The organism is Variovorax sp. OK605, from assembly GCF_900115445.1.
GTDB lineage: Bacteria > Pseudomonadota > Gammaproteobacteria > Burkholderiales > Burkholderiaceae_C > Variovorax.
This window is the reverse complement of record NZ_FOWL01000001.1, coordinates 890,201-932,001: the sequence shown is the minus strand read 5'-3', so window position 1 is coordinate 932,001 and position 41,801 is coordinate 890,201. Positions and strand designations below refer to the sequence as shown.

Genomic DNA, 41,801 nt, shown 5'->3' with positions numbered 1-41,801 from the left:
GATCGCGGCTCGCAATACGTCAGCATCCGGTACACGGAACGACTGGGCGAGGCTGGCATTGAGCCATCAGTGGGCAGCAAAGGCGATTCCTACGACAACGCCCTGGCCGAGACGATCAACGGCCTCTACAAGGCCGAGCTGATCCATCGCCGGGCACCGTGGAAGACCAAGGAGGCGGTGGAGTTCGCCACGCTCGAATGGGTGTCCTGGTTCAACCACCAACGCCTGCTCGAACCCATCGGCTACATCCCGCCTGCAGAAGCTGAGGCAAACTATTACCGGCAACTCGCCAGTCAGACCGCCACGATGGCGGCATGACTTAAACCAACCGGCCTCCATGAAAGCCGGGGCGATTCAGAACGAAGGCTCGCCAGCTACCCGGCCTCTGCTGGATGGGCGCTGAGCTACGAGCTGCTCAACGCGATGCATCGCTACGAGATTCACGCGACCTCTGACGGCGACTCCTTTCGCGTCACCGTTTCGGCGCTGACCTCGCAGAGCTTCGCGCCTGGCTCCTATGACTGGCGGGCGCGCGTCACGAATGCCGATTAGGTCTACACGGTCGCCAATGGGCGTATGACGGTGGCACCGTCCTTCGGTGCCGCCGGTGATGTTCGCTCGCATGCCCGCCGCACGCTCGACGCCATCGAGGCGGTGCTCGAAGGCCGGGCCACCAGCGCCACCGCCGAATACGAAATCAACGGTCGGCGCCTAAAGTACATCCCGCTCAACGAGCTGCATGCGATGCGCTCGAAGTACCAACGGGAGGTTGCGGCGGAAGAGGGCAAGAGCGGGCCGCGGGGCGTGTCCGGTCGCATCGCGGTGAGGTTCGGCGCATGAAGGCCCCGGCATTCCTCCGCCACCTGTTCCGCGGCAAGGTCGTTGGCAAGAAGCAGGTGCGCCGCTTTCAGGCCGCGCGCGTTGACCGCCTAACCGCGGACTGGATCGCCACCTATTCGAGCATCAACGAAGAGCTGCGCAGCGACCTCGACAGGCTTCGCGCACGAGCACGCGAGCTGCGCAACAACAACGGCTACGCGCGCAAGTTCTGCGGCATGGTCGAAACCAACATGGTCGGGCCGGCCGGCTTCGTGATGCAGGCGCGCGTCGAGAACGCGCCCAACAAGGCCGACAAGCTGGCGAACGATGCGATTGAAGCGGCATTCGTGCGCTGGCAGGCCGTGTGCGACGTGACGGGCCGGCAGTCCCTGCGCGATATGTGCGAGACGCTCGTCGGTGGTCTTCCGTGCGATGGCGAGTTTCTGGTGCGGCTCGTGCGCGGTGCCGATGCGCGCAACGATTTCAACTTCGCGCTGCAGCTCATCGACGTGGACCGCATCGACACGACATTCAACGGCGTTGAGCATTCGACGGGTAACACCGTCATCATGGGCATCGAGGTGGACGCCTACCGCCGCACCGTCGCGGTTCATATCTTCGAGGCCCATCCCAACGACGGCATGCGCACCTCTCGGCAGCGTGTGCGCCTGCCGGCCGAGGACATCATTCACGGGTTCAAGGTTGAGCGTGCCGAGCAGGTGCGCGGCATCCCGTGGATGGCCCCGGGCATGCTGAGCCTTCACCACCTGGGCGGGTTCATGCTGGGCGTGGATGGGCGCGCGCGAGGAGGCAGCTACCACGACGCTGCAGCGCGACGATGCGCGAGCCGTGGCCTCCGCCTGCAGCGATGCGACTGACGATCTTCGCGAGCTGGCGGATAGGCGCGCGGTCGAGGCGAAGAAGGCGCAGGCCATTGCGCGCGATGCCGCGAACGGCCGGCAGCAAACCGCGCACACGATCCTGAGCACGCCGGCAGCGGTGCCGGGTGACGCCTGCGCGAGCGCACAGGTGCGCGTCGATGCGTGGCTGTGGGGGAGGGTGCAGCCATGAGGCGTTTCGCGCTCCTAGCGGGCGTTTCGGCCTTCGGCGCGTTACTCAGTGCGTGCGGGGTGGCTCCGGCTCAAACCGTGAAGGTGCCGCTTCCTGTGGAATGTGGGGCGGAAATGCCTGCTCGGCCGGCCATGCCGACAGAAGCGCTTGCGCCCGGCGTGGACCTTGATAGCTTCAGCGCGTCGGCATTAGCCGAGATTGAGTTGCGAGAGGGTTATGAGGGTGAGCTGCGGGCGGCGCTCGCCGAGTGCATCAGCCCGCTTTACTTATGGACTCGCTCCAACGGATGATGCGAGCAGGCCGCGTGCGTAGAAAGCAGAAATGATCAAAGTTGTTTGGGCGCAGCTACCGAAGCCCACGCTCTAATTTTTCAACGAAGATGCTCCACTTGACAAAGCCGCATAGTGCAACTCTTTTGCTGCTGAAATCCCCTTGTTAAGTAGCACGTTTCTAATGCACTGCAGGAGTCAACTCTGTCAGAGCTTGGGCGGGCTAGAACGAGTTGCAGATCTTGCTGCTTTATTACCTTTTAGCCACGCCTCCATTCCGAATTGGGATTTAAGTGCTGCCCTAACTAAACCAACGTGACTATAAAAAACCCCGCGACTGATTCGCAGGCTTGCCTTTTCTTTGTTGCTGGTCATAGCTTTTGCTTCGATGTCATTTATTCCTTTTCTATTTTTTTCTACGAGTTCAACTAGCTCGCCCGTGGTATGAATATTGAATTGGCCTAGTTCTGCTAGTAGCTGAGCATAGTCTTCTGTGCCTGTCTTACTCTTCTTTTCGAAAAGGTCATCTAAGACACTTTCTAGCAAATCTACGTTTAACGGGGTTTTGTCAATAGGAGGGGTGGAAATTGCGTCGACGTATCGCTGCTTTTCCTCCAAGACGCGATCGAGCTCGAGATCGGCAGTTTCCAAAAGCGCAGAAATTCGATGTATTGTGCGTCTGAGGGGCGGAGGTACATTGTCTTCTTGCTTGTACTGCAGCTTATGAGATGCTGCAGCCCAAATGTGCTGCGCAACCGTTCTGACTTGAATCTCTGCTCGAAATTCGGAAAACTCATTGAGTGTAGGTAGCTTAAGCCATGCCTCAGGAAGCTTGAGCATTAAATGCTGCGACTGATACCCGAATTGAGAATCGGACAGCCGGGTGGCGGTGTCTTCGAAACTAATGATTGTAAAAGATTTTTTAAGCGCTTCGATTGTGGGTCCAAGCGAAGATCGGAACAATACGATAATTCTTATCCCTATCAAGTCGTCAATTTCCTGGGCCGCATGAATTTTCTTCGATTTGCGTTCCAGCTTTTCATTCAGTGATTCCCATGACTTAACCCTGCCTTCGATAGGAACCCCTAATACGACTTCCTCCTTTCGGAGAAGCTCGGAAATCTCGTTGGTCAGCGCTATTAGAAATCTCTGCGCGCGACCTTCTATGAGCTGATAGCTTTGGCGAATTGTCTCGATTTCAGGATCCATTGGAATAGTTTTTTTGAGAAATAAGCAGGCACTATACAAACATTCGTAACAATTACAACTGAATTTGATCGGGCGGGCTTGTGGGTGGAGGCCAAGCGAACTGGGCCAGCTGATGGTGCTTCATGGCATTTATCCTGGCATTTGTGTGATAAGTTGGTGATTGTTAACAACTTTTCGCTTCCACACTCTCCGCCGGCGGAGGCGGACTGACTTCTATGTGGATGAGGCGGTTGCGTCGGCTGCCGTTCGGCGAATGCCGAGGCGTTCGAGCCATGGCCAGTTGGCGTACTTGTCGCCCCTCTGGCGGATGTGCGTGTACCGGCGGAGTGACGCCCAACTGCGGTGGCCTGAGACGCCAGCAACATTCGGGATGTTCCAGCCCATCTCGAACAGGCGGCTGATGCCGTCGTGTCGCAGATCGTGAAAATGAAGGTCCTCGATGCCAAGCATGGTGCAGGCGTCCGTGAATAGCTTGCTGATGGTGCCGCTGTAATAGGAGAAGATGCGCCCGGTTTGCTCGGCTGACGTGCGCCGATTCACGATGACCGCAAGTGCCTCGGGCACGAGGTGACATCGAACGTCATTGCCCTCTTTCTCGCCGGGGTGCTTCATGTCTCGCACCCAAATCTCCGAGTGGCTTTCGTCTAAGTCCTCGAAGGTCTGCCGTGTGATTTCCTCTTGGCGCCGGGTGCTGAAAATCGCGTAGCAGATGATGAGTTGCATCGGGGTTGCATCCTTTCGCTTGACCCGACCGAAATACTCCATGAGCTTGTCCAGCTCTTGGAGGGTTGGGCGCCGGTCGCGCTGTCTCGACCTCGTTGTCAGCCCCAGTGACTTGCACACCTTGCGCGCGTCGTTAATCACCTGGGGATCTAGTTGGTAGCCCCAGGCCGGCCGGGCTAACTGGTACACCGCTGCAATGTGGGAAAGGTAGTTGGCTACTGTTTGAGGTTGAACGTCGAGGTCTTTGGCGAACTGCACCCAGTCGGCGCTCGTGATCGTGGAGCCGCGGCGTTTCGCCAGGCTGGTCTTTCCCACCGTCGTCAGCACTTGGGCCTTCGTCGTACCAATCGCCTTGCGAGACTCGTCCACGTATTTTTGAATCGCCTCGGCGAAGGTTGGGTCTGGTGCTTTGAGCTTTTCCAGTGCACCAGGCTTGGAGAGCTCGGCCTCGCGGTTCTTCATCCAGAGCTTCGCGGCCTGCTCGCGATCAAAGGTTTCCGTCTCCGCGTGGACGATGGCGCCGTCCTGCTGAATCCGGATTCGAACCAGGTGCGCTACGCTCCCGTCCGCGCGCTTGCGTTTAATGATGCTGCCCAAGGTGGCCCCTGAAGTTGGTACACGTCAAATTTGTGGCAGAAATGTACCAGCCGAGGACCAAAAATGGCACGAAACAACATCGAATGACACCGAAAGAGAACAGCGGAAACCCCTCGCCAGGCCTTGATTTCCCTCGGAACGACCGTGTTTCCGAAGCCATGCGAGTTTCTGTGGCGCCGATGATGGACTGGACCGACCGCCATTGCCGCTACCTCCACCGCCTGCTGTCCCGGCACGCATTGCTCTACACCGAGATGGTGACGACGGGCGCGCTGATCCATGGCGACGTGCCGCGGCACCTTCGCTTCAACGCCGAAGAGCACCCGCTGGCGCTGCAGCTCGGCGGCAGCGAGCCGGCCGACCTGGCGCATTGCGCGAAGCTGGGCGAGGAGTGGGGCTACGACGAGATCAACCTGAACTGCGGCTGCCCGAGCGAGCGGGTGCAGCGCGGCGCGTTCGGCGCCTGCCTGATGAACGAGCCGCAACTGGTGGCCGACTGCGTGAAGGCGATGGTCGACGTGGTCGGCATTCCGGTCACGGTGAAGCACCGCATCGGCATCGACAAGATCGAGAGCTACGAGTTCGTGCGCGACTTCGTCGGCAAGGTGAGCGAAGCGGGTTGCGAGACTTTCATCGTGCATGCGCGCAACGCCTGGCTGCAGGGCCTGAGCCCGAAGCAGAACCGCGAGATCCCGCCGCTGCGCTACGAGCTGGTGCACCGGCTGAAGCACGAGTTTCCGTCGCTGCGCTTTGCCATCAACGGCGGCATTTCGGTGAACGCACAGGTGCACGAGCACCTGCGCCTGCTCGACGGCGTGATGGTGGGCCGCGAGGCGTACCACAACCCCTGGTGGCTGGCCGAGTGGGACGCCGAGTTCTACGGCGCCGCGCCGCAGGCGCTGACGCGCGAAGAGGTCGAGTCGCTGATGTGCGACTACATGGCCCGCGAAGCCGCCGAGCACGGCACGAACTGGTGGTCGATCGCGCGCCACATGCTGGGCCTGCGCAACGGCCTGCCGGGCGCGCGCCGCTGGCGCCAGGTGTGGAGCGACCACAAGCTGAAGACGCGGCCGGCGCACGAGGTCATGGCCCTGGCGCACGAGCCGGTCGCGCAAGCCGCCTGACGGCCGGCGCAGCGCGCTCTCTTTTTCTTCTTTCGAGGTACACCGGCCGCCATGCGCGGCGCACGGTGTTTTCCTCTGCGCGCCTCTGCTTCCTTGAAATGAAACACTGTTTCGAAATCTCTACGGCGTGATATCTGGCGCGTCAACCGTTTTTTGCTGAAAAATGAGGAGCATCAGGGAAATAAAAAAGGTTTCGATACATGAATGACGCGATTGGCGGCAAGGAAGAAGTAAGCGCGCTCGGCCGGGGCCTGGCCCTTCTCAAGGTCATCGGCATGGCGGCGGCACCGATAGGCAATCGCGAACTGGCAGACACCACGGGCATCCCCAAGGCCACGGTGTCACGGCTCACCGCCACGCTGGTGAGCGCGGGGTACCTGCGGCAGTCGCAGGACAGCGAGCGCTTCAGCCTCGGCCCGGCGCTGCTCGACATGAGCGCCCGCTACCTGCGGCATTTCGACCTGCGCACGATGGCGCGGCCTTACCTGGCCGAACTCTCGGAATCGGCCGGCGTGAGCGTGCACCTGGTGGTGCGCGACGAACTCGACATGCTGGTCATCGACTCGCTGCGGCCCCGCTCGGTGGTGATCAGCTCGCGCATCGAGGTCGGCACGCGCATGACCATCGCCACTTCGGCCGCCGGCCGGGCCTACCTGGCTGCGCTGCCGGCGCCCGAGCAGGCGGTGCTGATGGAAGAGATCCGGCTCGAGAGCGGAGAGAACTGGGACGCCATCGAGCCGCGCCTCGCGGCCGGGCTCGACGAGTACGCGCGGCTGGGCTACTGCGGCTCGTTCGGTGAGTGGAACCCGCACATCCATGCGATCGGCTTCGCGCTGCAGGGGCCGCGCGGTGAACGGTATGCGGTGAGCTGCGGCGGGCCGGCCTACCTGCTGCCGAAGGACGCGATGGTCGCGCGCATCGGGCCGTTGCTGGTGGAGGCGGCGCAGCGCATTGCCGGGGAAGCCGGCACCCTGAACGTCGACTGACAGCGTCGACCGGCAACGCCGGCGGACAACGCCGACTGAGCCGGCGCGCGCCTAGTTCGCGGCTTCCAGCCCGTTCTGGAAATGCTCGCGCATGCGGCTCATGGCGGCCTCGGCGTCGCGCGCCTCGATGGCTGCCATCACCGCGCGGTGCTCCGCCAGCGACTCGCCGATGCGGCCCGCCTTCAGCAGCGAGTTGTGCCGGTTGAGCTTCATCACCTTGCGCAGGTCGGCCACCATCTGGTCGCGCCACTTGTTGTTGGCAATGGCCAGCAGCTGCATGTGGAAGCGCTCGTTCACCGCAAAGAAGTGCTCGCGGTCTTCGGGCGAGGCCGCGGCCTCCAGCTCGGCGTGCAACGCCTTGAGCTCGGCGCGCTGCGCGTCGGTGGCGCGCTCGGCCACCACGCCGGCGGCGTCGCTTTCCAGCAGGGAGAGCAGGTGGTACACGTCCGCCAGGTCCTGCTCGGACACCTCGGTCACGTAGGCGCCGCGGCGCACCTTCATCGTCACCAGGCCTTCGGCCGCCAGCACTTTCAGCGCCTCGCGCAGCGGCGTGCGGCTGATGCCGTATTCCTCGGCCAGCTTGAGTTCGTCGATCCAGCTGCCAGGCTCCAGCTCGCGGCGGAAGATCCGCTGGCGCAGCAGCTCGGCCACCTCTTCATAGAGGGCGCGGGGGGTGAGGGTGACGGCGGACATGGGGCGGACTGTACTTCAAAAAAGGCGTTTGAATTAATAATTATGGATGGGGTAGACTCGCGGCCGGCTTGCAAATCCGTGCAGGCAAATTTGCGAATCCCCTTGCAAGACTCTGCGAACGGCCCCTTCATGAGCAGCACACCCGAACCCACTTTCAAGCCCGCCGACCTCGAAGCCTGGGCCAAGTCCGCTGCCAAGTCCGCGCCCGGCGGCGACGTGAACGCGCTGAACTGGGTCACGCCCGACGGCATCAGCGTGAAGCCGCTGTACACCGCGGCCGACCTGCAGGGCCTGAAGTACACCGACACGCTGCCCGGCTTCGAGCCCTACCTGCGCGGCCCGCAGGCCACCATGTACGCGGTGCGCCCCTGGACCATCCGCCAGTACGCCGGCTTCTCCACCGCCGAAGAATCGAACGCGTTCTACCGCAAGGCGCTGGCCGCCGGCGGGCAGGGCGTGAGCGTGGCCTTCGACCTGGCCACCCACCGCGGCTACGACAGCGACCATCCGCGCGTGACCGGCGACGTCGGCAAGGCCGGCGTGGCCATCGACTCGGTGGAAGACATGAAGATCCTGTTCGACCAGATCCCGCTGGACAAGGTGAGCGTGTCGATGACGATGAACGGCGCCGTGCTGCCGGTACTGGCGGGCTACGTGGTCGCGGCCGAAGAGCAGGGCGTGGCGCAGGACCAGCTGAGCGGAACCATCCAGAACGACATCCTCAAGGAGTTCATGGTCCGCAACACGTACATCTTTCCGCCGGCGCCGAGCATGCGGATCATCGGCGACATCATCGAGTACACGGCGCAGAACATGCCCAAGTTCAACTCGATCTCGATCAGCGGCTATCACATGCAGGAAGCCGGCGCCAACCAGGCGCTGGAGCTGGCCTTCACGCTGGCCGACGGCAAGGAGTACGTGAAGACCGCGCTGGCCAAGGGCCTGGACGTGGACGGCTTTGCCGGGCGCCTGAGCTTCTTCTGGGCCATCGGCATGAACTTCTACCTGGAAGTGGCCAAGATGCGCGCGGCGCGCCTGCTGTGGTGCCGCATCATGAAGGAGTTCAACCCGAAGAACCCCAAGAGCCTGATGCTGCGCACGCACTGCCAGACCTCGGGCTGGAGCCTCACCGAGCAGGACCCCTACAACAACGTGGTGCGCACCACCATCGAGGCGATGGCCGCGGTGTTCGGCGGCACGCAGAGCCTGCACACCAACGCGCTCGACGAAGCCATTGCGCTGCCCACCGAGTTCAGCTCGCGCATTGCGCGCAACACGCAGCTCATCATCCAGGAAGAGACGCACATCACCAACGTGATCGACCCCTGGGCCGGCAGCTACATGATGGAGAAGCTCACGCAGGACATGGCCGATGCGGCCTGGGCCATCATCGAAGAGGTCGAGGGCATGGGCGGCATGACCAAGGCGGTGGACAGCGGCTGGGCCAAGCTCAAGATCGAGGCGGCCGCCGCCGAGAAACAGGCGCGCATCGACTCCGGCAAGGACGTGATCGTGGGCGTCAACAAGTACAAGCTGAAGACCGAGGACGCGATCGACAGCCTCTCGATCGACAACGTGAAGGTGCGCGACCAGCAGGTGGCGCGGCTGCAGAGCATTCGCGCCGCGCGCGACAGCGCCAAGGTGCAGGCTGCGCTCGACGCGCTGACCGAAGCCGCCGAAAGCAACACCGGCAACCTGCTGGCGCTGAGCATCGACGCGGTGCGCCTGCGCGCCACGGTGGGCGAGATTTCCGACGCGCTGGAGAAGTCATTCGGCCGCCACCGCGCCGACACGCAAAAGGTGACCGGTGTGTACGCAGCGGCCTACGACTCCGCCGAAGGCTGGGAAGCGCTGAAGACCGAGATCAATGCCTTCGCCGAAGCGCAAGGCCGCCGCCCGCGCGTGATGATCTCCAAGCTGGGCCAGGACGGTCACGACCGCGGTGCCAAGGTGGTGGCCACCGCTTTTGCCGACCTGGGCTTCGACGTCGACATGGGCCCGCTGTTCCAGACGCCCGAGGAGTGCGCGCGCCAGGCGATCGAGAACGACGTGCATGCCGTGGGCGTGAGCACGCTCGCAGCCGGCCACAAGACGCTGGTGCCAGCCATCATCGACGAGCTGAAGAAGCAGGGCGCGGACGACATCATCGTGTTCGTCGGTGGCGTGATTCCGCGGCAGGACTACGATTTTCTCTACGAGGCCGGCGTCAAGGGCATCTACGGACCGGGCACGCCCATTCCGGCCAGCGCCAAGGACGTGCTGGAACAGATCCGCGCGGCGGTTTCCGCCTGAGACGCGACGTGAGCGATCTCTTGTCGCGGCTGTCGCTGCAACCGGTGGACTCCAGCGATTTCGAAGCCATGCTGGCCCTGCGCGTCGACGCGATGCGCCCGAGCCTGGAGCGCGTGGGCCGCTTCGACCCCGAGCGTTCGCGCGAGCGCCTGAGCGCGGGCTTCGTCGTGCCCTACATGCACCACATAGTGCTCGACGGCGAGCAGCGCGTGGGCTTCGTCACGCTCAAGCCCGAGGGCAGCGACGCGCTGCGCCTGGACCACCTCTACCTGCGCACCGGCTTCCAGGGCCTGGGCATCGGCGAATGGGTGCTCGAGTGGGCCAAGGCGCAGGCGCGCGAGCAGCAACGCGACATTGCGCTCACCGCGCTCGTGAAGAGCGACGCCAACCGCTTCTACCTGCGGCACGGCTTCGTGCTCGAAGGCGAGGAGGGCGTCGACCTGCATTACCGCTGGCGCGTGGCGTCGGAGGCGGCGTGCTGAACACGGTGCTGGGGCTCGAGCATGCGCTGACCGATTCGCCCGGCATGGCGCAGCGACGCGCCATCGCCAAGGCCATCACGCTGCTCGAATCGACGCGCGCCGACCACCGCACGCAGGCCGACGAGCTGCTCACCGCGCTGCTGCCGCGCACCGGCCAGTCGTTTCGCCTCGGCATCTCGGGCGTGCCCGGTGTCGGCAAGTCGACCTTCATCGAAACGCTGGGGCTGCTGCTGATCGACAAGGGCCACCGCGTGGCGGTGCTCACCATCGACCCGTCGTCCACCGTGTCGGGCGGCTCCATCCTGGGTGACAAGACGCGCATGGAGCGGCTGTCGGTGCACGAGCGCGCCTACATCCGGCCCAGCCCGTCGAGCGGCACGCTGGGCGGCGTGGCCGAGAAGACGCGCGAGGCCATGCTGGTGTGCGAGGCCGCGGGTTACGACGTCGTGATTGTCGAGACGGTCGGCGTGGGCCAGAGCGAAACGGCCGTGGCCGGCATGACCGACATGTTCGTGCTGATGCAGTTGCCCAACGCGGGCGACGACCTGCAGGCCATCAAGAAGGGCGTGATGGAAATCGCCGACCTCGTGGTCATCAACAAGGCCGACATCGACGCCGCCGCCGCCACGCGCGCGCAGGCGCAGATCACCTCGGCACTGCGCCTGTTCGGCCACCAGGGCAACCCCGAGCACGCACATGCGGTGCACGACGCGCACAGCGGCGCCGAAGTGCGCTTCTGGCTGCCCAGGGTGCTGCAGCTCAGCGCGCTCGCGGGCACCGGTGTCGACGCCTTCTGGGACGCCGTCACGCAGTTCAGGCAACTGCAGACCGCCAACGGCAAGCTGGCCAAGCGCCGCGAGAAGCAGGCGCTGTCGTGGATGTGGGAGCGCATCGACGCGGGGCTCAAGCAGGCGTTTCGCCAGCATCCCCAGGTGCGCGCGTCGCTTTTCGAACTGACGGGCCAGGTGACCAGCGGGCACACGCCCGCCTCGGTGGCGGCAAGACAGTTGCTGGCGGCTTTCCGGACTTCGGTGTGACCCCATCTCCCGACTTCGAGACCCGGCTGCGAGCCATCGCGGAGTCGTTGCTCGACCGCCGGTTGACGCCGTCGGACGGCATCGACCCCGTGGAATGCGAGGCCGCTCAGGCACGGCTGCAGGTGCCGCTGCCCGAGGCGCTGCGCGTGCTCCATGAATGCGTGGGCAATGTGCCGGCGTTCATGACTTCTTTCCAGCGCTTTGCCAAGTTGGACGAACTGCGCATCGAAGGTTCCCGCCTGGTGTTCGCCGAAGAGAACCAGGGCGTCTGCTGCTGGGGCGTTCAGCCCGACGACGCAGCGCAGGTGGTCTGGCAACAGACCGACGGCAAGACCAACGCCTGGCATGCCGAGTCGCTCGACCTGCCGTCCTTCGTGCTGCTGCTTCTCTACTACCAGCTGGCGCAGGGAGGCTACGCGCATGCGGCCAGTCTCGACACCTCGGACCCCGACGAGGCGCCCGCCACGCGAGCGCTTTTCGATGCGCTGGGCACGGGCTCGGGCTCGGGCTGGCAGCGCGTGGTGGACCACAACGCTCTGGTCATTCATGCCGACGGCCCGCGCCTGGTCTGGTACTTCGGCGACGCGAGCGGCCCCTCCGCCGACGACGGCACGGTCTTCGCCAGCATGCTGAAGGCGGCGGACCTCGAGCCTTTCGTGCAGCGGTTCAATTTCCAGCGTCTCTGAGACGTCAGAACAAATTTCACTTCAAGAACGATTGCGAGCAATTCATGCAAGAACTGATTGAACAACTCGAACAGCGCCGCGCCAAGGCGCGCCTGGGCGGCGGGCAGAAGCGCATCGACGCGCAGCATGCCAAGGGCAAGCTCACGGCGCGCGAGCGCATCGAGCTGCTGCTGGACGACAACACCTTCGAAGAGTGGGACATGTTCGTCGAGCACCGCTCGGTCGACTTCGGCATGGCCGAGCAGAAGATCCCCGGCGACGGCGTGGTCACGGGCTACGGCATGATCAACGGCCGCCTGGTGTTCGTGTTCAGCCAGGACTTCACCGTCTTCGGCGGCGCGCTTTCCGAGGCGCACGCCGAGAAGATCTGCAAGGTGATGGACCAGGCCATGAAGGTCGGCGCACCGGTCATCGGCCTGAACGACTCTGGCGGCGCACGCATTCAAGAGGGCGTGGCCTCGCTCGGCGGCTATGCCGACGTGTTCCAGCGCAACGTGATGGCCTCCGGCGTGGTGCCGCAGATCAGCATGGTGATGGGCCCCTGCGCGGGCGGCGCGGTGTATTCGCCCGCCATGACCGACTTCATCTTCATGGTGAAGGACTCCAGCTACATGTTCGTCACCGGCCCCGACGTGGTGAAGACGGTGACGCACGAAACCGTGACGGCCGAGGAACTGGGCGGCGCCATCACCCACACCACGCGCAGCGGCGTGGCCGACATGGCGTTCGAGAACGACGTGGAGGCGCTCATGATGCTGCGCCGCCTGTACAACTACCTGCCGCTGAACAACCGCGAGAAGCCGCCGGTGCGCCTGGGCAACAACGGCCAGGGCGACCCGGCCGACCGGCCCGACTATTCGCTGGACACGCTGGTGCCCGACAACCCGAACAAGCCCTACGACATCAAGGAACTGATCCTGAAGGTGGTGGACGACGGCGACTTCTTCGAGCTGCAGCCCGACTACGCGAAGAACATCGTGATCGGCTTCGCGCGCATGGAAGGCCAGACCATCGGCATCGTGGCCAACCAGCCGCTGGTGCTGGCGGGTTGCCTGGACATCAAGAGCAGCATCAAGGCGGCGCGCTTCGTGCGCTTCTGCGATGCCTTCAACATCCCGGTCGTCACCTTTGTCGACGTGCCCGGCTTCATGCCCGGCACGGGGCAGGAGTACGGCGGCATCATCAAGCACGGCGCCAAGCTGCTCTACGCGTACGCGGAGTGCACGGTGCCCAAGATCACCGTCATCACGCGCAAGGCCTACGGCGGCGCGTACGACGTGATGGCCTCCAAGCATTTGCGCGGCGACGTCAACCTGGCCTGGCCGCGCGCAGAGATCGCGGTGATGGGCGCCAAGGGCGCGGTGGAAATCATCTTCCGCGAAGACAAGAACGACCCCGAGAAGCTGGCCGCCCGCGAGGCCGAATACAAGGCCCGTTTCGCCAACCCGTATGTGGCGAGCGCACGCGGCTACATCGACGACGTGATCCTGCCGCACGAGACGCGCAAGCGCATCTGCCGCTCGCTGGTCATGCTGCGCGAGAAGAAGCTCGAGAACCCGTGGCGCAAGCACGGCAACATTCCGCTTTGAGCCGAACGGAGAAGAAGAACATGTTCAAGAAGATCCTGATTGCAAATCGTGGTGAAAGCGGCCGCAAGGCCGCTTCGGCGAAGCCAAATTGCTTGGCGCGCGCAGCGCGCGCAGGCGATTTCCACGCGGAGACCCGAAATGTTTAAGAAGATCCTGATCGCAAACCGCGGGGAAATCGCCTGCCGCGTCATCCAGACGGCCAAGAAGATGGGCATCCTCACGGTGGCCGTCTATTCCGACGCCGACAAGGAAGCCCGCCATGTCGAGCTGGCCGACGAGGCCGTGCACATCGGCGCCGCGCCCAGCCGCGAAAGCTACCTGCAGGCCGACCGCATCATCGCGGCCTGCAAGCAGACCGGCGCCGAGGCTGTGCACCCGGGCTACGGCTTCCTGTCGGAGAACGAAGCCTTCGCGCGCAAGGTCGAGGAAGAGGGCATTGCCTTCATCGGGCCGAAGCACTATTCGATTGCGGCGATGGGCGACAAGATCGCCTCGAAGAAGCTCGCGAACGAGGCCAAGGTCAACACCATTCCGGGCTGGAACGACGCCATCGAGACGGCCGAGCGCGCGGTCGAGATCGCCAAGGAAATCGGCTACCCCGTGATGATCAAGGCCTCGGCCGGCGGCGGCGGCAAGGGCCTGCGCGTGGCCTTCAACGACAAGGAGGCCTTCGAGGGCTTCACCTCGTGCCGCAACGAGGCGCGCAACAGCTTCGGCGACGACCGCGTGTTCATCGAGAAGTTCGTCGAGGAGCCGCGCCACATCGAGATCCAGGTGCTGGGCGACTCGCACGGCAACGTGATCTACCTGAACGAGCGCGAATGCTCGATCCAGCGGCGCCACCAGAAGGTGATCGAGGAGGCGCCGTCGCCCTTCATCTCCGACGCCACGCGCAAGGCGATGGGCGAGCAGGCGGTGCAGCTGGCCAAGGCCGTGAAGTACCAGAGCGCGGGCACGGTGGAGTTCGTGGTCGGCAAGGACCAGAGCTTCTACTTCCTCGAGATGAACACGCGCCTGCAGGTGGAGCACCCGGTGACGGAGTGCATCACCGGGCTCGACCTGGTCGAGCTGATGATCCGCGTGGCGGCCGGCGAAGCGCTGCCGCTGACGCAGGCCGAAGTGAAGCGCAACGGCTGGGCCATCGAGTGCCGCATCAATGCCGAAGACCCGTTCCGCAGCTTCCTGCCCTCGACCGGCCGGCTGGTGAAGTTCCAGCCGCCGGCGGAGACCATGTTCGCGAGCGACACCGGGCACCTGAACGGCGTGCGCGTGGACACCGGCGTGTACGACGGCGGCGAGATCCCGATGTACTACGACTCGATGATTGCCAAGCTCATCGTGCACGGCAAGGACCGCCAGCAGGCGATTGCCCGCATGCGCGAGGCGCTCAACGGCTTCGTGATCCGCGGCATCAGCAGCAACATTCCGTTCCAGGCGGCGCTGCTGGCGCATCCGAAGTTCGTGGCGGGCGACTTCAACACCGGCTTCATCGCCGAGCATTACGGCAAGGGCTTCCACGCGGAAGACGTGCCGCACGCCGATCCGTCGTTCCTGGTGGCGCTGGCCGCCTACGTGCACCGCCGCTACCGCGCGCGGGCGTCAGGCATCAGCGGGCAGCTCGCAGGGCACGGCGTGAAGGTGGGCGAGCAGTTCGTGGTGGTGGCGCTGGGCCCGGAGGGCAAGCATGTGCACCACCCGGTGTCGGTCACCGACTTCCACGGCAAGACCGGCGCGAGCGCGGTGGCCGTGGGCGGCAAGAGCTACAAGATCGACAGCAGCCTTGCGCTGGGTGCGATCCGCGTGCAGGGCACGGTCAACGACAAGCCCTTCACTGCCCAGGTGGAGCGCGGCGCGGGCAAGAACCCGCTGGCGCTGCGCGTGTCGCACGACGGCACGCAGATCGAGGCCATGGTGCTGTCGCCGCTGGGCGCGCGCCTGCTCGAGCTGATGCCCTACAAGGCGCCGCCGGACCTGAGCAAGTTCCTGATGTCGCCGATGCCGGGCCTGCTGGTCGAGGTGTCGGTGCAGCCGGGGCAGCAGGTGCAGGCCGGCGAGAAGCTCGCCGTGATCGAGGCGATGAAGATGGAGAACGTGCTGTTCGCCACGCAGGACGGCGTGGTGGGCAAGATTTCCGCGAACAAGGGCGAGTCGCTCGCGGTGGACCAGATCATCATGGAGTTCAACTGATGGGTGCCAACGACCTGCAACAGGCGATCACGTTGCACCGGCCATCAGGCCCGGGAGCCCCGGTAAACCCGGCAGCGCCGGCCGGCCCCAAGGCCACGGACCGCTGGTCGCTCGAGGCCATCCAGGCGCTGCTCGACAAGCCCTTCATGGAACTGCTGTTCGAAGCGCAGGCCGTGCACCGCGCGCATTTCCCGGCGGGCGACATCGAGCTGGCCACGCTGCTGTCGGTGAAGACCGGCGGCTGCCCCGAGAACTGCGGCTACTGCCCGCAGTCGGCCGAGTTCGACACCGGCGTGAAGGCGCAGAAGCTCATGGAGGTCGACGAGGTGGTGCGCGCCGCGCAGGCCGCCAAGGACGCCGGCGCCACGCGCTTCTGCATGGGCGCCGCCTGGCGCGCGCCGAAGGACCGCGACGTGGAGAAGGTGGCCGTGCTGGTCGAGGCCGTGAAGGGCTTGGGGCTGCAGACCTGCGCCACGCTGGGCATGCTGGAGCCGCACCACGCGCACCAGCTCAAGGCCGCGGGCCTGGACTACTACAACCACAACCTGGACACCGCACCCGAGTACTACACCGACGTGGTCGGCACGCGCACCTACCAGGACCGGCTGAACACGCTGGCCCATGTGCGCAGCGCCGGCATCAGCGTCTGCTGCGGCGGCATCGTCGGCATGGGCGAGGCGCCGGTTCATCGCGCGGGGCTGATCGCGCAGCTGGCCAACCTGAACCCGTACCCGGAGTCGGTGCCCATCAACAGCCTGGTGCGCGTGCCCGGCACGCCGCTGGCCGACTCGGAGCCGGTGGACCCCTTCGACTTCGTGCGCATGATCGCGGTTGCGCGCATCACCATGCCGACCGCGCGCGTGCGGCTGTCGGCCGGGCGCCAGCAGATGGGCGACGCCGTGCAGGCGCTGTGCTTCATGGCGGGTGCGAATTCGATCTTCTACGGCGACAAGCTGCTGGTGACGGGCAACCCCGACGTGGAGGCCGACACGGTGCTGCTGCGCAAGCTCGGGCTCAACGCGCGGCAGGTTCAGGAAACAAGCGAAGAAGGATGCGCCGCATGACCACTGCCACCACGACGACCACGATGACCACGACCCCGACGACCCCGGCGGCGCGTCCGTTCAAGGTGCTGGGCATCCAGCAGATCGCCATCGGCGGCCCCGACAAGCTGCGCCTGCAGAAGCTGTGGGTCGAGATGCTGGGGCTCGAAGTGACCGGCACGTTCAAGAGCGAGCGCGAGAACGTCGACGAGGACATCTGTTCGATGGGCGTGGGGCCGTTCAAGGTCGAGGTCGACCTGATGCAGCCGCTGGACCCCGAGAAAAAGCCGGCTGTTCACACCACGCCGCTGAACCACGTGGGACTGTGGATCGACGACCTGCCCAAGGCCGTGGAGTGGCTCACTGCGCAGGGCGTGCGCTTTGCGCCGGGCGGCATCCGCAAGGGCGCGGCCGGCTTCGACATCTGCTTCCTGCACCCGAAGGCGAACGACGAGTTCCCGATTGCGGGCGAGGGCGTGCTGATCGAGATGGTGCAGGCGCCAGCGGAGGTGGTCGCGGCTTTCAGCGCGCTGGCCGCTACGCGTTGAGGACTTTCTTGATCGGCGGCTTCACGTCCGCTCGCTGAGGCGGCAGCATCGCCTGGTGCTCGCGCGCCGGGTTCAGGATGATCGAGGTCGCCGTCTCGGTGAGGATGCAGAACTTGGTGACCACCGCGTCGAGGTGGCTCACGTCGATCACCGCGATCTCCAGCACCCAGCTGTCCTCGCCGGTCACGTTGTAGGCATTGACGCATTCGGGCGTCTGCTGCACCAGCTCGACCACGCGCGCGTAGTCGGCACGGCCCACGCGAATGATCGCGCGGATGCCGTAGCCCAGCTTGCCGAGGTTCACGGTGGCGCGGTAGCCGCTGATGACGCCCGCGACTTCCAGCTTCTTCACGCGCTCGGTCACGGCCGGCTGGCTCAGGTGCACGCGGCGTCCGAGTTCGGCCATGGTGAGGCGCGCGTCGGCCTGCAGTTCGGCGAGGATGCGGGTGTCGTGGGCATCCAGCGAGGGGTTCAAGGAAAAGTCCATGCAACTCCTTTAAATCGACGGTTTGGCGGACGTGGAAGCATGAAATCTGCATGGCTTCCGAAGGATGGCTTTCATACCATGAGTGCCATTGAATGCCAACAAGAGACACCGTCGCCATGTCCACGCTCACCTCTCCCGCCCGCGCCGCGCCAGCAGCGGGCCACCCCGGGTTGCCGCCGCTGCTGTGGCTCTGCCTTGCCGCCACCTGGGTGGTGTGGGGCTCGACCTACCTTGCGATCAAGTACGCGCTGATCAGCTTTCCGCCGTTCCTGCAGATGGGCTCGCGCTTTCTGTTCGCGGGCGTGCTGCTGGCGGTGTGGATGCGCTGGCGCGGCGCGCCGTGGCCTTCGCTCGCACAGTGGCGCAACGCCTTGGTCGTCGGCGCGCTGATGCTGGGCGGTGGCATGGGCGGCACGGCCCATGCCGAGGTGTCGATCGGCTCGGGGCTGGTGGTGGCGTTCATCGCGGTGATTCCGCTGCTGATTGCACTGCTCAACCTGATCTGGGGCGTGAAGCCCTCGCGGCTGGAGGCGGCGGGCATTGCGCTGGGGCTCGTCGGGGTGCTGATGCTCACGCAGGGCAGCGGCTTCAGGTCGTCGCCCGAGGGGCTGGTGGCCATCTGCATCGCGTGCGTGTGCTGGTCGCTGGGCAGCGTGCTGAGCCAGCGCAGCCTGCCGTTGGCGCCGGGTGCGATGGGCTTTGCCAGCGAGATGCTGTGCGGCGGCGTGGTGCTGATGGGGCTGGCCGCGGTGTCCGGCGAAACGATGAGCTGGCCGCCGCAGGCCGAAGCCGTTGCCGCGTGGGTCTACCTGGTGGTGTTCGGCTCGCTGATTGCCTTCAACGCCTACATGGTGCTGCTGGCGAAGGCGCCGGCCGCGCTGGCGGCGAGCTACACCTTCGTGAACCCGGTGATCGCGATGCTGCTGGGCGTGTGGATCGCCCACGAGACGGTCACGCGTTTCGAGTGGTACGCCGTGTGCGTGGTGCTGGCGGGCGTGCTGCTGTTGCTGTTCAAGCGCCGGGGCGGCGCCACACGGCAAGGGTAGCGGCCAGCAGCCACATGCCGGCCGCGCAACCGCGGTTCATCGCCTTGAGGCCGCGCTGCGAGAGGAAGCGCACGGCCTGCGTGCCGGCACCGGCGTAGGCCAGCATCACGCAGGTGTCGAGCGCGACGAACACACCGCCCAGCAGCAGGTACTGCGGGCCTTGCGGCTGCGTGATGTCGACGAACTGCGGCAGGAAGGCCGCGAAGAACAGCACCGTCTTCGGGTTCGACAGCGCCACGGCCAGGCTGCGCGCGAGGGCGATGCGGCCGTGCGGTCGCGCTTCGGGCGACCCTGCCGTTGCGGCCAGCGCGGTGCGCAGGTCGGTGGCTTCGCTGCGCCAGAGCTTCACGCCCAGCCACACGAGGTAGACCACGCCGGCGATGCGGATGGCGTTGAAGAGCCATTCCGAAGCCGCGAGCAGCGAGCCCAGGCCCAGCGCGACGACGGCGATCAGCGTGATGCTGCCGAGCGACGCGCCCGCGATGCCCCAGCTCGCGCGGCGCATGCCGCCCTCGATGCCGTTGGACAGCGCCAGCAGCATGGTCGGCCCGGGGATCAAGGCCAACGCCAGCGAGGCGGCGGCGTAGATCAACAAGGTGTCGAGCGTCATGGCTTGGCGGGCGGTGGGCGTTGTTGCGATGCGGCGCGGGCGCGCGCCAGGGCGGCTTCGACGATGGTGCGCTTGCGTGCACCGGCGTCCTGCGGGGCTTCGGCCGCGGCCGGCTTGTCGGCCAGGCGCGCCTCGGTGTTGCGGTGGGTGCCGTGCAGCGCGTAGCGGCGCCGCGCGTGGCCGGCCTGTTCGGCCGACCAGGCCTGCCAGCCGCTGCGGCCCGGTGTTTCCACTTCGAGCGAGATGCAGTCGACGGGGCAGACCGGAATGCACAGCTCGCAGCCGGTGCAGTGCGCTTCGATCACGGTGTGCATGCGCTTGTTGATGCCGACGATGGCGTCGGTGGGGCAGGCGTCCAGGCACAGCGTGCAGCCGATGCACCAGGCCTCGTCGATGACGGCCATGGCGCGCGGGCCTTCGGTGCCGAACTGCGCGTCGAGCGGGAGCAGAGGGCGCCCGGTGATGAGCGCCAGCCGTTCGATGCCTTCGGCGCCGCCGGGCGGGCACTGGTTGATGCCGGCTTCCTCGTCGGCCACGGCTTGCGCGTAGCCGGCGCAGTCGGGATAGCCGCACCGGGTGCACTGCGTCTGGGGCAGTGCGTCGTTGATGCGTGCGGCGAGTCCGTTCACTGGAGGTTGGCGTGCGCGCTTCAGCGCGCGGCGCTGGTGCCGGCCTTCTTGCGCGCGGCGGGTTTCTTCACGGGCGCGGCGACAGCCACGGCCTTGGCCTTGGTCGCCGGTGCCTTCTTCGCCGCGACGGCGGCCGTCTTGCGGACGGGCTTGACCGCGTCTTCGGAGGCCAGCGGGGCGCTGTCGGCGGCGCGGCGTTGCGGCTCGTCGTTGGCGGCGATGAACTTCAGCACCTTCGGGTACACCAGCTCGCGCCAGCGGCGGCCGCTGAAGATACCGTAGTGACCCGCGCCCTTGACTTCGTAGTGCTCGCGCTTGCTGTCGGCAATGCCGGTGCACAGGCTGTGCGCGGCCTCGGTCTGGCCGGAGCCCGAGATGTCGTCGAGCTCGCCTTCGACGGTGAGCAGGGCGGTGCCGCGGATGTCCTGCGGGCGCACGCGCTCCACCTGGCCTTCGGGGTTCTTGACGTCCCACGTGCCGTTGACCAGGTCGAACTCCTGGAACACGGTGCGGATGGTCTCGAGGTAGTAATCGGCGTCCATGTCGAGCACGGCGTTGTACTCGTCGTAGAACTTGCGGTGGGCCTCGGCGCTGGCGTCGTCGCCCTTGATGAGGTCCTTGAAGTAGTCGTAGTGGCTGCTGGCGTGGCGGTCGGGGTTCATCGCCACGAAGCCGGTGTGCTGCAGGAAGCCCGGGTACACGCGGCGGCCTTCACCGGGGAAGCCTTGCGGCACGCGGTAGATCACGTTGTTCTCGAACCACTCGAAGCTCTTGTTCATCGCGAGGTTGTTGACCGCGGTGGGCGACTTGCGCGCGTCGATGGGGCCGCCCATCATGGTCATGGTGAGCGGCAGCGCCTCGCCGCGGCTGGCCATGAGCGACACGGCGGCCAGCACGGGCACGGTCGGCTGGCACACGCTCACCACGTGGCAGTTGCCGTATTCGGCCTGCAGCAGGCGAATGAACTCCTGCACGTAGTTGATGTAGTCGTCGAGGTGGAACTCGCCGTCCGCCAGGGGCACCAGGCGGGCGTTCTTCCAGTCGGTGATGTAGACCTTGTGGTCCTGCAGCATGGTGCGCACGGTGTCGCGCAGCAGCGTGGCGTAGTGGCCCGACAGCGGCGCCACGACCAGCACCACGGGCTGGCTCTTCAGTGTCTTGAGGATGTGCGGCTCGTCGGTGAAGCGCTTGAAGCGGCGCAGCTCGCAGAAGGGCTTGTCGAGCTCGATGGCTTCCTGGATGACGACGTCCTTGCCTTCGACCTTCACCGACTTGATGTTGAATTCGGGCTTCTCGTAGTCCTTGCCGAGGCGGTAGAGCAGGTCGTAGCCTGCGGCCATGCGCTGGGCCATGGGCATCTGGCCCCACACGGCGCCGGGACCATAGAGCTTGGAGGCTGCCTGGGCGAAGTCCGAGAACGGCTCCATCAAGGAACGCTGGGCTTCGTAGAGTTGGTAAAGCATCGCTGGTGTTGGAGTGGAATGTTGCAGTGCAATATATCAGCGCATCCGCTGCATTGCAGGGGGCCTAAACCCTACCCACACCCCACAGCGTGGGTGCTTGTCGCTCGGAGTGTGAAGGAATCGTCGAGAACGCGATTCCCTCACACTTTGCTGTCACCTGGATGACTGCGGATGGCCGATTCAGATGACCTTGGCGATCGAGGCGCAGACGTACTCGATGTTCTTGCTGTTCAGCGCGGCGACGCACATGCGGCCGGTGTCGGTGCCGTACACGCCGAATTCATTGCGCAGGCGCACCATCTGGTCCTTGGTCAGGCCCGAGTAGCTGAACATGCCGATCTGCGTGGTGATGAAGCCCATGTCCTGCTTCACGCCGGCGGCCTTCAGGCCGTCGACCAGCTTCTGGCGCATGGCCTTGATGCGCACGCGCATCTCGCCGAGTTCCTTTTCCCACAGCGCGCGCAGTTCGGCGTTGCCAAGCACCGCGGCCACCACGGCGCCGCCGTGCGTGGGCGGGTTGCTGTAGTTGGTGCGAATGGCGATCTTGAGCTGCGACAGCACGCGGGCGGCTTCTTCCTTGCTCTCGCACAGCACCGACAGGGCGCCGACGCGCTCGCCGTACAGGCTGAAGCTCTTGGAGAAGGACGTGGAGACGAAGAAGGTGAGGCCTGCTTCGACGAACTTGGCAACGGCGGCGCCGTCTTCCTTCAGGCCGTAGCCGAAGCCCTGGTAGGCCATGTCGAGGAAGGGCACGAGGTTCTTCGCCTTGACGGCGGCGACCACCTGGTCCCACTGCTCGGACGTGATGTCGTAGCCGGTGGGGTTGTGGCAGCAGGCGTGCAGCACGACCACGGTGCCGGCGGGGGCTGCGTTGAGCGCGGCCAGCATGCCGTCGAAGTTGACGCCGCGCTTTTCAGCGTCGTAGTAGGGGTAGCTTTCGACTTCGAAGCCGGCGTTGGTGAACAGCGCGCGGTGGTTTTCCCAGCTCGGGTCGCTGATCAGCACCTTGGCGCTGGGGTTGAGCTTCTTCAGGAAGTCGGCGCCGACCTTCAGGCCGCCGGTGCCGCCGATGGCCTGGATGGTGGCGACGCGGCCCGAGGTGACGGGTTCGCTGTCGACGCCGAAGACCAGCGCCTTCACGGCGTTGTCGTACGCGGCAATGCCGTCGATGGGGAGATAACCGCGCGCTGTGGGCGCTTTCATCATGTTCTGCTCGGCCGCTTGCACGCACTGGAGCAGGGGCAGCTTGCCGTTGTCGTCGTAGTAGACGCCGACGCCGAGGTTGACCTTGTGGGGGTTGGTGTCGGCGGCAAATTGCTCGTTGAGGCCGAGGATCGGGTCGCGCGGTGCCATTTCGACCGCGGTGAACATAGACATGGAAAGGTCCTTTGGGATGAAAGCTTCGCTGGCAACCGGACTTGCGCTACGCTTTCCGGTTGCCTTGAATTTTACCGGCGACACGCCACCTGTCGGGAACAGCCATGCCAGAGAACAACGAAGCCATAGCAGACCTGAAGAAGCTGGACCCGATCGGTCCTGCGAAACAGGGCGAATTCATCACGTACCCGGGCTCGCCTTTCGAGCTGTTCCAGCCCTATCCGCCGGCCGGGGACCAGCCCAAGGCCATCGAGGGCCTGGTCGAGGGCGTGATCGACGGCGAAGTGTTCCAGACCTTGCTGGGTGTTACCGGCTCGGGCAAGACCTTCACCATGGCCAACGTGATCGCGCGGCTGGGCCGCCCGGCGATCGTGTTCGCGCCCAACAAGACGCTGGCGGCGCAGCTGTACAGCGAATTCCGCGAGTTCTTCCCGAAGAACGCCGTCGAGTACTTCGTCAGCTACTACGACTACTACCAGCCCGAGGCCTACGTGCCGCAGCGCGACTTGTTCATCGAGAAGGACTCGTCGATCAACGAGCACATCGAGCAGATGCGCCTGTCGGCCACCAAGAGCGTGCTGGAGCGGCGCGACACGGTCATCGTGGCCACGGTGAGCGCCATCTACGGCATCGGCACGCCCGAGGACTACATGGAGATGCGGCTGATTGCCCGCGTCGGCGACAAGGTCGGCCAGCGCGACCTGATCTCGCGGCTCATCCGCATGCAGTACACGCGCAACGAGCAGGACTTTGCGCGCGGCACGTTCCGGGTGCGCGGCGACACCATCGACGTGTTCCCGGCCGAGCACAGCGAGCTGGCCATCCGCTTCGAGCTGTTCGACGACGAGATCGAGTCGCTGCAGCTCTTCGACCCGCTGACCGGGCGCGTCCGCCAGAAGGTGCCGCGCTTCACCGTGTACCCGTCGAGCCATTACGTGACGCCGCGCGACAAGGTGCTGGCGGCGGTGGAGACCATCAAGATCGAGCTGAGCGGCCGGCTCAAGGAGCTGGTGGGCGCGGGCAAGCTGGTGGAAGCCCAGCGGCTGGAGCAACGCACGCGTTTCGACCTGGAAATGCTGGCCGAGATCGGCCACTGCAAGGGCATCGAGAACTACACGCGCCACCTCTCGGGCGCCGCCCCCGGCGAGCCGCCGGCCACGCTGACCGACTACATGCCGAAGGACGCGCTGATGTTCCTCGACGAGAGCCACCAGATGATCGGCCAGCTCGGCGGCATGTACAACGGCGACCGGGCGCGCAAGACCACGCTGGTCGAGTACGGCTTTCGCCTGCCGAGCGCGCTGGACAACCGGCCGCTCAAGCTGGAGGAGTTCGAGACCCGTATGCGCCAATGCATATTCGTTTCGGCCACCCCGGCGCAGTACGAGAAGGACCATGCGGGCAACGTGGTCGAGCAACTGGTGCGGCCGACCGGGCTGATCGACCCCGAGGTCGAGGTCCGGCCCGCCACCCACCAGGTGGACGATGTGCTGGGCGAGATCCGGGTGCGCGTCGACAAGAACGAGCGCGTGCTCATCACCACGCTGACCAAGCGCATGGCCGAGCAGCTGACCGACTACCTGGGCGACAACGGCGTGAAGGTGCGCTACCTGCACAGCGACGTCGACACGGTCGAGCGGGTGGAAATCCTGCGCGACCTGCGCCTGGGCACCTTCGACGTGCTGGTGGGCATCAACCTGCTGCGCGAGGGGCTGGACATTCCCGAGGTGTCGCTGGTGGCGATTCTCGACGCCGACAAGGAAGGTTTCCTGCGCGCCGAGCGCTCGCTCATCCAGACCATCGGCCGGGCGGCGCGCAACCTGAACGGCAAGGCCATCCTGTACGCCGACCGTATGACCGAGTCGATGAAGAAGGCCATCGGCGAAACCGAGCGCCGGCGCACCCGGCAGATTGCCCACAACGAGGCCAACGGCATCACGCCGCGCAGCATCGTGAAGCAGGTGCGCGATCTGATCGACGGCGTCTACAGCGAGAAGACGGGCAAGGAAATGGCCAAGCTCGACCTGGAACGCGCCAAGGTCGAGGACATGAGCGAGAAGGACATCGCCCGGGAGATCAAGCGGCTCGAGAAGCAGATGCTCGAGCACGCCCGCAACCTCGAATTCGAGAAGGCGGCCCGGGTGCGCGACCAGCTGGCGCTGCTGCGCGAGCAGGCCTTCGGAGCGTCGGGTGGCGACAACATCGCCATACCGCCGCAGTAAAACAGAGGTTCGCTTTTTTCAAGCCGAACGTGGGGCCAAGCCGCTGGGGTTTACCCCAGCAGAGTTCGGGGCCTTCTGTTATACTTGAGCGAAACAGTCAACAACAAGACAAGAACTTCGCGATGAAGGACCGACTCCTACTGACTGGTTCACCAGCGTCAGGGGTCGGGCAGGGCGGAGACGAAGTCACCGCGGTCCAGGACCACGGTGTCATTTCAACGGTAAGCACTTGAAGGAGCTTGCGATGCGTCTCACTACCAAAGGCCGTTTTGCGGTCACGGCAATGATCGATCTGGCGTTGCGTCAGAACACCGGTCCGGTCACGCTGGCGGCAATCAGCCAACGGCAGCAGATTTCTCTGTCGTACCTCGAACAGCTGTTCGGCAAGTTGCGCCGTCACGAGCTGGTCGAGTCGACCCGCGGCCCCGGCGGCGGCTACAGCCTCGGCCGCAAGGCCGCGGACATCACCGTGGCCGACATCATTGTTTCCGTCGATGAACCCATCGATGCCACCCAGTGCGGCGGCAAGGAAAACTGCCTGGGCGAAGCCGGCCGTTGCATGACGCACGAGCTGTGGGCCTCGCTGAACCAGCGCATGGTCGAGTTCCTCGACTCCGTCACGCTGCAGAAGCTCGTCGACGACCAGATCGCCAAGGGCGTGCAGATCGAGAACAAGCCGGTCGTCAAGCGCGCGATCTCGGCCCAGCCGGTCGTCAAGCCAATCCGCGTGAACGCCCCGAACTCGGTGTTCGCCCTCGGCAACGCCTTCGCCAAGTCCTGAGCCCTGATTTCCCGGCGGCGCCCGCGGGCGCCTGCCATGAGCAGCCCAGATCAAGAACAACCCCCCACGCCAGCACGAGCCAGCCATGGACGTAACTCCTCATTTCCCGATCTATCTCGACTACGGCGCGACCACGCCGGTCGACCCGCGTGTGGTCGACGCCATGATTCCCTGGTTGCGCGAACACTTCGGCAACCCGGCGTCGCGCAGCCACGCCTGGGGCTGGGAGGCTGAAGAGGCGGTCGAGAAGGCGCGCGGCCAAGTGGCCGAGTTGATCAATGCGGATCCGCGCGAGATCGTCTGGACGTCGGGTGCCACCGAGTCGATCAACCTCGCGCTGAAGGGCGCGGCGCAGTTCTACAAGGGCAAGGGCAAGCACCTGATCACGCTGAAGACCGAGCACAAGGCCGTGCTCGACACCATGCGCGAACTCGAGCGCCAGGGCTTCGAAGTCACCTACCTCGACGTCGAGGAAAACGGCCTCGTCGACCTGGAAAAGTTCAAGGCCGCGATTCGCCCCGACACCATCCTGGCCAGCGTGCTGTTCGTGAACAACGAAATCGGCGTGATCCAGGACGTGGTCGCGCTGGGGAATGTCTGCCGCGAGAAGGGCGTGATCTTCCACGTCGATTCGGCCCAGGCCACCGGCAAGGTCGACATCGACATCACGGCGCTGCCCATCGACCTGATGAGCCTCGCGTCGCACAAGACCTACGGTCCCAAGGGCATCGGCGCGCTGTACGTGCGCCGCAAGCCGCGCGTGCGGCTCGAGGCCCAGATGCACGGTGGCGGCCACGAGCGCGGCATGCGTTCGGGCACCTTGCCCACGCACCAGATCGTCGGCATGGGCGAGGCCTACCGCATCGCCAAGCTCGAGATGAAGGACGACATCGCCCATGCACGCCGCCTGCAGCAGCGTCTGCTGGACGGCCTGAAGGACGTCGAGCAGGTGTTCATCAACGGCGACCTCGAGCACCGCGTGCCGCACAACCTGAACATGAGCTTCAACTACGTCGAAGGCGAGTCGCTGATCATGGGCATCAAGGGCCTGGCGGTGTCGTCGGGTTCGGCCTGCACCTCGGCCAGCCTGGAGCCCAGCTATGTGCTGCGCGCCCTGGGCCGCAGCGACGAGCTGGCCCACAGCAGCCTTCGCATGACCATCGGCCGTTTCACGACCGAAGAAGAAATCGACTACGCCATTTCGACCATCAAGCACAACGTTGCCAAGCTGCGCGAGCTGAGCCCCCTGTGGGAGATGTTCCAGGACGGCGTCGACATCAGCACGATCCAGTGGTCGGCCCACTGACACCAGCACAAGCGGCCAGCCCAAGGCTCCACGATTGAACAAAGTTTGAGAGGTACACCATGGCATATTCTTCCAAGGTCATCGACCACTACGAAAATCCCCGCAACGTCGGCTCCTTCGAAAAGGGCGACGACTCGGTAGGCACCGGCATGGTCGGCGCACCGGCTTGCGGCGACGTGATGAAGCTGCAGATCAAGGTCAACCCCGAAACCGGCGTGATCGAAGACGCACGCTTCAAGACCTACGGCTGCGGTTCGGCCATTGCCTCGTCGTCGCTCGTGACCGAATGGGTCAAGGGCAAGACGCTCGACGAAGCGGCTGCACTCAAGAACGCGCAGATCGCCGAAGAACTGGCGCTGCCGCCGGTGAAGATTCACTGCTCCATCCTGGCCGAAGACGCGATCAAGGCCGCCGTGAGCGACTACAAGGCCAAGCACGGCGTCAAGACCGAATCCGCTGCTGCCGAAGCCGTCCACTGACATGGCCGTCACGCTGACCGAAGCCGCTGCGCGACACGTCACCCGCTACCTCGGCAAACGAGGCAAGGGCGTGGGCGTGCGGCTGGGCGTGAAGACCACGGGCTGCTCGGGCCTGGCCTACAAGCTCGAGTACGTGGACGAGTTCACGCCTGAAGACGTGGTGTTCGAAGACCACGGCGTGAAGGTGCTGGTCGACCCGAAGAGCCTGGCCTACATTGACGGCACGCAGCTCGACTTCGTGCGCGAAGGCCTGAACGAAGGCTTCAAGTTCATCAACCCGAACGAACGCGACCGTTGCGGATGCGGCGAGAGTTTTCGCATCTGATGCGCCGTCGCTGACCGCGACCACAGCCGCCACCATGTCATGTGCTGGCGGTTTTTTCTTGCCATGAACCTGAACGACACCGACTTTCAACTGTTCGCCGTGCCGGCGACCTTCGCGCAGGACCGCGCCGCGCTCGACGCGCGCTGGAAAGAGCTGCAACGCGAAGCCCACCCGGACCGCTTTGCCGCGCAGGGCGCGGCGGCGCAGCGCGTGGCCATGCAGTGGTCGGTGCGCATCAACGAGGCTTACCAGCGGCTCAAGGATCCGATTCGCCGCGCCAGCTACATCTGCGAGCTGAACGACGCGCCATTGAACGCCGAGAACAACACGGCAATGCCGCCGGAGTTCCTGATGCAGCAGATGGAATGGCGCGAGGCGCTCGACGAGGTCGAGGACCTTGCGGCCCTCGAGAAGCTGCAGGCCGAAGTCGAGGCCGGCCGCGCACGCGCGCTGTCGTCGCTCGACTGGCTCATCGACGAGAAGGGCGACTACCCGGCCGCCGCGCAGCAGGTGAGAGCCCTCATGTTCATTGAGCGCTTCGGACAGGACGTCGAAGCCAAATTCGATCAGTTGGGACAATAAGCCTTATGGCTCTTCTTCAGATTTCCGAACCCGGCCAGGCGCCCGACCCGCATCAGCGCCGCATTGCCGTGGGCATCGACCTGGGCACCACGCATTCGCTGGTCGCCTCGGTGCGCAACGGCGTGGCCGAGTGCCTGCCCGACGACCAGGGCCGCGTGCTGCTGCCTTCGGCCGTGCGCTACCTCGCAGGCGATCGCCGCCAGATCGGCTTCGACGCCGTGGCCGCGCGCGCGCAGGACCCGGCCAACACCATCACCTCGGTGAAGCGGCTCATGGGCCGCGGCCTGGCCGACATCGCCAACCGCGATGCCATGTCTTACCGCATCGGCAGCAGCGACGGCGGCATGGTGATGGTGCAGACCCTGGCCGGCGAAAAGTCGCCGGTCGAGATCAGCGCCGAGATCCTTGCCACGCTGCGCTATCGCGCCCAGGACACCTTCGACGACGACGAGCTCTATGGCGCGGTCATCACCGTGCCCGCCTACTTCGACGAAGGCCAGCGCCAGGCCACCAAGGACGCCGCGCAACTGGCCGGCCTCAACGTGCTGCGATTGATCAGCGAGCCCACCGCGGCGGCCATTGCCTATGGGCTCGACAACGCGAGCGAAGGCGTCTACGCGGTCTACGACCTGGGCGGCGGCACCTTCGACATCTCGATCCTGCGCCTGACGCAGGGCGTGTTCGAAGTGATTGCCACGGGCGGCGACTCGGCCCTTGGCGGCGACGACTACGACCACGCGCTGGCCGACTTCGTGCGCGCGCAAACGGGCTTGCAGGCCGGCAGCGATGCCGACAAGGCCGCGTTGCTGGTGGCGGCGCGTGCCGCCAAGGAAGCGCTGACCGAATCGGCATCGACCGCATTCGGCGCCAGCGTTGCCGGCGAGGCGATCAGCTTCGAGCTGACCCGTGAGCAGTTCTATACGGCGACCCAGGCGCTCACCGACCGCACCATCGCGGCCGTGCGCAAGGCGTTGCGCGACGCGAAGCTCAAGCCCGACGACCTGCAAGGCATCGTGCTCGTCGGCGGCTCCACGCGCATGCCGCAGGTTCGCCGCGCCGTCGCCGATTTCTTCGGCCGCGAGCCGCTGGTCAACCTGAACCCCGACGAAGTCGTGGCGCTGGGCGCAGCCATTCAGGCCAACCAGCTGGCCGGCAACAACGGCGCGGGCGAACTGCTGCTGCTCGACGTGATTCCGCTGTCGCTCGGCATCGAGACCATGGGCGGGCTGGTCGAGCGCATCGTGCCGCGCAACCAGACCATTCCGACCGCGATGGCGCAGGATTTCACGACCTACAAGGACGGCCAGACTGCACTGGCGCTGCACGTGGTGCAGGGCGAGCGCGACCTCGTGTCCGACTGCCGCAGCCTCGCGCGCTTCACGCTGCGCGGCATTCCGCCGATGGCGGCCGGCGCGGCGCGCATCCGCGTGACTTTCACCGTCGATGCAGATGGACTGCTGAGCGTGAGCGCGAAGGAGCAGGGCAGCGGCGTCGAGGCCAGCGTGGCCGTGAAGCCGTCGTATGGCCTGTCGGACGACCAGATCGCGACGATGCTGCAGGAGAGCTTCTCCACCGCGCAGCAGGACATGAAGGCCCGCGCGCTCGTCGAGGCCCGCGTCGATGCGGACCGCATGCTGCTGGCCACGCAGAGCGCGCTCGACGCCGACGGCGACCTGCTGAGCGACGAAGAGCGCGCCGTCATCGACGCCTCGATGGTGCAGCTGCGCGAAGCCGCCAAGGGCAGCGACGAGGCGGCCGCGATCGAGGCGGCCACCAAGAAGCTGGCCGACGACACCGAAGCCTTTGCCGCACAGCGCATGAACGCGGGCATTGCACGCGCGCTGGCTGGCCGCAAGGTCGAATCCCTCTAGAAGAACAACATGCCCACGATCAAGATCTATCCGCATCCCGAGTACTGCCCGCAGGGCGCTGAAATCACCGCGCCCGCTGGCACCTCGATCTGCGAGGCGCTGCTCGAACACAACATCAACATCGAGCACGCGTGCGAGATGAGCTGTGCCTGCACCACCTGCCACGTCATCGTGCGCGAGGGCTTCAACTCGCTCAACGAGGCGGAAGAGGGCGAAGAAGACCTGCTCGACCGCGCCTGGGGCCTGGAGCCCCAATCGCGCCTGAGTTGCCAGGCGATCCTGGCGCAGGAGAATGTGACGGTCGAGATTCCCAAGTACTCGATCAACCACGCCAAGGAAAACCACTGATGAGCGCAGCGCCGGGCCGTTTCAAGCAAGCTCGCACCCCGTTGGTGGGCGGCGAGGACACGACGTGCCGAGCCAGGGGGCGCGCATGAGCCGCCTGATCGTTCTCGATACCGAAACCACCGGCCTCTCCGCGGAGAACGGCGACCGCGTCATCGAGCTCGGTTGCGTGGAGCTGTTCAACCGCAAGCTCACTGGCAACGACCTGCACATCTACTTCAACCCGGAGCGCGAGAGCCATGAAGACGCGTTGAAGGTCCACGGCCTGACGACCGACTTCCTGCGCGACAAGCCGAAGTTCGCGACGCTGGGCAACGACATCATCGAGTACTTGCGCGGTGCCGAGCTGATCATTCACAACGCGGCTTTCGACGTCGGGTTCCTCAACAAGGAATTCGAGCGCGCCGGCTTGCCCCCGCTGCGCACCTTCGTGGCGGAAGTGACCGACACGCTGGCCATGGCCAAGCAGGTGTACCCGGGCAAGCGCAATTCGCTCGACGCGCTGTGCGATCGCTTCGGCGTCGACCGTTCGAACCGCACCTTCCACGGCGCCAAGCTCGACGCGCAACTGCTGGCCGACGTCTACATCAACCTCACGCGCGGACAGGATGCGCTGCTCATCGACGTGGCCTCGAACGAGCCCGTGCAGGGCGCCGCCGTGGTGGCCATCGACCTGAGCCAGTTCGAGTTGCCGGTGATCCTGGCGGGCGAGCAGGAGCTGGCCGCGCACGACGCTGTTTTGACGCAACTCGATAAATCTAGTGGTGGTCGCACGTTGTTTCGTCAGAACGCCTAAAAAGCTGTGGCATAATCTGAGGCTGCGCACAACGCGATACGTGTTCAAGACACTGAACTGAAAAGCAGTGTCTCAGGGCGGTTAGCTCAGGGGTAGAGCACAGCATTCACACTGCTGGGGTCGGAGGTTCGAAACCTCCACCGCCCACCAAACAGAAAAAGCGACTTGGATTTCCAAGTCGCTTTTTTCTTGCGCGTTTGCTTTCGATTGCGCTTGATCTTCCGGCTTCTCTCGACCTACTTCGCGCCGAACAGGCCGTCGCAGGTATCGCATGCGAAGTACAGCTTCTGCTCCCCGCACTGGACCGACCCCGTACCCCCCGCGCGAATCCGCCAATCGCATGATCGGCCTTGCCGGGTCAGCGTGCCCTCGGCATAGCAAGGCGCTTGCTCGTAGTGGTCGTGCAGCGTCTTGTAGTCGACCTCTTTCGCGCGCGAGAAGAATTCCTGCGCCTTGCCGTGGCTGCGCGGCACGTCCGACGCACGGCAGGAGGCTGGCGCGTCGGAATGGAAATCGGCGACGTAGATGTTGCTGAACGCCGCATCGCGCGTTGTTGCGCACGAAGCGACGAGCACCGCGCCAGCCAGCAGCGCAACGACCCGGGCTCTCACTTCCATACCGCCGAACTCGCTTCGCCGGGGTTCTTGTAAGAGACGCTCGGGTGCCGGTAGACGTCGCTCGACTTCAAGTCGAACTGCGCGTACAGCGCGTCGATCAACCATTGAAGCGAAGCGTTCTGCGCGGCCGTCACGGCCTCGTAGCTGTTGTCGTCGATGTGCATGCCGACGAGCTCGATGCCGATCGAATCGCTGTTGACCGGATAGCGGTCGGGGTACGGCTTCGCGCGCTCATGTGCATCGATCGCATTGATCTGGCTGGTCCACGACATGGCCAGCATCCTGGCCATGGCGGCCGTGTCGCAGCTGCTCTTGTTCACGGTCAGGCATTTCGACTTGATCAGTTTGCCGACGTGATAACAGCGCGCGAACAGGCTGGCCGTCTGGTAGATCTGGCCGTTCTTGTCGATCAGGAAGTGGGCGCCGTTGCCGCCCGCCTGGTAGCCGTTGAGGCTGGACTCGGCGGTGGGCGAGTCGGTCTGGTGAACGACGATGGCCAGCACGCTGGGAAGCGCGCCGTGCTCGATTCCCGATGACCGTCTGGGTATCACCTTGGGATCGACAAGCATCCCGTTGGCGTCGATGGTGGGCATTGTTCTTTCTCCTCCCTCTGGAAAGCGCGGCGCTCGCCGGTGGCGCCAGCGTTGCAAAGTACAGCACATCACCCGCGGATTCCCAAGCCGCAGTGGTAACGCGATTTAACAGCGCGGGTGATGCAGCGGCTTTCACATGGGTGTCACACGCGATCTGCCTTGATGTGTCGCTGGGTTCTGGCTGCGCTGTCGGCCCGCGCCGACGGCAAGTGCAGCCCGAGGCTGGCGCATCTTGCGTTGCGTCGGCCTAGAAACCAAGGCAACCAAGGCAACCAAGGCAACCAAGGCAAAGGAGCACGACCATGGCCACCCATCCCGATCTGCCGACCCCGGTCACCCCCGACCTGCCCGTCGAGCCCGACGAAGGCCCCAGCCACGCACCCGACGAGCCCACCGATCCCGAGCCACCGCCCACCGCGACATGACTCGCGCGCAGCGATGAATCCGTGACGCGGGCCGCGCTAAGCTCGCGCGATGGACGAAATTGGTTGCGCCGTCATCGGCGGTGGCGTGGTGGGGCTGGCGGTGGGGCGCGCGTTGGCGCTCGCCGGCCGGGAAGTGCTGGTGCTCGAATCCGAAGGTGCCATCGGCACCGGGACGAGTTCGCGCAACAGCGAAGTCATTCATGCAGGCATCTACTACCCGCAGGGTTCGCTCAAGGCGAAGCTGTGCGTCGAGGGCAAGCAGTTGCTCTATGCCTACGCGGCGGAGCGCGGCGTGCCGCACCGGCGCTGCGGCAAGTTCATCGTGGCCACGTCGCCCGAACAGGCCGGGCAGCTGGAAGTCATCCGGGCCAAGGCGGCGGCGAATGGCGTCGACGACCTGGAGTTGCTGACCGCACAGCAGGCCATCGCGCTGGAGCCGCAACTGCATTGCGTGGCGGCGCTCAACTCGCCGAGCACCGGCATCGTCGACAGCCACGCGCTCATGCTGAGCCTGCTCGGCGACCTCGAGAACGCGGGCGGCATGCTGGCGTTGAAATCGCCCATCACGCGCGCTGAATGTGGGGACGGCGCTATTGTCCTGATAGCGGAAGACGGCACCGCGTTGCGCTGCCGCAGCGTCGTCAACGCCGCGGGCCTGGGTGCGCCGGCGTTGGCGCGGCGCTTCGAGGGCCTGCCTGCGTCGTCGGTGCCCACGGAGTACTTCGCCAAGGGCAACTACTTCACCTTGTCGGGGCGCGCGCCGTTCGGGCGCCTCGTCTATCCGGTGCCCGAGCCGGGCGGCCTGGGCGTGCACCTGACCATCGACCTGGGCGACCAGGCCAAGTTCGGCCCCGACGTGCAATGGGTCGCTTCGGCCGACGACCTGGTCGTGGACCCTTCGCGCGGCGACGGCTTCTATGCCGAGGTTCGCAAGTACTGGCCGGCGCTGCCCGACGGCGCGTTGATCGCGGGCTATGCGGGCATGCGCCCGAAGATCTCCGGTCCGGGAGAGCCGGCTGCCGACTTCATGATCGACGGGCCTGCCTCGCATGGTGTGCCCGGGCTGGTGAATCTCTTCGGCATCGAATCGCCCGGGCTCACGAGCAGCCTGGCCATCGGCCGCTACGTGGCGGAGTTGCTGGCGGAGGCTTGAAGCGCGCTTGGCGCACCTGGCGCGCGATGAAGTGCCATCGTGTGTCAAAGACTGCGCATCTGTCGCGCATGAGGGTCTTTTGAGCCTGTAACATGACAGCACGCCATTTGCTGGCGTGAAGCCGCCGGCGCGGTGCCGGTGTCATCACGGAGGAAAGATTCCAATGAGTGCATCCCAAAATCTTGAAGCAGCAGCCGAAGACATTGCAAGCGACGTGCGCGGCGTGCTGGCAAGCAAGGACCTGGATTCGGTTCCCCACATCAAGGCGCTGCGCCAGCGCATCGACACCAAGCTGGCCATCGCACGCGAACTCGCGGCCGAGAAGAGCAAGCTCGCCGCCAAGAAGGCCCGCGAAGCGGCAACCTCCGCCAACGCCTACGCCCACGACGAACCGTGGCAGATCGCCGGTGCCGCACTGGCCGTCGGTGTGCTGGTGGGCCTGCTGCTTGGCCGCCGCTGACCTGAGCACGCACCGCAGCACCGTTCGACCGGACATGGCTGGAGCCAGCCGATGAGGCTGCTGTCCCTGTTCGGGCTGAACGCCCGGATCCGGCGTTTGCGCATTGCCGCCGCCGAAGGCGCCCTCGCGGCCGAAGATCGGGTGCAACTGCTGCGCATGGCCTGGGAGGACGAGAAGCAGCGCCTCAAGCTGATGCTGATCCTCGTGGTGGCCGTGCTGGGGCTGACCACGGTCACGGTGGCCTTGCTGTCCGTGGCGGTGGTGGTTCATTTCTGGGAAACGCCTTACCGCATCACGGCCGCATGGTCGGTGGCGGGTGTATGGGTCGTGCTCTGGGTGGCTGCCGTCGTCGGCCTACTGGCGACCCTGCGCAATGCATCCAACAGCTTCGAGCCGGCGCGACAGGAATTCGAACGCGACTGGGCCTGGATGCAGGACCGCTTCGGCCTGGGCAAGGACCCGGAACAGGACGAAGAGGCCCCGCGTCCCCCAAGGCCGGCCACGCGCGAGGAACTGCTCGCGCGCATGGATCGCCAGCGTCAGCGCATCGCCACCTTGCAGGGCGGACGCGAGGCGCCGCCGGCGAGTGCAGGCGACCCGTACGAAGGCGAAACGCCGCCGCCCAACGAGTCGGCTGCCTCTGCGGCGCTGCGCATCGCGCGCGCCCACCCGGTGGCAACGGGCGTGGTTGCCGCTGCTGCCGTGGTGGTGATCCGGCCGAAGCGCCTGCTGCGCTGGGCTGCGTTCATTGCGCCAGTGCTCTGGCGCATGCGCTGAGAGAAAAGAAGAAGCCGCCGATCCAGTCGGCTCAGTCGGCTCAGGCCTTGCTGCGATCGCGCAGCAGTGCCTGGGCGGCTTCGCGGACCAGCCCCGGTCCGCGGTAGATCAGGCCGGTGTAGATCTGCACCACGTCCGCGCCCGCGGCGATCTTGGCCTTGGCGTCGGCACCGCTCAGGATGCCGCCCACCCCGACGATCGGAAAGCCCGCGCCCAGCGCCGCGCGCAGCTGCGACACCACGCGGTTGCTTGCTTCGCGCACCGGCGCGCCCGAAAGCCCGCCTGCCTCCTCCGCGTGCGGCAATCCCTTCACGGCGTCGCGCGCGAGCGTGGTGTTGGTCGCGATCACGCCGTCCATGCCGTGGCGCTTCAGCGTTGCGGCGATGACGGCGACCTGCGCTTCGTCGAGGTCGGGTGCGATCTTCACGAAAAGCGGTGCACGCTTGGCGTGGCGCGCGGCCAGCGTCTCGCGCCGTTCGGCCACCGCGCCGAGCAGCGCATCGAGCGCCTCGTCGCTTTGCAGCGTGCGCAGGTTGGCCGTGTTCGGGCTCGAGATGTTGATGGTCACGTAGTCGGCATGCGCGTACACGCCGTCGAGGCAGGCGAGGTAGTCGTCCACCGCGCGCTCGATCGGCGTGGCGGCGTTCTTGCCGATGTTCAAGCCCAGCAGCATCGGCGAGCGGGCGCTGCCTGCGCTGGGGCCACCCTTGCGAAAGCGTGCCTTCTGCACGTTGGCCAGGAAGGCGTCGAGCCCTTCGTTGTTGAAGCCGAGCCGGTTGATCAGCGCATCGCGCTGCGGCAAGCGGAACATGCGCGGCTTGGGGTTGCCCGGCTGCGCCTTCGGCGTCACTGTGCCGACCTCGACGAAGCCGAAGCCCATGGCGGCGAAGGCGTCGATGCAGCGGGCGTTCTTGTCGAGCCCGGCGGCCAAGCCGACGCGGTTCGGAAAAGTCAGGCCGGCAAGCTGCACCGGGTCGTCGGTGCGCGCCGAGGAATAGGCGCAGGCCAGCGGCGTGTTCTGCGTGCGGGCAAGGCCGTCGAGCGTGATTTCGTGGGCGTGCTCGGGATCGAAACCGAACAGGAAGGGGCGGGCGAGACCGTAGAGCGAGGAGGGCGACAGCAGGGGCATCGGATAATTCCGGACTTCAATGAGCCAAGGATTCTCCGCGATGACCGCACCCGCCTCCCCAAACCCCTCCAACCCGCTCTCCCAGGACGAACTCAAGGCCCAGGTCGGCCTTGCCGCGCTGGCCTACGTGGTCAAGGGCGAGATCGTCGGCGTCGGCACCGGCTCCACGGTGAACAAGTTCATCGACGCGCTGGCCACCATCAAGGACGAGATCAAGGGCGCCGTCTCCAGCTCGGTCGCCTCGACCGAGCGGCTGCGTGCGCTGGGCATTCCGGTGTTCGACAGCAACGAGGTGGAGGAACTGGCCGTGTACATCGACGGCGCCGATGAAATCGATGGCCGCGGCTTCATGGTCAAGGGCGGCGGCGCGGCGCTCACGCGCGAGAAGATCGTGGCGGCGCAGTCGCGCAAGTTCATCTGCATCGCGGATGCATCGAAGCTGGTGGAAACGCTGGGCGCCTTTCCGCTGCCGGTGGAAGTGATCCCGATGGCCGCGCGCCGCGTGATGCGGCAGTTCGCCGCCATGGGCGGCATCGCCCAGGTGCGCGAGAAGGACGGCCTGCCGCTGGTCACCGACAACGGCCAGCACATCGTCGACGTCACGGGCCTGCGGATCGGCGATCCGCGTGCTTTCGAGTCCGAAGTGAGCCAGTGGCCGGGCGTGGTGACGGTGGGCGTCTTCGCCCATCAGAAGGCCGACGTGTGCCTGCTGGGCACGCCGACGGGCGTGAAGACGCTGCAGTTCGACTGAGAGGCGAGAGGAGAGCGCTTTGGCCGCGAATGCGGTCAAGCGCCAGCCGCCAGCCAGTTCAGAACTTGATGCCGGTCGGGTTGCTCGGACTGGGGGCGCTCGAGGCGGGCGGAGGCGGGGGCGGCGCGGGTTGCACTGCCGGTGCTGGCGCACGCGACGCGGGCGCTGCCGGCTGAGTGATCAGTGGCCGGGAAAGCCCATTGCGATAACCCGTGGGCAGGTTGTTGCTCTTGGGGTAGCCGGCAGCATCGAGATACTGCGACCACTCGGCATCCGCGTAGCCCTTGAGCTGCTGTGAGCCGATCGTGAGCAGGGGCAGCGACGTCTGGTTGCTCAGGCGCTGCAGCGCCTCAATTTCGTCGTTGCTCTTCACGATGCGCTCGTCGAACGGGATGCCGCGCGTGATGAGCATCGTGCGAGCGTCGCTGCACGGGCCGCATTCCTCGCTGGCGTACAACACCACGGGATAGCGCTGAACCACTTGCCGCAGTTCGTACGAAAGGCCGGCATTGGCCGTGGTGCCGGGGCCGCCCTGCGGTGCCGACTCGCTGCCGGTCGTAGGCGCCCGGTCCGAGAACGTGACCTTGCCATTCTTGTCGACCTGGCGGTAGACCGACTGCGCCATGGCGCTCGAGGCAACGAGCAACAGGGCAACGCAGCTCAGGCGATGCAGTGAGAATTTGTAAATCGGATGCATCGCCCGAGTATCGCAAGCTTCAGCGCCGCATCAAGCGGGCTGCGCTTGCGCCATGCCCTGATGTCGCAGCAGCGCATCAAGCTGGGGCTCGCGGCCGCGGAAGGCCTTGAACGAATCCATGGCGCTGCGGCTGCCACCGGCCTCCAGGATGGCCTGGCGGTACTTGCGGCCGGTTTCGATGTTCGGCTCGCCGTCGGCGCCCACGGTTTCCTCGAATGCCGCGTAGGCGTCGGCGCTCAGCACCTCGGCCCACTTGTAGCTGTAGTAGCCGGCCGCGTAGCCGCCCGAGAAAATGTGGCTGAAAGTATTCGGCGTGCGGCTGAACGGCGGCGAGGGCATCACCGCGACTTCGGCACGCACCTTGCCGAGCAGCGCCATCACGTCGCCGGTCTTGGCTGTGGCCGCGTGGTACTCGGTGTGCAGCAGCATGTCGAACAGCGAGAACTCGATCTGGCGCAGCGTCTGCAGGCCGCTCTGGAAGTTCTTTGCGGCCGTCATCTTGTCGAACAGCGCGCGCGGCAGCGGCTCGCCGGTGTCGACATGGGCGGTCATGTGCTTGAGCACGTCCCACTCCCAGCAGAAGTTTTCCATGAACTGGCTCGGCAGCTCGACCGCATCCCACTCGACGCCGCTGATGCCCGAGACGTCGCGCTCGTTCACCTGCGTGAGCATGTGGTGCAGGCCGTGGCCGAACTCGTGGAAGAGGGTGGTCACGTCGTCGTGCGTGAGCAGCGGCGGCTTGCCGTCCACGCCGCTCGCAAAGTTGCACACCAGCTGCGCGATGGGCGTCTGCAGCACGCCGTTGTCGGGGCGCAGCCAGCGGGCGCGCACGTCGTCCATCCAGGCGCCGCCGCGCTTGGCGGCGCGGGCGGACGGGTCGAGGTAGAACTGGCCGACCTTCTGGCCGGCGCGCTCGATGCGGTAGAACTCGACGCTCGGATGCCACGTGGGCGCCGAGTCGCGGCGGATCGACACTTCGAACAGCGTCTCGACGATCTTGAACAGGCCGGCCATGACCTTCGGCGCCGGGAAGTACTGCTTCACCTCCAGCTCGCTGAAGGCGTAGCGCGCTTCCTTGAGCTTCTCGCCGATGTAACTCCAGTCCCAGGCTTGCGGGTCGGTGATGCTGAGCTGCTCCGACGCGAAGACGCGCAGGTCGGCCAGGTCGCGTTCACCGTAGGGCTTGGCCTTGGTGGCGAGGTCGCGCAGGAACTTCACGACCTGCTCGGGCGACTCGGCCATCTTCGGCACGACCGAGAGTTCACCGAAATTGTTGTAGCCCAGCAGCTTGGCTTCTTCTTCACGCAGCGCGAGGATCTCGGTGATCAGCGCTGTGTTGTCGAAGGCGGCGTCGCCGAACTCGCTGGCACGCGTCACGTAGGCGCGGTAGAGCTTCTCGCGCAGCACGCTGCTCTTGGCGAACTGCATCACCGGCAGGTAGCACGGCATCTTCAGCGTGAGCTTGTAGCCTTCCTTGCCGTCGGCTTCGGCGGCGGCGCGCGCGGCGCTCGCCACGTCCTCGGGCACGCCGTCGAGCTCGCCGAGCAGGGCGTAGTAGGCGAAGGCGTCGGTGGCGTCGAGGGCGTTCTCGCTGAACTTCTGGCTCAGTTCGGCCTGGCGTTCCTGGATGTCGGCAAAGCGCTTCTTGGCGTCGCCCTGCAGCTCGGCGCCGCCCAGCACGAAGTTGCGCACGGCATTGCGATGCGCCTGGCGTTGCTCGGCATTGAGCGTGGCCACGTCGATGGCCTTGTACTTGGCATACAGCCGCTCGTCGGAGCCCAGGCGGGTCCAGAAAGCGGTGACGCGCGGCATCGCCTCGTTGTAGGCGGCGCGCAGCTCGGGCGTGTCGGCCACGGCGTTGAGGTGGCCGATGGCGCCCCAGGCGCGGCTGAAGCGTTCGGAGGCCACGTCGAGCACCTTCGAGATGGCATTCCAGTCGGCGGGGAATTCAGGCGCCGTCACGGCCTGCAGCGCGGTTTCGGCATCGGCCAGCAGCGTGTCGACCGCGGGGGACACGTGTTCGGGCTTGATGCGGTCGAACAGCGGGAGATCGGTGAAGTCGAGGAGGGGGTTGTTCGTCATGGCCATGAAAGTTACTTGGCGGCGCGTTCGGCGGCTTCAAGGGTGTTGGCGAGCAGCATGGCGCGCGTCATGGGGCCCACGCCGCCGGGCACGGGCGTGATCCAGCCGGCAACTTCCTTCACGCCGTCGAAATCGACGTCGCCGGCCAGCTTGCCGTCTTCCTTGCGGTTCATGCCCACATCGATGACGACGGCACCCGGCTTCACCATGTCGGCCGTCAGGAGGTTGCGCTTGCCCACGGCCGCGACGATCACGTCGGCCTGGCGCGTGATGGCGCCCAAGTCCTGCGTGGCGCTGTGGCAGATGGTCACGGTGGCGCTCTTGGCGAGCAGCATCATGGCCATCGGCTTGCCGACGATGTTGCTGCGGCCGATGACCACCGCGTGCTTGCCGCGCAGGTCGTAGCCGATCGATTCGAGCATCTTCATGCAGCCGTAGGGCGTGCAGGGCCAGAAGCCGGGGGCGCCGGTCATCAGCGCTCCGGCGCTGGCGACGTGGAAACCGTCGACGTCCTTGGCGGGCGAGATGGTCTCGATGACCTTCTGGCTGTCCATGTGCCTGGGCAGCGGCAGCTGCACCAGGATGCCGTGCACCTTCGGGTCGTCGTTGAGGGTGCGGATGCGGGCCAGCAGGTCGGCCTCGCTCATGCTGGCGGGGTAGGTCTCGAGGGTGGCCTGCAGGCCGGTCTCGGTGCTGTCGTTGACCTTGTGCTTGGTATAGACCTGGCTGGCCGGGTCTTCGCCCACGAGGATGATGGAAAGGGCCGGGTTCACGCCGCGGGCCTTCAGCGCCGCGGTGCGGCCGGCGACTTCGGCGCGAATGGTTTTGGCGAGGGCGTTGCCGTCGATCAGTTGGGCGGTCATCGGTTTCGATTTTCCAAGTAGAAACGCCCGCTTGCGCAGGCGTAGGGGTCGTTCGTTGCTATCGGTCGGACAGCTTCTAGGCTTTGGCCGCTGGCGCCGCCTGCCCGAGGGCGATCTTCAGCAGATCGGCCACCGTGTTGGCGTTGAGCTTTTCCATGATGTTGGCGCGGTGCGCCTCGACCGTCTTGATGCTGATGCCCAGGTCGTCGGCAATCTGCTTGTTCAGGCGGCCGGCGACGATGCGTTCGAGCACCTGCGCCTCGCGGCCCGTGAGCTTGGACAGCAGCGCGTCGCGGCTGGCCGATTGCTGGTGCTGCGTGAAGGCGCCGCGCGCATGTTCGAGCATGCGCTCGACCAGCGTGACGAGCTCTTCGTCGTTGAAGGGCTTCTGGATGAAGTCCATCGCGCCCTTCTTCATGCTGTCGACCGCCATCGGCACGTCGCCGTGGCCGGTGATGACCACGATCGGCAGCGGGGAGCGCCGTTCGATCAGCCGATCCTGCAATTCGAGGCCGGTCATGCCGGCCATGCGGATGTCGACGATCAAACAGGCGACTTCGCGCGGGTCGTATCGGGAGAG

The 41,801-nt window shown here is 65.6% G+C and carries 45 protein-coding genes and 1 tRNA gene (1 of these 46 cut by a window edge); 31 read left to right on the top strand and 15 right to left on the bottom strand.

Annotation, left to right across the window (positions count from 1 at the left end; translation table 11 throughout):
- The 4 genes from BM013_RS04430 to BM013_RS04415 form a co-directional block, all read left to right on the top strand.
- A partial coding sequence (locus BM013_RS04430; protein WP_143098229.1) for an integrase core domain-containing protein occupies positions 1 to 318 on the top strand: 318 nt, incomplete at its 5' end.
- Positions 319 to 576: 258 nt separating this feature from the next.
- Positions 577 to 840 carry a hypothetical protein gene (locus BM013_RS04425; RefSeq protein WP_093123226.1) on the top strand — a complete coding sequence of 88 codons (264 nt, stop codon included), beginning with the start codon at positions 577 to 579 and terminating at the stop codon, positions 838 to 840.
- Positions 837 to 1,697, top strand: coding sequence for a phage portal protein (locus tag BM013_RS04420; RefSeq protein WP_093123223.1), 861 nt, complete (start codon positions 837 to 839; stop codon positions 1,695 to 1,697). The genes BM013_RS04425 and BM013_RS04420 overlap by 4 nt, the downstream gene beginning before the upstream one ends.
- Positions 1,669 to 1,890, top strand: a complete 222-nt coding sequence (locus tag BM013_RS04415; protein WP_177225418.1) for a hypothetical protein — start codon at positions 1,669 to 1,671, stop codon at positions 1,888 to 1,890. The genes BM013_RS04420 and BM013_RS04415 overlap by 29 nt, the downstream gene beginning before the upstream one ends.
- A 476-nt stretch (positions 1,891 to 2,366) precedes the next feature.
- Here the strand turns inward: BM013_RS04415 and BM013_RS04405 are convergent, their stop codons facing one another.
- On the bottom strand, positions 2,367 to 3,368 hold the full coding sequence (locus BM013_RS04405; protein ID WP_093123219.1) for a GTP pyrophosphokinase: 1,002 nt from the start codon (positions 3,366 to 3,368) through the stop codon (positions 2,367 to 2,369).
- A gap of 213 nt (positions 3,369 to 3,581) precedes the next feature.
- Positions 3,582 to 4,688: a site-specific integrase gene (locus BM013_RS04400; RefSeq protein ID WP_177225417.1), complete on the bottom strand. Its 1,107-nt coding sequence runs from the start codon at positions 4,686 to 4,688 to the stop codon at positions 3,582 to 3,584.
- 83 nt (positions 4,689 to 4,771) lie between these two features.
- Between BM013_RS04400 and dusA the strand changes: the two genes are divergently transcribed.
- Together dusA and BM013_RS04390 are read left to right on the top strand one after the other, a co-directional pair.
- Positions 4,772 to 5,812: a tRNA dihydrouridine(20/20a) synthase DusA gene (gene dusA, locus BM013_RS04395; RefSeq protein ID WP_256221376.1), complete on the top strand. Its 1,041-nt coding sequence runs from the start codon at positions 4,772 to 4,774 to the stop codon at positions 5,810 to 5,812.
- 200 nt (positions 5,813 to 6,012) lie between these two features.
- A complete protein-coding gene (locus tag BM013_RS04390; RefSeq protein ID WP_093123214.1) occupies positions 6,013 to 6,798 on the top strand; it encodes an IclR family transcriptional regulator in 786 nt (261 codons plus the stop codon).
- Positions 6,799 to 6,849: 51 nt separating this feature from the next.
- Here BM013_RS04390 and BM013_RS04385 read toward each other — a convergent pair whose 3' ends face one another.
- Positions 6,850 to 7,491, bottom strand: coding sequence for a GntR family transcriptional regulator (locus BM013_RS04385; protein ID WP_093123210.1), 642 nt, complete (start codon positions 7,489 to 7,491; stop codon positions 6,850 to 6,852).
- A 129-nt stretch (positions 7,492 to 7,620) separates the two neighbouring features.
- Between BM013_RS04385 and scpA the strand changes: the two genes are divergently transcribed.
- From scpA to BM013_RS04345, 9 genes are read left to right on the top strand one after another with little or no spacing between them, the layout of a single operon-like run.
- Positions 7,621 to 9,783 carry a methylmalonyl-CoA mutase gene (gene scpA, locus BM013_RS04380; RefSeq protein ID WP_093123207.1) on the top strand — a complete coding sequence of 721 codons (2,163 nt, stop codon included), beginning with the start codon at positions 7,621 to 7,623 and terminating at the stop codon, positions 9,781 to 9,783.
- Between the two features lie 8 nt (positions 9,784 to 9,791).
- The gene (locus BM013_RS04375; RefSeq protein WP_093123205.1) at positions 9,792 to 10,265 is read left to right on the top strand and encodes a GNAT family N-acetyltransferase; all 474 of its coding nucleotides are present in this window, start codon (positions 9,792 to 9,794) and stop codon (positions 10,263 to 10,265) included.
- A gap of 44 nt (positions 10,266 to 10,309) precedes the next feature.
- Positions 10,310 to 11,302: a methylmalonyl Co-A mutase-associated GTPase MeaB gene (meaB, locus tag BM013_RS04370; RefSeq protein ID WP_093123392.1), complete on the top strand. Its 993-nt coding sequence runs from the start codon at positions 10,310 to 10,312 to the stop codon at positions 11,300 to 11,302.
- Positions 11,299 to 11,988, top strand: a complete 690-nt coding sequence (locus BM013_RS04365; protein ID WP_143098228.1) for a hypothetical protein — start codon at positions 11,299 to 11,301, stop codon at positions 11,986 to 11,988. Before meaB ends, BM013_RS04365 begins: the two co-directional genes overlap by 4 nt.
- Positions 11,989 to 12,032: 44 nt before the next feature.
- Positions 12,033 to 13,577, top strand: coding sequence for an acyl-CoA carboxylase subunit beta (locus tag BM013_RS04360; RefSeq protein WP_093123199.1), 1,545 nt, complete (start codon positions 12,033 to 12,035; stop codon positions 13,575 to 13,577).
- 20 nt (positions 13,578 to 13,597) lie between these two features.
- On the top strand, positions 13,598 to 13,723 hold the full coding sequence (locus tag BM013_RS41710; protein ID WP_256221374.1) for a hypothetical protein: 126 nt from the start codon (positions 13,598 to 13,600) through the stop codon (positions 13,721 to 13,723).
- Positions 13,716 to 15,764, top strand: coding sequence for an acetyl-CoA carboxylase biotin carboxylase subunit (gene accC / locus BM013_RS04355; RefSeq protein WP_093123197.1), 2,049 nt, complete (start codon positions 13,716 to 13,718; stop codon positions 15,762 to 15,764). Before BM013_RS41710 ends, accC begins: the two co-directional genes overlap by 8 nt.
- Entirely contained in the window at positions 15,764 to 16,828 is a 1,065-nt protein-coding gene (gene bioB / locus BM013_RS04350; protein ID WP_093123195.1) for a biotin synthase BioB, read from the top strand. The genes accC and bioB overlap by 1 nt, the downstream gene beginning before the upstream one ends.
- The gene (locus BM013_RS04345; protein ID WP_256221373.1) at positions 16,825 to 17,355 is read left to right on the top strand and encodes a VOC family protein; all 531 of its coding nucleotides are present in this window, start codon (positions 16,825 to 16,827) and stop codon (positions 17,353 to 17,355) included. Before bioB ends, BM013_RS04345 begins: the two co-directional genes overlap by 4 nt.
- Here BM013_RS04345 and BM013_RS04340 read toward each other — a convergent pair.
- Positions 17,345 to 17,842 (bottom strand): Lrp/AsnC family transcriptional regulator, encoded by a 498-nt coding sequence (locus BM013_RS04340; protein ID WP_093123191.1) that lies wholly within the window; start codon positions 17,840 to 17,842, stop codon positions 17,345 to 17,347. The genes BM013_RS04345 and BM013_RS04340 overlap by 11 nt on opposite strands.
- 116 nt (positions 17,843 to 17,958) lie before the next feature.
- Here BM013_RS04340 and yedA point away from each other — a divergent pair, with 116 nt between their 5' ends.
- Positions 17,959 to 18,888, top strand: coding sequence for a drug/metabolite exporter YedA (gene yedA, locus BM013_RS04335; protein WP_093123188.1), 930 nt, complete (start codon positions 17,959 to 17,961; stop codon positions 18,886 to 18,888).
- On the opposite strand, the gene BM013_RS04330 is transcribed toward yedA, so the two are convergent.
- From BM013_RS04330 to BM013_RS04315, 4 genes are all read right to left on the bottom strand, one after another.
- Positions 18,854 to 19,498, bottom strand: coding sequence for a LysE family translocator (locus BM013_RS04330; RefSeq protein WP_093123185.1), 645 nt, complete (start codon positions 19,496 to 19,498; stop codon positions 18,854 to 18,856). The genes yedA and BM013_RS04330 overlap by 35 nt on opposite strands.
- The gene (locus BM013_RS04325) at positions 19,495 to 20,127 is read right to left on the bottom strand and encodes an RnfABCDGE type electron transport complex subunit B (RefSeq protein WP_093123182.1); all 633 of its coding nucleotides are present in this window, start codon (positions 20,125 to 20,127) and stop codon (positions 19,495 to 19,497) included. The genes BM013_RS04330 and BM013_RS04325 overlap by 4 nt, the downstream gene beginning before the upstream one ends.
- 20 nt (positions 20,128 to 20,147) lie before the next feature.
- Positions 20,148 to 21,590 (bottom strand): polyhydroxyalkanoate depolymerase, encoded by a 1,443-nt coding sequence (locus BM013_RS04320; protein WP_093123180.1) that lies wholly within the window; start codon positions 21,588 to 21,590, stop codon positions 20,148 to 20,150.
- Positions 21,591 to 21,770: 180 nt separating this feature from the next.
- Positions 21,771 to 22,967 (bottom strand): amino acid aminotransferase, encoded by a 1,197-nt coding sequence (locus BM013_RS04315; protein ID WP_093123177.1) that lies wholly within the window; start codon positions 22,965 to 22,967, stop codon positions 21,771 to 21,773.
- Positions 22,968 to 23,071: 104 nt separating this feature from the next.
- On the opposite strand from BM013_RS04315, the gene uvrB reads away from it, so the two are divergent.
- The 10 genes from uvrB to BM013_RS04265 all read left to right on the top strand — a co-directional run bounded on the left by uvrB (position 23,072) and on the right by BM013_RS04265 (position 31,824).
- Positions 23,072 to 25,189 carry an excinuclease ABC subunit UvrB gene (gene uvrB, locus BM013_RS04310; RefSeq protein ID WP_093123175.1) on the top strand — a complete coding sequence of 706 codons (2,118 nt, stop codon included), beginning with the start codon at positions 23,072 to 23,074 and terminating at the stop codon, positions 25,187 to 25,189.
- A 244-nt stretch (positions 25,190 to 25,433) separates the two neighbouring features.
- Complete coding sequence (gene iscR / locus BM013_RS04305) at positions 25,434 to 25,970, top strand: Fe-S cluster assembly transcriptional regulator IscR (RefSeq protein ID WP_007828186.1); 537 nt, start codon at positions 25,434 to 25,436, stop codon at positions 25,968 to 25,970.
- 85 nt (positions 25,971 to 26,055) lie between these two features.
- Entirely contained in the window at positions 26,056 to 27,276 is a 1,221-nt protein-coding gene (locus tag BM013_RS04300) for an IscS subfamily cysteine desulfurase (RefSeq protein WP_093123173.1), read from the top strand.
- A gap of 59 nt (positions 27,277 to 27,335) precedes the next feature.
- Entirely contained in the window at positions 27,336 to 27,755 is a 420-nt protein-coding gene (iscU, locus tag BM013_RS04295; protein ID WP_081268994.1) for a Fe-S cluster assembly scaffold IscU, read from the top strand.
- Between the two features lies 1 nt (position 27,756).
- Positions 27,757 to 28,080, top strand: coding sequence for an iron-sulfur cluster assembly protein IscA (iscA, locus tag BM013_RS04290; protein ID WP_007828190.1), 324 nt, complete (start codon positions 27,757 to 27,759; stop codon positions 28,078 to 28,080).
- Between the two features lie 63 nt (positions 28,081 to 28,143).
- Positions 28,144 to 28,662 carry a Fe-S protein assembly co-chaperone HscB gene (gene hscB / locus BM013_RS04285; RefSeq protein ID WP_093123171.1) on the top strand — a complete coding sequence of 173 codons (519 nt, stop codon included), beginning with the start codon at positions 28,144 to 28,146 and terminating at the stop codon, positions 28,660 to 28,662.
- Positions 28,663 to 28,667: 5 nt separating this feature from the next.
- Positions 28,668 to 30,533: a Fe-S protein assembly chaperone HscA gene (gene hscA / locus BM013_RS04280; protein ID WP_093123169.1), complete on the top strand. Its 1,866-nt coding sequence runs from the start codon at positions 28,668 to 28,670 to the stop codon at positions 30,531 to 30,533.
- A gap of 9 nt (positions 30,534 to 30,542) precedes the next feature.
- Positions 30,543 to 30,881 (top strand): ISC system 2Fe-2S type ferredoxin, encoded by a 339-nt coding sequence (gene fdx, locus BM013_RS04275; RefSeq protein ID WP_093123167.1) that lies wholly within the window; start codon positions 30,543 to 30,545, stop codon positions 30,879 to 30,881.
- A gap of 85 nt (positions 30,882 to 30,966) precedes the next feature.
- Positions 30,967 to 31,674 (top strand): DNA polymerase III subunit epsilon, encoded by a 708-nt coding sequence (dnaQ, locus tag BM013_RS04270; RefSeq protein WP_093123165.1) that lies wholly within the window; start codon positions 30,967 to 30,969, stop codon positions 31,672 to 31,674.
- A 75-nt stretch (positions 31,675 to 31,749) separates the two neighbouring features.
- Positions 31,750 to 31,824: transfer RNA gene (locus BM013_RS04265), tRNA-Val, on the top strand.
- Between the two features lie 86 nt (positions 31,825 to 31,910).
- Here the strand turns inward: BM013_RS04265 and BM013_RS04260 are convergent.
- Together BM013_RS04260 and BM013_RS04255 are read right to left on the bottom strand one after the other, a co-directional pair.
- Positions 31,911 to 32,291, bottom strand: a complete 381-nt coding sequence (locus BM013_RS04260; protein ID WP_093123163.1) for a hypothetical protein — start codon at positions 32,289 to 32,291, stop codon at positions 31,911 to 31,913.
- Entirely contained in the window at positions 32,282 to 32,884 is a 603-nt protein-coding gene (locus tag BM013_RS04255; protein ID WP_093123161.1) for a peptidoglycan recognition protein family protein, read from the bottom strand. The genes BM013_RS04260 and BM013_RS04255 overlap by 10 nt, the downstream gene beginning before the upstream one ends.
- A 302-nt stretch (positions 32,885 to 33,186) precedes the next feature.
- On the opposite strand from BM013_RS04255, the gene BM013_RS04250 reads away from it, so the two are divergent.
- The 4 genes from BM013_RS04250 (at position 33,187) to BM013_RS04235 (ending at position 35,699) form a co-directional block, all read left to right on the top strand.
- Positions 33,187 to 33,309, top strand: a complete 123-nt coding sequence (locus BM013_RS04250; RefSeq protein WP_093123159.1) for a stereocilin — start codon at positions 33,187 to 33,189, stop codon at positions 33,307 to 33,309.
- Positions 33,310 to 33,358: 49 nt separating this feature from the next.
- On the top strand, positions 33,359 to 34,462 hold the full coding sequence (locus BM013_RS04245) for an NAD(P)/FAD-dependent oxidoreductase (RefSeq protein ID WP_093123156.1): 1,104 nt from the start codon (positions 33,359 to 33,361) through the stop codon (positions 34,460 to 34,462).
- 163 nt (positions 34,463 to 34,625) lie between these two features.
- Complete coding sequence (locus tag BM013_RS04240; protein ID WP_093052316.1) at positions 34,626 to 34,922, top strand: glycine zipper domain-containing protein; 297 nt, start codon at positions 34,626 to 34,628, stop codon at positions 34,920 to 34,922.
- A gap of 51 nt (positions 34,923 to 34,973) precedes the next feature.
- A complete protein-coding gene (locus BM013_RS04235; RefSeq protein WP_093123154.1) occupies positions 34,974 to 35,699 on the top strand; it encodes a phage holin family protein in 726 nt (241 codons plus the stop codon).
- 40 nt (positions 35,700 to 35,739) lie between these two features.
- Here BM013_RS04235 and BM013_RS04230 read toward each other — a convergent pair whose 3' ends face one another.
- The gene (locus BM013_RS04230) at positions 35,740 to 36,828 is read right to left on the bottom strand and encodes a quinone-dependent dihydroorotate dehydrogenase (RefSeq protein ID WP_093123152.1); all 1,089 of its coding nucleotides are present in this window, start codon (positions 36,826 to 36,828) and stop codon (positions 35,740 to 35,742) included.
- A gap of 40 nt (positions 36,829 to 36,868) precedes the next feature.
- Here BM013_RS04230 and rpiA point away from each other — a divergent pair, with 40 nt between their 5' ends.
- Positions 36,869 to 37,579: a ribose-5-phosphate isomerase RpiA gene (gene rpiA, locus BM013_RS04225; RefSeq protein WP_093123149.1), complete on the top strand. Its 711-nt coding sequence runs from the start codon at positions 36,869 to 36,871 to the stop codon at positions 37,577 to 37,579.
- Between the two features lie 58 nt (positions 37,580 to 37,637).
- On the opposite strand, the gene BM013_RS04220 is transcribed toward rpiA, so the two are convergent.
- The 4 genes from BM013_RS04220 to BM013_RS04205 all read right to left on the bottom strand — a co-directional run.
- A complete protein-coding gene (locus BM013_RS04220) occupies positions 37,638 to 38,276 on the bottom strand; it encodes a glutaredoxin family protein (RefSeq protein WP_093123147.1) in 639 nt (212 codons plus the stop codon).
- Between the two features lie 30 nt (positions 38,277 to 38,306).
- Positions 38,307 to 40,364, bottom strand: a complete 2,058-nt coding sequence (locus BM013_RS04215; protein WP_093123144.1) for a M3 family metallopeptidase — start codon at positions 40,362 to 40,364, stop codon at positions 38,307 to 38,309.
- A 5-nt stretch (positions 40,365 to 40,369) separates the two neighbouring features.
- Positions 40,370 to 41,221, bottom strand: coding sequence for a bifunctional methylenetetrahydrofolate dehydrogenase/methenyltetrahydrofolate cyclohydrolase FolD (gene folD / locus BM013_RS04210; protein ID WP_093123142.1), 852 nt, complete (start codon positions 41,219 to 41,221; stop codon positions 40,370 to 40,372).
- Positions 41,222 to 41,297: 76 nt separating this feature from the next.
- Positions 41,298 to 41,801 carry the 3' portion of a response regulator transcription factor gene (locus BM013_RS04205; RefSeq protein ID WP_012747279.1) on the bottom strand. Its footprint extends 129 nt past the window's final position, so only the last 504 of its 633 coding nucleotides appear in the window; its start codon lies off the right edge, out of view — the gene reads right to left on this strand; it ends in the stop codon at positions 41,298 to 41,300.

What these genes read in the sequence shown, in the direction of transcription:
- BM013_RS41710 (WP_256221374.1), top strand. Translation starts at nt 13,598, where the DNA reads ATGTTCAAGAAGATCCTGATTGCAAATCGTGGTGAAAGCGGCCGCAAG.
- hscA (WP_093123169.1), top strand. Translation starts at nt 28,668, where the DNA reads ATGGCTCTTCTTCAGATTTCCGAACCCGGCCAGGCGCCCGACCCGCAT.
- scpA (WP_093123207.1), top strand. Translation starts at nt 7,621, where the DNA reads ATGAGCAGCACACCCGAACCCACTTTCAAGCCCGCCGACCTCGAAGCC.
- BM013_RS04240 (WP_093052316.1), top strand. Translation starts at nt 34,626, where the DNA reads ATGAGTGCATCCCAAAATCTTGAAGCAGCAGCCGAAGACATTGCAAGC.
- folD (WP_093123142.1), bottom strand. Translation starts at nt 41,221, where the DNA reads ATGACCGCCCAACTGATCGACGGCAACGCCCTCGCCAAAACCATTCGC.
- fdx (WP_093123167.1), top strand. Translation starts at nt 30,543, where the DNA reads ATGCCCACGATCAAGATCTATCCGCATCCCGAGTACTGCCCGCAGGGC.
- BM013_RS04330 (WP_093123185.1), bottom strand. Translation starts at nt 19,498, where the DNA reads ATGACGCTCGACACCTTGTTGATCTACGCCGCCGCCTCGCTGGCGTTG.
- BM013_RS04220 (WP_093123147.1), bottom strand. Translation starts at nt 38,276, where the DNA reads ATGCATCCGATTTACAAATTCTCACTGCATCGCCTGAGCTGCGTTGCC.
- BM013_RS04360 (WP_093123199.1), top strand. Translation starts at nt 12,033, where the DNA reads ATGCAAGAACTGATTGAACAACTCGAACAGCGCCGCGCCAAGGCGCGC.
- hscB (WP_093123171.1), top strand. Translation starts at nt 28,144, where the DNA reads ATGAACCTGAACGACACCGACTTTCAACTGTTCGCCGTGCCGGCGACC.
- BM013_RS04390 (WP_093123214.1), top strand. Translation starts at nt 6,013, where the DNA reads ATGAATGACGCGATTGGCGGCAAGGAAGAAGTAAGCGCGCTCGGCCGG.
- BM013_RS04245 (WP_093123156.1), top strand. Translation starts at nt 33,359, where the DNA reads ATGGACGAAATTGGTTGCGCCGTCATCGGCGGTGGCGTGGTGGGGCTG.
- meaB (WP_093123392.1), top strand. Translation starts at nt 10,310, where the DNA reads ATGGCGCAGCGACGCGCCATCGCCAAGGCCATCACGCTGCTCGAATCG.
- BM013_RS04250 (WP_093123159.1), top strand. Translation starts at nt 33,187, where the DNA reads ATGGCCACCCATCCCGATCTGCCGACCCCGGTCACCCCCGACCTGCCC.
- BM013_RS04230 (WP_093123152.1), bottom strand. Translation starts at nt 36,828, where the DNA reads ATGCCCCTGCTGTCGCCCTCCTCGCTCTACGGTCTCGCCCGCCCCTTC.
- iscA (WP_007828190.1), top strand. Translation starts at nt 27,757, where the DNA reads ATGGCCGTCACGCTGACCGAAGCCGCTGCGCGACACGTCACCCGCTAC.
- BM013_RS04345 (WP_256221373.1), top strand. Translation starts at nt 16,825, where the DNA reads ATGACCACTGCCACCACGACGACCACGATGACCACGACCCCGACGACC.
- rpiA (WP_093123149.1), top strand. Translation starts at nt 36,869, where the DNA reads ATGACCGCACCCGCCTCCCCAAACCCCTCCAACCCGCTCTCCCAGGAC.
- BM013_RS04420 (WP_093123223.1), top strand. Translation starts at nt 837, where the DNA reads ATGAAGGCCCCGGCATTCCTCCGCCACCTGTTCCGCGGCAAGGTCGTT.
- BM013_RS04235 (WP_093123154.1), top strand. Translation starts at nt 34,974, where the DNA reads ATGAGGCTGCTGTCCCTGTTCGGGCTGAACGCCCGGATCCGGCGTTTG.
- uvrB (WP_093123175.1), top strand. Translation starts at nt 23,072, where the DNA reads ATGCCAGAGAACAACGAAGCCATAGCAGACCTGAAGAAGCTGGACCCG.
- BM013_RS04215 (WP_093123144.1), bottom strand. Translation starts at nt 40,364, where the DNA reads ATGGCCATGACGAACAACCCCCTCCTCGACTTCACCGATCTCCCGCTG.
- yedA (WP_093123188.1), top strand. Translation starts at nt 17,959, where the DNA reads ATGTCCACGCTCACCTCTCCCGCCCGCGCCGCGCCAGCAGCGGGCCAC.
- BM013_RS04385 (WP_093123210.1), bottom strand. Translation starts at nt 7,491, where the DNA reads ATGTCCGCCGTCACCCTCACCCCCCGCGCCCTCTATGAAGAGGTGGCC.
- dusA (WP_256221376.1), top strand. Translation starts at nt 4,772, where the DNA reads ATGACACCGAAAGAGAACAGCGGAAACCCCTCGCCAGGCCTTGATTTC.
- dnaQ (WP_093123165.1), top strand. Translation starts at nt 30,967, where the DNA reads ATGAGCCGCCTGATCGTTCTCGATACCGAAACCACCGGCCTCTCCGCG.
- BM013_RS04340 (WP_093123191.1), bottom strand. Translation starts at nt 17,842, where the DNA reads ATGGACTTTTCCTTGAACCCCTCGCTGGATGCCCACGACACCCGCATC.
- bioB (WP_093123195.1), top strand. Translation starts at nt 15,764, where the DNA reads ATGGGTGCCAACGACCTGCAACAGGCGATCACGTTGCACCGGCCATCA.
- BM013_RS04425 (WP_093123226.1), top strand. Translation starts at nt 577, where the DNA reads ATGACGGTGGCACCGTCCTTCGGTGCCGCCGGTGATGTTCGCTCGCAT.
- BM013_RS04255 (WP_093123161.1), bottom strand. Translation starts at nt 32,884, where the DNA reads ATGCCCACCATCGACGCCAACGGGATGCTTGTCGATCCCAAGGTGATA.
- iscU (WP_081268994.1), top strand. Translation starts at nt 27,336, where the DNA reads ATGGCATATTCTTCCAAGGTCATCGACCACTACGAAAATCCCCGCAAC.
- accC (WP_093123197.1), top strand. Translation starts at nt 13,716, where the DNA reads ATGTTTAAGAAGATCCTGATCGCAAACCGCGGGGAAATCGCCTGCCGC.
- iscR (WP_007828186.1), top strand. Translation starts at nt 25,434, where the DNA reads ATGCGTCTCACTACCAAAGGCCGTTTTGCGGTCACGGCAATGATCGAT.
- BM013_RS04320 (WP_093123180.1), bottom strand. Translation starts at nt 21,590, where the DNA reads ATGCTTTACCAACTCTACGAAGCCCAGCGTTCCTTGATGGAGCCGTTC.
- BM013_RS04405 (WP_093123219.1), bottom strand. Translation starts at nt 3,368, where the DNA reads ATGGATCCTGAAATCGAGACAATTCGCCAAAGCTATCAGCTCATAGAA.
- BM013_RS04260 (WP_093123163.1), bottom strand. Translation starts at nt 32,291, where the DNA reads ATGGAAGTGAGAGCCCGGGTCGTTGCGCTGCTGGCTGGCGCGGTGCTC.
- BM013_RS04315 (WP_093123177.1), bottom strand. Translation starts at nt 22,967, where the DNA reads ATGTCTATGTTCACCGCGGTCGAAATGGCACCGCGCGACCCGATCCTC.
- BM013_RS04300 (WP_093123173.1), top strand. Translation starts at nt 26,056, where the DNA reads ATGGACGTAACTCCTCATTTCCCGATCTATCTCGACTACGGCGCGACC.